The sequence below is a fragment of the Coriobacteriia bacterium genome, from assembly GCA_016649875.1.
Classification (GTDB): domain Bacteria; phylum Actinomycetota; class Coriobacteriia; order WRKU01; family JAENWW01; genus JAENWW01.
In genome coordinates, this window is the sequence record JAENWW010000003.1 from 57,672 (window position 1) to 110,802 (window position 53,131).

At 53.2% G+C, this 53,131-nt stretch carries 47 protein-coding genes, 6 tRNA genes and 1 pseudogene (1 of these 54 running past the window's edge); 13 read left to right on the top strand and 41 right to left on the bottom strand.

The annotated features are described in order from the left end of the window. Together JJE36_02130 and JJE36_02135 are read right to left on the bottom strand one after the other, a co-directional pair. Positions 1 to 895, bottom strand: the 5' portion of a protein-coding gene (locus JJE36_02130; protein MBK5211107.1) for an Nramp family divalent metal transporter. Its footprint begins 467 nt before the window's first position; only the first 895 of its 1,362 coding nucleotides appear in the window; the start codon lies at positions 893 to 895; its stop codon lies off the left edge, out of view. Between the two features lie 3 nt (positions 896 to 898). Next, complete coding sequence (locus JJE36_02135) at positions 899 to 2,794, bottom strand: magnesium transporter (protein MBK5211108.1); 1,896 nt, start codon at positions 2,792 to 2,794, stop codon at positions 899 to 901. Between the two features lie 297 nt (positions 2,795 to 3,091). Here JJE36_02135 and JJE36_02140 point away from each other — a divergent pair, with 297 nt between their 5' ends. Then, positions 3,092 to 3,799, top strand: coding sequence for a glycosyltransferase family 2 protein (locus JJE36_02140; GenBank protein ID MBK5211109.1), 708 nt, complete (start codon positions 3,092 to 3,094; stop codon positions 3,797 to 3,799). 5 nt (positions 3,800 to 3,804) lie between these two features. Then, a complete protein-coding gene (locus tag JJE36_02145) occupies positions 3,805 to 4,821 on the top strand; it encodes a flippase-like domain-containing protein (GenBank protein ID MBK5211110.1) in 1,017 nt (338 codons plus the stop codon). On the opposite strand, the gene JJE36_02150 is transcribed toward JJE36_02145, so the two are convergent. Together JJE36_02150 and JJE36_02155 are read right to left on the bottom strand one after the other, a co-directional pair. Then, entirely contained in the window at positions 4,805 to 5,689 is an 885-nt protein-coding gene (locus JJE36_02150; protein MBK5211111.1) for an HAD family phosphatase, read from the bottom strand. The two genes, JJE36_02145 and JJE36_02150, sit on opposite strands and share 17 nt — an antisense overlap. Further along, positions 5,686 to 6,291 carry a TetR/AcrR family transcriptional regulator gene (locus tag JJE36_02155; protein MBK5211112.1) on the bottom strand — a complete coding sequence of 202 codons (606 nt, stop codon included), beginning with the start codon at positions 6,289 to 6,291 and terminating at the stop codon, positions 5,686 to 5,688. Before JJE36_02155 ends, JJE36_02150 begins: the two co-directional genes overlap by 4 nt. 139 nt (positions 6,292 to 6,430) lie before the next feature. On the opposite strand from JJE36_02155, the gene JJE36_02160 reads away from it, so the two are divergent. Together JJE36_02160 and JJE36_02165 are read left to right on the top strand one after the other, a co-directional pair. Further along, the gene (locus tag JJE36_02160) at positions 6,431 to 7,195 is read left to right on the top strand and encodes an ABC transporter ATP-binding protein (protein MBK5211113.1); all 765 of its coding nucleotides are present in this window, start codon (positions 6,431 to 6,433) and stop codon (positions 7,193 to 7,195) included. 16 nt (positions 7,196 to 7,211) lie between these two features. Beyond that, positions 7,212 to 7,970, top strand: a complete 759-nt coding sequence (locus tag JJE36_02165; GenBank protein ID MBK5211114.1) for an ABC transporter permease — start codon at positions 7,212 to 7,214, stop codon at positions 7,968 to 7,970. 99 nt (positions 7,971 to 8,069) lie between these two features. Here JJE36_02165 and JJE36_02170 read toward each other — a convergent pair. The 7 genes from JJE36_02170 to JJE36_02200 form a co-directional block, all read right to left on the bottom strand. Continuing rightward, positions 8,070 to 8,145: transfer RNA gene (locus tag JJE36_02170), tRNA-Arg, on the bottom strand. Positions 8,146 to 8,154: 9 nt separating this feature from the next. Then, entirely contained in the window at positions 8,155 to 10,023 is a 1,869-nt protein-coding gene (gene pknB, locus JJE36_02175) for a Stk1 family PASTA domain-containing Ser/Thr kinase (protein MBK5211115.1), read from the bottom strand. 54 nt (positions 10,024 to 10,077) lie between these two features. After that, on the bottom strand, positions 10,078 to 12,834 hold the full coding sequence (locus tag JJE36_02180) for an FtsW/RodA/SpoVE family cell cycle protein (protein MBK5211116.1): 2,757 nt from the start codon (positions 12,832 to 12,834) through the stop codon (positions 10,078 to 10,080). Further along, the gene (locus tag JJE36_02185) at positions 12,831 to 13,907 is read right to left on the bottom strand and encodes a Stp1/IreP family PP2C-type Ser/Thr phosphatase (protein MBK5211117.1); all 1,077 of its coding nucleotides are present in this window, start codon (positions 13,905 to 13,907) and stop codon (positions 12,831 to 12,833) included. The genes JJE36_02180 and JJE36_02185 overlap by 4 nt, the downstream gene beginning before the upstream one ends. After that, entirely contained in the window at positions 13,904 to 14,320 is a 417-nt protein-coding gene (locus tag JJE36_02190; GenBank protein ID MBK5211118.1) for an FHA domain-containing protein, read from the bottom strand. The genes JJE36_02185 and JJE36_02190 overlap by 4 nt, the downstream gene beginning before the upstream one ends. Positions 14,321 to 14,322: 2 nt before the next feature. Beyond that, positions 14,323 to 15,303: a DUF3662 and FHA domain-containing protein gene (locus tag JJE36_02195; protein ID MBK5211119.1), complete on the bottom strand. Its 981-nt coding sequence runs from the start codon at positions 15,301 to 15,303 to the stop codon at positions 14,323 to 14,325. Continuing rightward, positions 15,300 to 16,832 (bottom strand): serine/threonine protein kinase, encoded by a 1,533-nt coding sequence (locus JJE36_02200; GenBank protein MBK5211120.1) that lies wholly within the window; start codon positions 16,830 to 16,832, stop codon positions 15,300 to 15,302. Before JJE36_02200 ends, JJE36_02195 begins: the two co-directional genes overlap by 4 nt. Positions 16,833 to 16,973: 141 nt before the next feature. Here JJE36_02200 and JJE36_02205 point away from each other — a divergent pair. Then, positions 16,974 to 17,059: transfer RNA gene (locus tag JJE36_02205), tRNA-Leu, on the top strand. A 93-nt stretch (positions 17,060 to 17,152) separates the two neighbouring features. Continuing rightward, positions 17,153 to 17,695, top strand: a complete 543-nt coding sequence (locus tag JJE36_02210) for a rubrerythrin family protein (GenBank protein ID MBK5211121.1) — start codon at positions 17,153 to 17,155, stop codon at positions 17,693 to 17,695. On the opposite strand, the gene JJE36_02215 is transcribed toward JJE36_02210, so the two are convergent. The 15 genes from JJE36_02215 to JJE36_02285 all read right to left on the bottom strand — a co-directional run bounded on the left by JJE36_02215 (position 17,676) and on the right by JJE36_02285 (position 32,342). Further along, entirely contained in the window at positions 17,676 to 18,755 is a 1,080-nt protein-coding gene (locus JJE36_02215) for a type IV pilus twitching motility protein PilT (GenBank protein ID MBK5211122.1), read from the bottom strand. The two genes, JJE36_02210 and JJE36_02215, sit on opposite strands and share 20 nt — an antisense overlap. 474 nt (positions 18,756 to 19,229) lie before the next feature. Next, positions 19,230 to 20,069, bottom strand: a complete 840-nt coding sequence (locus tag JJE36_02220) for a hypothetical protein (GenBank protein MBK5211123.1) — start codon at positions 20,067 to 20,069, stop codon at positions 19,230 to 19,232. A gap of 2 nt (positions 20,070 to 20,071) precedes the next feature. After that, positions 20,072 to 20,743, bottom strand: coding sequence for a type 4a pilus biogenesis protein PilO (gene pilO / locus JJE36_02225; GenBank protein ID MBK5211124.1), 672 nt, complete (start codon positions 20,741 to 20,743; stop codon positions 20,072 to 20,074). After that, entirely contained in the window at positions 20,743 to 21,450 is a 708-nt protein-coding gene (locus JJE36_02230) for a hypothetical protein (GenBank protein MBK5211125.1), read from the bottom strand. Before JJE36_02230 ends, pilO begins: the two co-directional genes overlap by 1 nt. Next, positions 21,450 to 22,613 (bottom strand): type IV pilus assembly protein PilM, encoded by a 1,164-nt coding sequence (gene pilM / locus JJE36_02235; GenBank protein ID MBK5211126.1) that lies wholly within the window; start codon positions 22,611 to 22,613, stop codon positions 21,450 to 21,452. Before pilM ends, JJE36_02230 begins: the two co-directional genes overlap by 1 nt. Positions 22,614 to 22,739: 126 nt before the next feature. Then, positions 22,740 to 24,104 (bottom strand): hypothetical protein, encoded by a 1,365-nt coding sequence (locus JJE36_02240; GenBank protein MBK5211127.1) that lies wholly within the window; start codon positions 24,102 to 24,104, stop codon positions 22,740 to 22,742. A gap of 17 nt (positions 24,105 to 24,121) precedes the next feature. Beyond that, complete coding sequence (locus JJE36_02245; protein ID MBK5211128.1) at positions 24,122 to 24,706, bottom strand: hypothetical protein; 585 nt, start codon at positions 24,704 to 24,706, stop codon at positions 24,122 to 24,124. An 81-nt stretch (positions 24,707 to 24,787) separates the two neighbouring features. Next, the gene (locus JJE36_02250) at positions 24,788 to 25,333 is read right to left on the bottom strand and encodes a prepilin-type N-terminal cleavage/methylation domain-containing protein (GenBank protein ID MBK5211129.1); all 546 of its coding nucleotides are present in this window, start codon (positions 25,331 to 25,333) and stop codon (positions 24,788 to 24,790) included. A gap of 23 nt (positions 25,334 to 25,356) precedes the next feature. Beyond that, entirely contained in the window at positions 25,357 to 26,232 is an 876-nt protein-coding gene (locus tag JJE36_02255) for a prepilin peptidase (GenBank protein ID MBK5211130.1), read from the bottom strand. Next, complete coding sequence (locus JJE36_02260; protein ID MBK5211131.1) at positions 26,229 to 26,582, bottom strand: type II secretion system protein; 354 nt, start codon at positions 26,580 to 26,582, stop codon at positions 26,229 to 26,231. The genes JJE36_02255 and JJE36_02260 overlap by 4 nt, the downstream gene beginning before the upstream one ends. Positions 26,583 to 26,701: 119 nt before the next feature. Continuing rightward, positions 26,702 to 27,115 (bottom strand): prepilin-type N-terminal cleavage/methylation domain-containing protein, encoded by a 414-nt coding sequence (locus JJE36_02265; protein MBK5211132.1) that lies wholly within the window; start codon positions 27,113 to 27,115, stop codon positions 26,702 to 26,704. A gap of 147 nt (positions 27,116 to 27,262) precedes the next feature. Then, positions 27,263 to 28,477: a type II secretion system F family protein gene (locus JJE36_02270; GenBank protein MBK5211133.1), complete on the bottom strand. Its 1,215-nt coding sequence runs from the start codon at positions 28,475 to 28,477 to the stop codon at positions 27,263 to 27,265. 73 nt (positions 28,478 to 28,550) lie between these two features. Further along, positions 28,551 to 30,236, bottom strand: coding sequence for a Flp pilus assembly complex ATPase component TadA (tadA, locus tag JJE36_02275; protein ID MBK5211134.1), 1,686 nt, complete (start codon positions 30,234 to 30,236; stop codon positions 28,551 to 28,553). Then, a complete protein-coding gene (tadA, locus tag JJE36_02280) occupies positions 30,237 to 31,901 on the bottom strand; it encodes a Flp pilus assembly complex ATPase component TadA (protein MBK5211135.1) in 1,665 nt (554 codons plus the stop codon). A gap of 9 nt (positions 31,902 to 31,910) precedes the next feature. Continuing rightward, the gene (locus tag JJE36_02285) at positions 31,911 to 32,342 is read right to left on the bottom strand and encodes a peptidylprolyl isomerase (GenBank protein MBK5211136.1); all 432 of its coding nucleotides are present in this window, start codon (positions 32,340 to 32,342) and stop codon (positions 31,911 to 31,913) included. Between the two features lie 139 nt (positions 32,343 to 32,481). Between JJE36_02285 and JJE36_02290 the strand changes: the two genes are divergently transcribed. After that, a complete protein-coding gene (locus tag JJE36_02290) occupies positions 32,482 to 33,384 on the top strand; it encodes an adenine glycosylase (GenBank protein ID MBK5211137.1) in 903 nt (300 codons plus the stop codon). A 26-nt stretch (positions 33,385 to 33,410) separates the two neighbouring features. Here the strand turns inward: JJE36_02290 and JJE36_02295 are convergent, their stop codons facing one another. Genes JJE36_02295 through larB form a run of 3 tightly spaced genes read right to left on the bottom strand, consistent with a single transcriptional unit; the run spans position 33,411 to position 35,722 of the window. Then, the gene (locus JJE36_02295) at positions 33,411 to 33,653 is read right to left on the bottom strand and encodes a 4Fe-4S binding protein (GenBank protein ID MBK5211138.1); all 243 of its coding nucleotides are present in this window, start codon (positions 33,651 to 33,653) and stop codon (positions 33,411 to 33,413) included. A gap of 35 nt (positions 33,654 to 33,688) precedes the next feature. Then, positions 33,689 to 34,915 (bottom strand): nickel pincer cofactor biosynthesis protein LarC, encoded by a 1,227-nt coding sequence (gene larC, locus JJE36_02300; protein MBK5211139.1) that lies wholly within the window; start codon positions 34,913 to 34,915, stop codon positions 33,689 to 33,691. A 9-nt stretch (positions 34,916 to 34,924) separates the two neighbouring features. Continuing rightward, complete coding sequence (gene larB, locus JJE36_02305) at positions 34,925 to 35,722, bottom strand: nickel pincer cofactor biosynthesis protein LarB (GenBank protein MBK5211140.1); 798 nt, start codon at positions 35,720 to 35,722, stop codon at positions 34,925 to 34,927. A 46-nt stretch (positions 35,723 to 35,768) separates the two neighbouring features. Between larB and serS the strand changes: the two genes are divergently transcribed. After that, complete coding sequence (gene serS / locus JJE36_02310; GenBank protein MBK5211141.1) at positions 35,769 to 37,049, top strand: serine--tRNA ligase; 1,281 nt, start codon at positions 35,769 to 35,771, stop codon at positions 37,047 to 37,049. A 38-nt stretch (positions 37,050 to 37,087) separates the two neighbouring features. Here the strand turns inward: serS and JJE36_02315 are convergent, their stop codons facing one another. From JJE36_02315 to JJE36_02355, 9 genes are all read right to left on the bottom strand, one after another. Next, positions 37,088 to 37,879: an amidohydrolase family protein gene (locus JJE36_02315; protein MBK5211142.1), complete on the bottom strand. Its 792-nt coding sequence runs from the start codon at positions 37,877 to 37,879 to the stop codon at positions 37,088 to 37,090. 119 nt (positions 37,880 to 37,998) lie between these two features. Next, positions 37,999 to 38,075 (bottom strand) — tRNA-Arg (locus JJE36_02320). A gap of 177 nt (positions 38,076 to 38,252) precedes the next feature. Continuing rightward, positions 38,253 to 39,845, bottom strand: coding sequence for an AAA family ATPase (locus tag JJE36_02325; protein ID MBK5211143.1), 1,593 nt, complete (start codon positions 39,843 to 39,845; stop codon positions 38,253 to 38,255). A 206-nt stretch (positions 39,846 to 40,051) separates the two neighbouring features. Next, a tRNA-Ser gene (locus JJE36_02330) sits at positions 40,052 to 40,145 on the bottom strand. Positions 40,146 to 40,205: 60 nt separating this feature from the next. Continuing rightward, a tRNA-Ser gene (locus tag JJE36_02335) sits at positions 40,206 to 40,298 on the bottom strand. Between the two features lie 123 nt (positions 40,299 to 40,421). After that, entirely contained in the window at positions 40,422 to 41,246 is an 825-nt protein-coding gene (locus JJE36_02340) for a DUF4097 family beta strand repeat protein (protein MBK5211144.1), read from the bottom strand. Next, complete coding sequence (locus tag JJE36_02345; protein MBK5211145.1) at positions 41,230 to 41,832, bottom strand: DUF1700 domain-containing protein; 603 nt, start codon at positions 41,830 to 41,832, stop codon at positions 41,230 to 41,232. The genes JJE36_02340 and JJE36_02345 overlap by 17 nt, the downstream gene beginning before the upstream one ends. After that, positions 41,825 to 42,145 (bottom strand): PadR family transcriptional regulator, encoded by a 321-nt coding sequence (locus tag JJE36_02350; GenBank protein ID MBK5211146.1) that lies wholly within the window; start codon positions 42,143 to 42,145, stop codon positions 41,825 to 41,827. Before JJE36_02350 ends, JJE36_02345 begins: the two co-directional genes overlap by 8 nt. Positions 42,146 to 42,183: 38 nt before the next feature. Beyond that, entirely contained in the window at positions 42,184 to 42,426 is a 243-nt protein-coding gene (locus tag JJE36_02355) for a PspC domain-containing protein (GenBank protein ID MBK5211147.1), read from the bottom strand. 172 nt (positions 42,427 to 42,598) lie between these two features. On the opposite strand from JJE36_02355, the gene JJE36_02360 reads away from it, so the two are divergent. The 4 genes from JJE36_02360 (at position 42,599) to JJE36_02375 (ending at position 47,156) form a co-directional block, all read left to right on the top strand. After that, a complete protein-coding gene (locus JJE36_02360; GenBank protein ID MBK5211148.1) occupies positions 42,599 to 43,708 on the top strand; it encodes an NUDIX domain-containing protein in 1,110 nt (369 codons plus the stop codon). After that, the gene (locus JJE36_02365; GenBank protein ID MBK5211149.1) at positions 43,630 to 45,585 is read left to right on the top strand and encodes a DUF2207 domain-containing protein; all 1,956 of its coding nucleotides are present in this window, start codon (positions 43,630 to 43,632) and stop codon (positions 45,583 to 45,585) included. Before JJE36_02360 ends, JJE36_02365 begins: the two co-directional genes overlap by 79 nt. 117 nt (positions 45,586 to 45,702) lie before the next feature. Further along, positions 45,703 to 47,001, top strand: coding sequence for a histidine kinase (locus tag JJE36_02370; protein MBK5211150.1), 1,299 nt, complete (start codon positions 45,703 to 45,705; stop codon positions 46,999 to 47,001). 62 nt (positions 47,002 to 47,063) lie between these two features. Next, positions 47,064 to 47,156, top strand: a tRNA-Ser gene (locus JJE36_02375). 229 nt (positions 47,157 to 47,385) lie between these two features. Here JJE36_02375 and JJE36_02380 read toward each other — a convergent pair. Beyond that, positions 47,386 to 50,235, bottom strand: coding sequence for an AAA family ATPase (locus JJE36_02380; protein MBK5211151.1), 2,850 nt, complete (start codon positions 50,233 to 50,235; stop codon positions 47,386 to 47,388). A gap of 116 nt (positions 50,236 to 50,351) precedes the next feature. Between JJE36_02380 and JJE36_02385 the strand changes: the two genes are divergently transcribed. After that, positions 50,352 to 51,422, top strand: coding sequence for a WYL domain-containing protein (locus JJE36_02385; GenBank protein ID MBK5211152.1), 1,071 nt, complete (start codon positions 50,352 to 50,354; stop codon positions 51,420 to 51,422). A 35-nt stretch (positions 51,423 to 51,457) separates the two neighbouring features. Here the strand turns inward: JJE36_02385 and JJE36_02390 are convergent, their stop codons facing one another. Further along, complete coding sequence (locus tag JJE36_02390; protein ID MBK5211153.1) at positions 51,458 to 52,342, bottom strand: hypothetical protein; 885 nt, start codon at positions 52,340 to 52,342, stop codon at positions 51,458 to 51,460. A 270-nt stretch (positions 52,343 to 52,612) separates the two neighbouring features. Next, positions 52,613 to 52,747: pseudogene (locus JJE36_02395) on the bottom strand (IS3 family transposase). Positions 52,748 to 53,131 lie beyond the last annotated feature (384 nt).

Consider the following 53,131-nt stretch of genomic DNA (forward strand, 5'->3'; position numbering starts at 1 on the left):
CTGCTTTTGCCGAGCTGACGACGATTCCGTTCTTATAAAGCGTGGCTCCCGTGGCGACGATGATGAACCATGCGACGATGTTCGCGCTTATAGCTCCAGTGATGACATCGACTTTTTGGTAGAGAAGATCTTTTACCGTCACGCCTTTGTCGACTATATTCGATTGCACGAAGAATTGCATCCAAGGCGCAATCGTGGTACCGACAGTCGCCACTACGAGTAACACGAAGTTTATTTTCGGGACGAATTGTGGGACGAATGTTCCATGAAAAACGTCGACCCAATTAGGCTTTGCCAAGAAAGCGGCTATGATATACGTGATGAAGATGCTCGATAGTGCGAGGAAAACCTTCTCGGCATATTTGAACGAACTTCTGGTCACCAGTAGCCAAACCGTCAGGGCTGCGATGGGGACCGATATAAAGCGGCTGACACCGAAAAGCTCGAAGGCCGCAGCAACGCCGGCGAATTCGGCGACAGACGTCGCGGCGTTACTTATGAGTAGCGTCGTCATGGCGAACATGGTGGCTTTGACGCCGAATTTTTCTCGGATGAGCGCCGCGAACCCTTTTCCGCTTACCGTGCCCATGCGGGCGGCCATTTCTTGAACGACCACCAAGGAGAACGTCATGATGAATATCATCCACAACGTCTTATAGCCGAATTGCGCGCCGTCGACCGAGTAGGTCGAAATGCCTCCGGCGTCGTTGCCCGCGCTGGCTGCGATGATGCCCGGTCCCATTGCGGCGAAAATGAAGCCGATTCGGCGCGTCCATGGGATACGGGCTGACTTTATCGCTTGCAGCGTGGACTGTGGTTCCGACTGTTCCGACAAGGATTGCGTCTGTGAAGGCTTCGGCTCCTCTGCTTGTCGTGTGGTGTCTTCGTGAGCCATGGGCTATCCAAGCAGTGCTGTTGCAAACGAAGGAACGAAATATACCAAAGCGATTCCGCTGAGAAGGACGAGCGCGGCGCATACGATCATGGCGATGGCTGAAATGCCGGTGGGCGATACAGGCTTTTCTTCATCGTCGCGCAATACGGCTCGATTGACGAGTGCGGTGACGAGTTGAGAACATACGAGGGCGATTATGAAGACGCATGCGCCATACGCAAGCGCCAAATCAGTGGCAGAGGTTCGCAAATCGGCGAAGCCGAATGTGATGATTCCGGCGAAGCATCCGCCGGCCGCTCCGACGCCGAGTCCGAAAAGGTATCGCCTGGATGTGGACGGTCGATCTTCGGCCTTCATATCGGTGAGGACGTCGACTCCGCGAATGGACGCCTCCTCTATGATAATAAGCAAAATCGGCAGGAGGGACACTCCGATGAGTGCCAGTGAGAGGCTCACGGCAAGGGTCGCGTAAGGGTTTTGCGCCGACAAGATTGTATCGCCCATGCCGAAGGGATGACCGCTTACCAAAGATAATCCGAGGGAACAGGCGAAAAGTGAGAAGAGCCAAACGATGAGCCATCCGTTTCGACGAGGCATGATCCAAGCAAGAGGATTGTCGTCTTTTTTGTGCTCGCTGCGACCCGTCGCACGGACCAAGTCCTCTTCGGCTTCTTCCTCCAAGACGTCGAGCGCATCGTCGATGGTGACGATACCGAGCAGTTCGTGCTTCGAGTTAACGACGGGGACGGCGAGCAAATCGTATTTCGAAATGGTCTCCGCGACATCTTCTTGGTCATCGTCGGGGTTGGCGACAAAGATATCGCGTTCCATAATGTCGCCGAGTTTGTCATCGAGCGGTGCGAGCAAAAGTTCACGCAACGATACGACACCGAGCAAGACATTCTTCTCATCGACGACGTAGACGTAATGGATGGATTCGTGCTCTTCGGCGACGCTGCGGATATGCTCTATGGTTTCATCGACGGTCATCGCTTCTGTCGCGGTTGTGAACTCCGGGGTCATGATGCCGCCCGCTGTTTTCTCACGATACCCGAGAAGTTTTCTGATGGCGCTCGAGTCTTCCAACCCCATCAAACGAAGCAGACGCTCGGATTTGTCGTAATCGAGATCTCCGATGACATCGGCGGCGTCGTCGGGATCCATCTCTGCGAGCAAATCGGAAGCCCGTCGCTCGGAGAGGTCTTCGATGACATCGGTCTGGTATTCATCTTCGAGTTCGGAAATAGTTTCTGCGGCCTGCGAATTGTCGAGATGCGCGAACACGGCTGCGCGCTGGTTCGGGGCAAGTTGCTCCAAAATGTCGGCGACATCGGCCGGGTGCAATTCATGGAGCCGTTTGTGTGTGATGGACAACTTCACTTGGCTCAAGTCATGTTCGAGCAAATCCATGTAGTTCCAGGCGATTAAATTTTCCGAAATGGTTTGTCCGAATAATCCCAGTCCGCGCGCGATGGTTTTCTCGAAGCGAGGTGAAATCGCGCGGAGCAGTCCGCGCATACCGACTTCGGCGCCGAGTAGGCGCAACGAGTTATTAGAATCGGAAAGCTTGAGGTCGTTGACGCGAACGACTTTCATACCCTGTGTGTCGACGATTTGTTTGTTGAGCAAATCGCGGGAAAGTAATATCTCATCGGGTTGCAGATAACTGAACCGTATCGAGGCGGCCGATGTGTTGAGATATACGGCATCAGCCGTGAACTCTTTCACATACTTGCGCCACGACAGCATGAAGGGCGTTTTATCGGGCCCTTTGAATGCAAGCGCAGTTACGCGAGGAAATACCTCGCCGGTTGCGATGGCAATGTCGCTGATTATTCCGATTTGCTCGTCATCGTCGTCAATGACGGGTTTCCCGAGCATCTGGGAAAGATAAATCACGGTGCTCCTCCGTTATGCTGGGCCTCGATGCGCACCGCATGCATAGCAGAAAAACCGTGCTAGACAAACAGAATGCTTATCGAGGCTGGGTACTGTGAGGTTTCACAGAAGTCCTTGTCTCTCGATGAATAGGTGGGGTCTTTATGCGAACATGCGATAAAGACACCTTTGTTGAGTATACACGCTAGCTAGGCACGTTTCGTTGTTAGTGGGATAATAACTGTCTGTGTCTAACCAAGTACGGCTTCCGACGAGCCTGCTCGAGCCTGCCTTCTACCGATTTTGGATACTTATTGCATGGAAAAAATCAGTGTGGTCATCGCGGCGAGAAATGAAGAAACCCGGATCGGTGATGTCCTTGCCGTTCTCATCGAGCACCCGCTCGTCGATGATGTGGTGGTCATGTGCGACAATTGCTCCGATGGCACGGCGGAGGTGGCGCGCGGGTTCGGAGTCCATGTCATCGAGGGGCGGGAGAGACTCGGTAAGACGATGGCCGTGAAAAAGGGGTTGGAGTATGCCAAAAACGACATCCTTGTCCTTCTCGACGCCGATCTCAACGGGCTGACCCTCCAAGATATCACGCGGCTCGTCAAGCCGGTGATTGACGGGCAGGTCGATTTCACCCTCAGCATGAGAGGGAACTCGTCGCATATCTACAAGCTCTTTGGCATAGATTTCGTCAGTGGGGAGCGGGCCATCTCGAAGCGACTTTTGCTCGACCCCCATATCTGGAGCAAGCCGTTACTCGGTTACGGTCTCGAGGTGCTCATGAACGACTCTTTAGTCAAGGCGCAAAAGACATTCCGCAGCATTCCCATGCCGGGTCTTCATGCCACGACGAAAAAGGAAAAAAAGAATTATATTATAGGAACCCTGGAAGACTTTTTCATGACGTTCAATATATTCAGGGCGCTTCCCGTTCATAAGGTTGTCTGGCAATTCTTGAAAATGTCTTATCTGAACAGGAAGTACCGAAAAAATCGGTTGCAGCATTCGGAGTAGATGTCATGACCAATCGACGAACAAAAAGCATTTTGGTCATCATCGCGGCAGTCTTCGCGATTTATATCGGCACGCACCTCAAAGAACTTGAAAGAGTGATCGATACATTCGCCGCAGGGAATTGGCGATGGTTGCTCGTCGCCGCCTTGGCCCAGGTGGCCTATTTCGCGATGTATTCGAAAATGGTGCAATGGGCGTTTCGATCTGTAGAAATAAAGCGGGGCATCAAGGAGTTGCTGCCTCTTATACTCGGAGCGCTTTTCATGAACGTTCTGGCGCCGACGGGCGGCAATTCGGGGACGGTTCTTTTCGCGGATGATGCAGCGAGGCGTGAGGAGTCGTCGAGCAAGGCCGTGGTCGGCTATATGGCGAGCACGATCGTCAGCTATACGGCGTTTTCTTTCGTCTTGATCTTCGCGGTGGTCTACCTCAGGGTGGTCGGATCGCTTGACGTCTACGAGATTTCGGGCGCATTGCTGTTCATCTTGCCGACGGTGCTCCCTCCGGTGCTCCTGATTCTCAGCGTGAAAAATCCCGACTTGACGGTCAGGATACTCGGGCTGGTCTATCGAATCGTCATCAAGGTTCAGAAAACATTCAAGATGCGGAGTCGCCTTCAGGACGATTGGTCGCAAAGCATCAGTGAAGAGTTGATAGAGTCCGCCGAGTCGATCGCCTCCCACTATGGCGAACTCGTCAAAGCGGTGGCGCTTGCCCTGGCGGCTCACGTCGTCAGCATCCTCTCGCTGATCGCGGTCTTCTTAAGTTTCAACATCCATCTTCGTTATGGTGCCATTATCGCCGGCTACGCCTTTGCCGAAGTCGCCCGCGTCATCTCGCCACAGCCGGAGGGGGTTGGAGCGGTGGAGGCGATCATGCTGCTCATCTTCACTTCATTCGGGGTTGCGCCTATCAGCGCGACGGCGATATCCATGGCCTTCCGTGGTTTGAATTTCTGGTTCCCCCTTTTGGCGGGGTTCTTTTTCTTGCGGAAACTCGAGTCCTTTAAAAGCTCCCCCTAAGAAGGATTTCCGAGATGACGTTCGACCAGCCGTCTCCTGCGATTCCGTGGACTATTGCAGCGTTGGGGATGGTGTCGATGCGTTTATCGAGTCCGGGGGAGAGGAGCGCATTTTCGACGAGGAAACTCGCTCCGACGACTTCTGCGCATAACATGTCGCTCGGTCCGTCTCCGATCATTATGGCTTTTTGCGGATCGATTTTCCTTCGCTCGAGATCGAGCGCGATTGCACGGCGCTTGGATACACCTGCCGGAGTGAGGTGATAGGCGCGAATCGGCTCGTCGCTCTGTTTGAGGGTATGCATCTTTGGATGGATGACCCCGTTATCGATAAACGACAGGGGTAGCGCAATCGTTTCGAGCACCTCGAGTGCTTTTTGGCGGTTGACAAAGCCACGGAGCACGTCTGTCGTCTCCCGGTTTTCATGCCAGGGCGCATGGTGCTCGATTTGACCGGGAAAAGTTTCTTCCAGGAGTTCGAGGGCACCGGATTCACGAATGATATCGAGGGGAGTTTGGCCGTGCTTGAGTTTGAATTTCCACTCGGGGATATCGTAGATGATCTCGCGTTCGCGGCCGTCATAGTAGGTGCGAATCGCGCCCGCCTCCGCGATGAAGTCGGTCCAGCCGCACATGCGCACGATTTCGGTCAGCTGGATGCGGGAGCGTCCCGAAACCGGAATGATGGGGAGGCCGGCTTTATTGGCTGCAACTATGGTCTCTGCCGTGCGAGTCGAAGGCATGCCTTGCCCGTCGATGAGCAACGTGCCGCCTTTCCCCAAAAGGGTTCCGTCCAAATCGGTGTAGACGATCCGGACATCTTCGAGCGATGCGGTCAGTTCGGGTGCATCTTTGAGGTAGCGTGTCATATCTGGTCCTTTTCCCTGAGGCCGGCCAATGCATATTTCGCCAGATCGTCGGCCAAATCGTTCGGGTCGAGACCGGGGTGTATGACAGTCCAGTTCAAAGCGCCGGCCAAAAACGTTGCGAATATGGTTTGCGCGGTGAATTGAATATCGAAGTCTTTTCTGAAGATACCGAGTTCTTGTCCGCGCTCTATTTCGCGGACGAATATTTTAACGATGTCTTGGACTTTGCTGTCGAGTGTTGCCCGCCATTCGCGGTCTTCGCGCCACATTTCGGAAAGTAAGAACTTCGCAAAGTCGCGTCGTTTATCGATTTGGCGCATCTGTTCGCGCGCCAAAGCATCGATTGCTTCGCTGGGATCCATTTCCGGGAGAATCGCTCGATTGAGTCTTACGGCCAAAAGCTCAAGCCCGGAAGCTATAAGTTGTTCTCCGAGCGCGGCTTTCGAATCGAAATAATAGTAGACGACACCTTTGGCCACGCCTGCTTTTGCGGCGATTTCATCGACCGAAGCGCCCGCATAACCGCGTTCACCGATAATCTTCATCGCGGCTGAGAAGAGGAGCTCTTTTTTGCTTTTTTTCTTGGGGCTTTCTGTCGCCACGCGCATATCCTCTTCATCGGGTGGGTTGTGCTTCTCATTATACCGCAAGGGTAATGCTCGGCGGTTCGATTACGCAGGAGAATTGACCGGTCGGTCAGATTATTGGCATAACGGTTACTTTATCCCATATAATGCTCGTATGGCGAAAATCAGTATACATAATTTGTCGTTGACCTATAGCTCGGTGGGTGACGATATTCACGCACTCGACGGTATTTCATTCGAGGTCGAGCGAGGCGAGGCAATCGCTCTCATCGGACCGAGCGGTTGCGGAAAGTCCACGGTGCTCAAGCTCATCGCCGGTCTGATGAAACCCGATGTCGGGCAGATAACCCTCGATGGCGAACCGATCTTGAAACCGCGCCGGGAGACGGCGCTGATTCTACAGGATTACGGGCTTCTTCCGTGGAAGACGGTTATCGACAACGCGGCGCTCGGCCTCAAGATAGCGGGTTTGCCGAAGAATATCGCGCGGGAGCGTGCGAGGAAATCGCTGAGTGTCGTCGGTCTTGACGGCTATGAGAAGAATTTTCCCCAACAATTGAGCGGTGGAATGAAACAGCGTCTTGCGATTGCACGCTCCTTGGCTCTCGATGCGGACGTGGTGTTGATGGACGAGCCACTCTCCGCGCTCGATGCTCTGACGCGAGAAGAGCTGCAAAACGTGATGCTCGATTTATGGAATACGCGCTCGTATACACAAATACTTGTGACCCACTCGATCGAGGAGGCAATCTATCTTGGTCAAAGAATCGTTCTCATGACTTCACGCCCCGGGCGTGTGGCTCGGATTATCGAGAACCCGGGAATGGGAACCCGCGCGTATCGGAACAGTCGCGAGTTCTTCGAAATGTGCACACACTTACGCTCTTTGCTGGAAAGCGAGGGGGCGTACCATGGGTAGAATCGGCGACGCGAAAATGTCTGTAAAGGTCGGTCCGTTCCTCCGAAAAATCGGTGGATATATCGCGGCGACCGCTGCGCTCATTCTTTTATGGGCGCTTGCTTCGTGGGCGCTTCATTCGCCCGCGCTTCCCATGCCGGCGGCGGCGTTTAAACAGTTCTTCGCTCAGTTCACCGCCATGCTTCCGCACGCCGCAATTTCTTTGTGGCGCATCGCGGCGGCGATGCTCGCGGGCACCGCGCTGGCCTTACCGCTCGGGCTTTGGATCGGACGCTCGAAGAAGGCCGATGTGTTTTTCGCGCCGCTTCTCTATCTGCTCTATCCGATTCCCAAAGTCGTGTTCCTCCCCGTTTTGATGGTGCTGTTGGGACTCGGCGACGCGCCGAAAATCGTGCTCATCGGGACGGTTATCTTTTTTCAGACAATCGTCACTGCTCGCGATAGCGCCAAATCGATAGCGCCGGCAAGCATTATGAGCGTGCGTTCTTTAGGGGCTCGGCCCCTTCAGATTGCAATTGATGTTGTATTGCCGGCATCGCTGCCCGATCTGTTCACCTCGCTTCGCATCAACACCGGGACCGCAATCGCGATTCTGTTTTTGACGGAGTCGATAGCTGGCACAAGCGGTCTGGGATATTACATCGTCAATGCGTGGGGGATGATCGACTATCCTTCGATGTTTGCCGGAATAATCGCAATGGCGTTGATGGGCGTAGTCCTCTACGAACTGATCAATCTACTGGAATCAAGGCTTTTGCGTTGGAAAAAGGCATAGGATCATGGCCGCGCATCTGCGAAGATTGAAGCATCCCTGACAAAATAAAAGAACAGGCCGAGAGCGAGAATGCATTCAGCCTGTTCTTTTATGTATGTATGGTGCCCCCGGCACGATTCGAACGTGCGACACCAGCTTTAGGAGAGCTGTGCTCTATCCCCTGAGCTACGAGGGCATAGAGGAATTACTTCTTCGCGTCTATAAGCAAAGTGATGGTCGTTCCTTTTTTGACGCTTGCTCCATCTTGCGGATCTTGCTCGAGAACGGTGTTGTTCTCGGAATGGGGCTCATAGATAGAGGAAACCTTCAACCCGAGTGTAGTAAGCATGTTCGTTGCGGCTGCCTTTGTCAAACCGACGACGTCGGGAACTGCGACCTTGACGACCTGCGCCCCTTTGCTCACCGTTATCGTCACCTTCGAGCCGTCGCTTACGCTGAGCCCGGAACTGGGATTTTGGCTGATGACGACGCCGCTGGCCACCGTGTCGCTATACGTCTTATTCACCGATACCGTGAAGCCGGAGTCGGCAAGTTTTGTTTTCGCCCTCGCCTCCGATAGATCGACGACGCTCGGGACGGTTGAGGACCTAATGCCCTTTGAGGGAACGTAGGATATGGCAGATCCCTTGGTGACTTTTTCGCCGGAGAAGGGACTTTGACTTATGACGAATCCCGAGTCGACCTTGTCACTGTATTCGGCAGGCTGCGCATTCACGGTGAAGCCTGCTTTTTCAATTGCCGTTCGTGCGTCTGCTTCGGAAAGGCTCGTGACATCGGGCACGGTGATTTTTTGAGCTCCGAGGCTTACCGTCAGGTTGATCTTCGCGCCCTTTTCCGCGTTTGTATCGGCGCTGGGCGACTGGCTGATAATCGAGCCCGCAACGACGATGTCGTCGTTGCGTTGCGTCGTCCCACCGACGACGAATCCGGCACCGGTCAGCTCGGTCGTGGCCTCTGTGAGTGTTTTCCCGACCACATTCGGGACGGCTATGCTACTTCCTCCGAGAAGTCCGAGCCCATAGGCGGCTCCGATTCCCGCGCCGATGATGGATATGGCAACAAGCAGCCAAATCCACCATGTTTTCTTCTTTTTAGAGGCCATGTTCGGATCCTTCGGGTAGTTATCGTGTGTATTGCCATATTCGTTATGCGCACCGACGACCGGCATGACGGTCGTGGCACCGGCTGCCGCGCCCATCAGCGGAGCACCGACGAGTGTCGGGCTGTCGGTGCTACCCATGCCACGGGCGACTCTTAGCAAATCGCGTCGCATATCCTCTGAGGTGGCGTAGCGTTCGCGCGGATCCTTGGTAAGTGCACGCCCGATTATCGCTTCGAGAGCGGGGTCGAGAGCGGGATTTATTTTCGAGGGGCGAACAGGCTGTTCGTTGACTTGTTTGAGTGCGACGGCAATCGGAGTCTCCGCATCGAAGGGGAGTTTGCCGCAGCTTGCCTCGTATAACACGATACCGAGCGAATAAAGATCGCTTGCCGCCGTCAGGGGTTTACCTTGTGCTTGCTCAGGCGACACGTAGTGCGCAGTTCCGAAAACAGAACCGGTCTGCGTCATGGTGGTGTTGCCTGCACGTGCGATACCGAAGTCCATGACTTTGACGCCGCCGTCAGGGGTGACCATGATGTTATGCGGCTTGATATCGCGGTGGATGATATCGTATCCGTGCGCGACGGCGAGCGCGGCGCACACTTGCTGGCCGATGTCGGCGACCTCCTTGCTGGGGAGGAATCCTTTTTGTTGGATGAGTTTTTTGAGGTCCTGGCCGCGTACGTACTCCATGACGATGTAATACGTTTCATCGTCTTGGCCCCAGTCGTAGATGTTGACGATATAAGGACTCTGGAGGTTTGCCGCGGCTTGGGCTTCCTGTCTGAAGCGTGCGGCAAAATGTTCATCCGTGGCGTATTTGGCGTGCATGACTTTCACGGCCACACTACGCCCGAGCGTCTCATCGACGGCCTTATACACATCGGCCATACCGCCGGTGCCGATTTTTTCTGTCACACGATAACGCTGCCCAAAGATGGTGTTGATCACGTAAGCTCACTCCGCTCGATAAATAACTATCTGTATTGTAATGTATAGCCGATATTAATGCAGGCCAAGTGCAGCTTTGAGCACCGCCCTTGCGGCGGGTGCTGCTATTTTGCCACCCTGTCCTCCGTTTTCAAGCATAATCGCCAGTGCGACAGTCGGGTTGTCTGCGGGTGCAAATGCTATAAACCATGCATTCGGTGTTTTTGTCTTCCCGATTTCCGCCGTCCCGGTTTTTCCGGCCACCGTTACATCGAGAAGGGCGGCGCCCCGTCCGCTTCCGTCGGCGACGACCCCTTTCATGGCGTCGGTGACTTGATTCGCGATATCTGTCGAGCATGCAGTTTTCCACCTCACCGGTGAGGTGATGCTCAAAGAACCTGTTATCTTGCCTGTCGGTGAGTTGATGCTTTTGATGACATAGGGCTTCATCACGATTCCGTCATCGGCGATGCCGCTTGCGATCAATGCCATTTGGAAGACGGTTGCTTGCGGACCCGCCGGGGAGGTGTGCTCGCCGACCGGTTGTCCGATTCCCGCCCATGCCGTTTCCCATGTAGTCATTTCCAACGGGTCGGGCATGAGAGAGGTCTCGATACCCAAGTCATAGGGAATGGTGCTGTTGAATCCGAATTTTTCCGATTGTGCGACAAGCCTCTTCGCGCCGAGCTGCACAGCCACCTGACCGAAGACCGTGTTTATTGATTTGGCGGTCGCCATTTTTAGCGTCGTCCTGCTGTAGCTTGATTTCTCGAAGTTGGTGACCGCTGCGTTTCCGATGATCATGCTGGCGGGTGCTTTATACGTCGTCGTCGGGGTGGCGACATTGTTCGCATACACTCCGGTCAAGGTGACGACTTTGAACGTCGAACCGGGCGCGAGAATGGTTTGTCTCGATCGGTCGAGCAGGGATGAATTGCTGTCGGTATTGAGTTTCTGCCATTCGTCGGTGACGGTGCCCGGGTCAAATGTCGGGCTGGACGCCGAGGCCAGTACGGCTCCCGTTTTCGGGTTCATGACCACTATCGCGCCTTTACCGCTTCCGGCCTCGAGCGCTTTCTCGGCAGCCTTTTGGACCTTCGAGTCGATGGTCAAAGTGACACTGTCGCCCTTAATCGGTTGATTGGTCGCAGCGCCGATGACATCGTCGAAGGTGGAGAACGTGCGCTGTCCGGTGAGGACGTCGTTGGCTATGCGTTCGATGCCGGAACGACCGAATTTCGTTGAGTAGTAACCGATCGTATGCGCGGCAAGCGACTTATGCGGATAGACGCGCTTATAGGTGCCGTCTTTCTGCAGTATCGATTCAGCGAGGGTGACACCATCGCTTGTGACGATTGGTCCGCGGGCACTCCGTAGCTCCCGTGATAAGTTTCGAGTATTCGCGACGTTGTTTTGCAAAGAGCGCGCATGGATGACCTGCAACCAAGTCAGGTTCCCGACGAGCGCGACCATCAGGAGCGAAAAGAACACCGCAAGCCCGCCCAAACGCTTCGATAAAGAGAGACGCCCGAGAACGGAAGTGCCTTTTTGTGCGCTTACCAATTCCGTGGACAGGCCGGTGGACGCGTCGCTCGCCCGAATGAGGAGTGCGAGCAACATAAAAGTCGAGAGCATAGAGGAGCCTCCGCGACTGATGAACGGTAAGGTGATACCGGTCAGAGGAATCAGTCCGGTCACGCCACCGACGATGACGAAAACCTGCAAACCGAGCGAGGCTGTCAACCCGACGGCGGTGAAGGAAGCCATGTCGGACTTCGCCCGGGATGCAATCGATATGCCTCGGTATATCACTACGAGAAAACAAATGATGACGGCGCATGCACCGAGGAGCCCGAGCTCCTCACCTATTGCGGCGAAAATAAAGTCGGTGTCGACGAAAGGAATGCGAGTCGGCAAGCCGGCACCTATGCCGCGCCCGATGAATCCTCCGTCGGCGAAAGCGAAAATCGATTGGACGAGTTGGTACCCTTTACCGGCTGCGTCTTGGAACGGGTGTAGCCAAATATCAACACGCGTTTGAACATGGGTGAACATTTTGTAGGCCAAAGTCGCTCCGCCGCTGAAAAGCACGAGCCCGATGGCGACATAGCTCGGCCTGCCGGTGGCCACATAGAGCATAATCAGAAAAATTCCGAAGAAGAGCAGAGAGGAACCGAGATCTTTTTCGGCCACCATGACGAGAAAAGAAATCGCCCACATGAACAACAGCGGGCCGAGCGTGCGCAACTCCGGCATGGGTATACGCAAAATCCGCCGTGTCGATACGGTCAGCATCTCACGGTTTTCAGACAAGTACGAAGCCATGAATAGGATTATGAGGACACGTGCGATTTCTCCCGGCTGGATGGAAAGGGAACCTAAGCGAATCCAAAGCTTCGATCCGTTGATTTCTCGGCCGATGAGTGCCGGCAAAACCATGAGAACGATTCCGACGACCATAAGTGTGTACTTATAATTCCCCACGCGTTCGAGGGAGGGAATGGCTGCGAGTATTGCGATGAGTGCCACGACGCCGATGAAAAGCCAGGCGATTTGGGTGAAGGCTTTTTCGGGCGTAAGGCGCGTGATGAACGCGATGCCGATGCTGCTTAAGACAAAAGCGACCGGGAGGAGAACCGGGTCCGCATTTTTCGCAAAATAGCGAAGGGCGATGTGCGCCGCGGCAAAAAGGGCGAAGAGGCTGATGGGTACGGTGAGGTACGTCCATGAAAAGTTGCCGCTTGCTTGAGCACCGACCAGTGCGAAGAGAAGTACCACCGGAACGGCAGCGACCGCAAGGAGCATCAACTCCCTATTTCTGCGTGAGCTCATTTCGGGGCCTGCAAATTTTCTTGATAGCGGTGCAATCGGCTCATCGCCGCTTCCCGACTGTCGAATGTTTCCTCCGAAGATACATTTTGCTGCTCGATGGGCGGCAACATGTCGACGGTGAATGTCGATTCGGTGCTGAGCGCACTGATGGAGAACCCGAGAATCGAACCGGGCACACCGGTGTAAACCGCCACTCGGTTATTGGGTGTGGCGGCGATATAGGCACGTGAGGAGGCGTAGTTTTTCAGCACCAGCCCGACTCCGGTGATGAGAGCGATGGCCAAAAGGACGGCGATAACGGAGAATCGGAGCGTTCGTTTCGTGTGCTTCTTTTGTGCGAGCGAGGTCGCATACTCATGGTCGATATCGATGATGATTGCGCTGATATTATCATTGCCCCCGGCATCGTTGGCCAGTTCGATGAGTTTTTCGGCGCATCGCGACGGATCGATTTCTTTATTGAGAACCTCTTCGATCTCAGTGTCATTGACCGGTCCGAATAATCCGTCGGAGCAAAGAAGCCAGCGATCGCCCCTCAGAGTTTCGTATTCATACGTGTCGACGAGCAGGTTGGGGTCGCTGCCGAGGGCACGCGTGATGACATTGCGCTGCGGATGAACGCGTGCTTCGGCGGCCGATAGGGAACCTGAACGCACCATGGTGGCGACTACGGAGTGATCTTCGGTGACTTGGGTGAGGCGTCCGGAGCGCAAGAGGTAGGCGCGTGAATCGCCGACCTGCGTGAATACGGCTCGTCCGTCTTTGATGATCGCGGCGGTCATGGTGGTTCCCATGCCTTGGTGCCCTATATGTTCCGCGGCGGCCTGGATGATTGCAGCGTTTGCTTTTTTCACCGCGCGCATGAGTGCGTTCACATCGGGTGTGAGCGGTGCGTTCGCCTGAACCTGCTCCACGGCGATATGGCTCGCGATTTCACCGGCCTCGTGTCCACCGAGTCCGTCGGCCACGATGAAAAGCGGGGGAGCCGCTAAAATCGAGTCCTCATTGTGATCTCTGACACGACCGACATTGGTCAGCGCGGCGTACGGGTATAGAGGAGTTTTCGGTGTCATTGTCGGTCAACCACCATTTTTAAAGAGCCTGCTTCAATTCTGTCCCCGGGCCGTAAAGCTTGGGGTGTCCTCACCGGCATTCCGTTGAGGAGCGTTCCGTTCGTCGATCCGAGATCTTCGAGAACCGCACCGTCTTGCACAGGCGTCAAGCGCGCATGCGAACCGGAGAGGAGTTCGTCGTTGACGTGTATGTCATTGCCGGGGGCGCGACCGATGAGGAGTATCGCGTTGAGATTAAACGTCGTTCCCTCGAGAGTGGGCGGACCATCGACGATAGTGACGGTATAGACGGATTGTTTTGATTTGCGTGATCCTTGGGCCAAACCTATCCCGCTCTTTATTGCGAAGAGCAAAAAAAGATAGAGGAGTATGAGGAGGGCGACTCGGCCGGCGAATAAGAGCAAATCAATCACGGCTAGTGTTCCGTTTCTCTATATGCGATGGCGGTTGCGCCCACGGTCACCACATCACCGTCTTTTAAGCGACGGTGGGTGACGGGTTGCCCGTTGAGGAGCGTTCCGTTCGTCGAATCGAGGTCGGCGATTGCCCAGCCGAGGCCTTCCCGTACTATTTCGGCATGCTGCCGGCTCGCTCGCGAGTCTTCGATGAGAATGTCGCAGAGTCCCTTTCGACCGATGACGTAGCGGTCTTGCCCGTTCAATACGAACGGGGGTTGGTTTTTGACCGCGATGGTCGCTGTGGCATTCTGCTGCATTCCCGACGAAGAAATCAAAGCGGTTTCATCATCGGTTGGGCTGCCCACCGGGAAACTACCGCCCAATGAACCGGTCGGGGCGAATGTCGAGGAACGCGGGACGGCGGGAATCGCGTTTTGGCCGCCTCCCACTCCGAACGTGTTATTGAGATAAGGGTCGACGTTGAGACCTCTGTTGTGGCGATTGGCCGCATAGGACGGCTGCTCGGCTTGAATGCGCGGTGCGGAGCTCTTTTTCGGAGCTGCCGGTAACGCATCCGGGCCGAACTCTTCGCGTATGGTTTCTTCGGAAAGAGTTTCGCCTATCACATACACCTCTCCGAGTTTGAAACTGTCATCGACGACGAAAGCGACGATGGGCCGAGTCGACATCAAGTAGTTGTTATTCGATGCATAGGCATGAAGGCGCGTCGCCAGGTCCGATTCGAGCGTTTCGATTAAATCTCCGAGGGTGGCCTCGTCTTTGGGCGAAATCACGACGGTGTAGACGTTGGCGACATAAATCGTGTTCACGCCGAGCTTGCGCGTTTTTTCGACCTCTTTGATGGCGGCTTTTTCAATTTCAGCCGGCTGAAGAGGGGAGCGGAAAAGGCGTGAAAAAGGACGTTCGATTGCGCGTTCCAAGGCACCCTCGACGTTGCTCATGTTGCCCCCTGAATTTTTCTTCGAGCGACTGCTCACGCTTGTTCCTTTCTTCTGCTCATCGATAATGCCCCGACTAGTGCTGTTACTATATACGCTAGTGCGAGAAATAGGTTCATCCACGCGAGGTTGTCCCGGAATAGATGAGGGAACAAACTTTGCAAAGAGGATGAACTCGAAAAGTTCGCCTCAACGGCAAAACAGACCAGCAGCGTGCCGATGCTTGCCACCGCATTCGACTTTCGTGCGATGAAAAACCACCACGAACAGCATATGGGCAGAGCGATTGACGCTATCGCCCACTGTCCGGCGGCCCCCAAAAGCAAAGCGAGCACGAGCCCCGACAAAACCGAACCGAGCCGAGGTGCGATTCCGACCAATGCGCCCAGTATTATACCCACAAGCAGCGGAACCGGTACTCCGTCGGATGTCGCGGCGCCCGCGCCGAGCGCGTGTGAAAGCCGATAGTATCCGAAAAGATGGTACACGGCCGTAGCGGTTATTCCTCCCACCATGATACGCCAAATGGTGAGCCATATGGTTTTTGCGGAAACAATCGATCGGTCTACGGCGCGCTCGCGTTCGAGGCGTGTTTCCTCAAGTCGGTCTTCGTCGGTTTGGTCGTCGGTGAGCTCCTCGACGACACTTTGCAGTTCTTTTCGGCCGATGCGCTCATCTCCGAGGCGGTCGAGCAAAGCTTCGTTGAACTTCTTGATGCCGGGGTATCGGTCTTCCGCGTCGCGTGAAAGCGCTGTTGCAAAAACAGCATCGAGCACCGCATCTCCGGTCTCCAAGAGAGCCGGTTCATCGGTTTCTTGGGCGTGAAGCATCTGCTGAAACGATGCACCGGAACCGGCGACATTCGCATAAGGGCATTCGTCGGTGCAAAGTTCGTACATGACGGCCGCAAAGGCCCACTCATCGGTTTCTTTGCTTGCTGGCTTATCTCTCAATTGTTCGAGCGGCATGTAGCCGATGGTGCCTCCGCCGGCCGAGCCGTGTCCCGTCGTGCCGGAGAGCAATGCGAGTCCGAAGTCGATGATTTTGACGCGTCCATCGTGATTGATGAGGATATTGCGCGGTTTGATGTCGAGGTGGAGGACACCGTTTTTGTGTGCATGGATGAGAGCCGAGCCGATTGATTTTGCCAGGGAGGCGATGGTGTCGTCGTTGAGCGCGCTGCTCGGAATATCGGCGAGCGTGATGCCGTCGATATACTCCATGATGAGATAGGCTCCCTCATGATTCGATACGAAGTCATAGACGGTTGCAATGTTGGGGTGGGTCAGCATCGCCGCGGTGCGTGCCTCCGCAAGGCCGAGGGAATCTTTCGAGGTGGTCTGTGCATCGGCGGGGCTCAGGGGGATTTCTTTGATGGCTACGCGACGCTTAAGCTGTTCGTCCCAAGCGGAAAAGACGGTGCCGTAGCCGCCTGAACCTAGTGTCTCAAGCGGACGATATCGGCCGAGGATGAGTTCCTCAGGCTGAAGCAAGAGGGCGTCGGCTGCGTCTCTGCGGGCGGTTTCGCGGGAAAGGGCCGTATCGGAATATTTTCTTGTGGCGACCATAGGGGTAATTCTACCTAAAAAGCGGTCATCAGACAGAAAACCCACAGCAGTGTTGGCATTTTGTTGTTTGGAATGTTACTATCAAACGGCGTTTTTTGTGGTTGTTTCAGGGTATCATTCTCTTGGCGACCATTCATATCGGCGGGTGTGGCGGAACGGCAGACGCGCATGGTTCAGGTCCATGTGGGGGAAACCCTGTAGGAGTTCAAATCTCCTCACCCGCACCATCTCATTCAATGACTCGCCGATGGTTTTCCAATCGGGAATCGAGTTTTCAAAATTTCCGATATCACTGCCTAAACCGTTTGAGAAAGGGAAGAATCATGGAACTCAAAGGTTCAATCACAGAGGCTAACCTCCAAACCGCATTCGCAGGAGAGTCGCAAGCCCGCAACAAATACACCTATTATTCAGGCCAGGCTCTCAAGGACGGGTTCGTTCAAATCTCGAAGTTCTTTGATGAGACCGCGCACAACGAGATGGCTCACGCGAAAATTTGGTTCAAGATTTTACACGGCGGCTCAGTGCCGGCCACGAGGGTTGCGCTTGAAGACGCCGCCAAAGGTGAGCACTTCGAGTGGACGGAAATGTATCCGCGTTTTGCAAAGACGGCCCATGAAGAGGGATTCGATGCTATCGCGGTGCTTTTCGAAGAGGTTGCTAAAATTGAAAAGGAACACGAGGTTCGCTATTTGAACTTACGCGCGAATGTCGATAACGGTGAAGTATTCGCAAAACCGGAGATAGTGGTGTGGCGTTGCGAAAACTGCGGACACCTACACATCGGCAAAGAGGCGCCCGAGGAGTGCCCCGTGTGCAGTCATCCGAAGGCGCACTTCGAGCTTATTGCGAAGAACTACTAGACGAGGGCTTATATCCGATCTGCTCGGCCATACTTTTTGCATCTTGCGATTTTTCGAGTGCGGTTTCCGCTGATATCTTTTTCTCTTTGAAGAGTTGGCGCAGGCTGTGATCGAGCGTCGCCATTCCGATGTTACCCCCGGATTGGATGATGCTTAGCATCTGGTGAGTCTTTCCTTCACGGATCAGGTTCCCGATGGCCGGAATTCCGAGCATGATTTCTTGGGCGAGTACGCGTCCTTTTCCATCGGAGGTTTCGCAGAGGACTTGGGACAGAACACCGAGCAGGGTGCCGGAGAGTTGCATGCGAATTTGGTTTTGTTGCGCAGGAGGGAAGACATCGATTATACGGTCGATGGTTTCAGGCCCTCCGATTGTATGAAGCGTTCCGAAGACGAGGTGGCCGGTTTCAGCAGCGGTGATCGCCGCTGAAATGGTTTCGAGGTCGCGCATCTCACCGACAAGGATGACGTCGGGGTCTTGGCGTAGCACATGTTTGAGCGCTGCGGCGAAGCTCTCAGTGTCTTCTCCGATTTCACGCTGGTTGACTAAAGCTTTTTTGTTCTGATGTATGAACTCGATGGGGTCTTCCATCGTGACGATATGAACGGCTTTCGTTTCGTTGATGTAATCGATCATCGCCGCGAGCGTCGTTGATTTTCCCGAGCCGGTAGGTCCGGTTACGAGAACGAGACCGCGGGGCTTATCGGCCAGATCCGTACATACTTGCGGTAAGCCGAGTTGTTTTATGGTGGGAATGCCGAAGGGGATGGTACGTAAAACGGCGCCCATCGCTCCGCGTTGCCTGAACACGTTGACGCGGAATCGTGATTTCCCGGGAAGCGAATAAGAAAGATCCGATTCGAACGTTTCCTCATACTCTCGAAGACGTTTTTCGGGGATGATGGGGACGATTACCTTGACGGTATCGTCGCCGTAAAATTTCGGATGGCCTTCGAGTTCGAACAGGCGGCCGTTCACGCGGACACGGGGGGCCGACCCGTTGCTGATATGCAAGTCGGATGCGCCCATTTCAAGCATGGTGATTAAAAGCTCATCCATAGAGGGCAGGCGTTCTCCGCTGCGCGAGAGTCCGGGCGACTCGAGCATGACATGGTCGGCCTTTGGTTTGCTTGCAGTCAAAGTATACCCGTTGGTCAGCCAAGAGATGAACTCCGAAGCTTCCGCCGATTCGCACCAGAGGGCGTGAGAGTTCTTTGCGAGACTCGCGCCGTTTGCATGTCCTTGCGTGGCGAAAAAAATGACTTTGGCATCGTGGGCGGTTGCAGCGTTGCAAATGTCGTCAAGAAAAGAATCCGCGTCGAGCATCGAGAGATCCACGGCGACATGGTCCGGCTTCAACATGCTGATGGCCCCTGGTGCACGCGTGGGCGCCGGCACCTGGAATACTTCGGAGTCCGGAGCGGCTTTTACGAGGTCGTTTTGGAGGGTACTTTGAAATTTTTGGTTGTCAGAGACGACCAAAAGACGAAATTCAGGCATTATTTCTCCGATTATTCAGTAGGACTTCTCTCGTTATTTCGAGCCGTCGTTGATTTTCAGGGTGCGGGTTAAGGTGCCGTCGGTGACGGTTGCCGAGGCGGCGCCGATCGATTTGACGGACCACGTCGTTTTACCGATGGTTTCGCCGACTTTCGCCTCATATGTTGTTCCGCCGACCACGAATACGGCGACTTTTTTGCCGTTGCTCGTGCCGACGCCTTCAAGCGGTGGCGGTCCATACGAAGAAGTCGAGTCGTTCGCTCCCGCAACCGAGGTCGCTCCCGTGGGCTTGGCGGTTTGAGGTGGCGTCACGGTAACTCCGTTGGCCGCATGTTCGTCGATATCGAGTGCATCCTCGATAGTCACGATGTAGTTCTTATTGATTGCGCTCGAGCTGTCCCCAACGCGCGGACCTTTGACCGGCTCCATGATGTTTCGGCCCGAACGATAGTAATCCCAATTTTCGAGATCTTGACCGAGCGCGTCACTCTGAGAAGCGGAAGTGTCGGTTTCATCTTGTAGGGAACTTGCCGTTTTCGTGCTCTCCGTGCTCGTGGTTTCCACCGATGTCTTGGTACCCGGAGCGGGGATGACCGTGACGTTGTCATTTTGTGCGGTAACCGCATGCTGTGCACGATATAAAACGACACCTGCGGGAATAATGAGCGCCAGCAGGCAAACCACACCGAAAACCGCCCAAATCACTGCGCGCTTGGTGCCGTCGGGGCTCTTTTCGCCTTCGTCGTTTTCGACAAGTTCATTTTCCGGCGGTGCCGGCGTAGTATCTTTGTCGGATTCGATGTCAGGAACCGTATTCGTTCCATCGTCGGTCGACGGTGCTGATTCCTCGATGAGATCATGTTCATTGGTCATGGCTACTTGGCACCTCCTTGAGTCGTTGCGGCACTCGTCGATGCCGCGGCGGTGGATGCGCTCGCCGCTGATAAGACGGATGATTGGGGGATATAGTAAATTTGCACTTTGATGATGGTTTTCACCGGGTATGCTTCCGGGTCCCAGTGTTTCGCAACCCTGTTGGGGACGGCGCTTCCACCTCGGATACCGGTTAATCGAGTGAAAGCGACATTGGTGACGCGCACTTGGCGATTCATATCGCGAAGGTCGCGCAAGAAAGACAGGGTATCGAGCCAGCCACCTTCGAGAGAAATCTCCGTATCCCATGAGAGGTACTTCATGCCCACGGTCGTAACCGGATCGGTGTTCGTGATGTTTACCATCCAGTGGTTGTTTTCATAGGCTATGTTCTGTATTTGGCGCAAAACATCCGAAAGCTGGGCGCTCTCCGGTATCTCGGCCTTTTGGTTGGCGGTATCGATTGCGAGCTGGCCGCTCTCTTTTGCGAGCTGTGTCCTTTTGGCAAGCAAAGTCCGTGCGGCCAAGAGGTCTGCCTGGGCGTTGAGTTTTTCTTGCTTGAGGACTGTAGATTTTTTATATTGAGGGTAGAGGGTGCCCGCGACGACGCCGAGAACGATCAAAAAACAACCTGCGAGAACCAGTGCCACTTTGATACGAGGAGAAAGTTTCATTATCTCGTAGCCCCCCCAGTGGCCGTTGCGGCCTTATCCGTCCAAAGGTGCGTGTCCCCGCCGGTGTCGATCGTTAATTTCAGGTCGCCGGTGATGCTGAACTGGTCGACGACATCGGGGAAGTTGTCTTGTATGGCCGCCGAATAAAGAGAATCGGAACCCTCGTAGTTGTTGTACGCATCAGTCATCGCACCTTTACTCAGCCAAAGATTGTGTACTATCGGTGCTTCTCCGAGCGAATCCATCGCGTTGGCGACGCCCTTCCAATCCTTATCGGTCGGGTTGCCACCGGTATCTTCCACGACACCGTTGAGGGACATGCCCATTAGGGCGTCGAACGACATATTCTCGATTGAAACGGTCGAAGGCAAGTATTTGGTTACGGCCAATCCGCACAAATAGGGATCCATGCGCTGGGCGAGTGCTTGATTGACTATTGTTTCACGCGCGGTGAAGGTTTTCTTCGCGTCTTCATATTTTTTGAGTTTTGCGGCCTGGGCTTTCGTGTCCGTGGTCTCACTTTTCGTCGCATTGAGTTCATCGGTGCGCGAAGAAAGATTGATGGCGAAGCCGATAAAAAACAGTCCGATGAGTAAGAGACAAATCAGCCCGATGATTGCAATCCACGGATACCAAAGCTCGAATCTACGTTGATCGAGGATTGCTTGGGGAAGAAGGTTGATTTTTTGGTTGTTCTTGACAGCCATCATCTGCCTCCGATCGCAAGACCGATTGCAGGAGCGTAGCTGTATCGTTCGGTCCCGAGATAGCGCTGCTGCGTGTCGGATACACTGATGGAAGCGAACGGATCGGCGATTTGAATATCCGCCTTCAGCGAAGCTTCGAGATAAGCGGGCAAGTTGATAAGGCGCATGCCGGAACCCGTCGCGAATATTTTCGTGATTTCGGCGCCGCTTGCGCTGTTCGATATATAGAATTCGAGCGAAAGTCTGAGCTCGTTTATATAACGGCTCACCTCGCGTTCGAGAACACTCTGGGCTTTGAACACCAGTTCGGCGTCGTAATCCATGAGCGCGGGAACGCTGCCGTCGAGAGCGGGGAGACCTAAGTCTCGTTTGATCTTTTCCGCCTCATCAAGGGGAATATCCAACTCGCGCGCAAGCATGGTGGTGAACATATCGCCGCCTGTGGGGAGGAACCTGATGAAGCGAGGCACTCCCGCCTCGACAATTGCCAAATTGGTGGTTCCGGAAGCGATATGCAAGACGGCGACGGTCTCGGTCTCTCCGAAAAAGCCATCATAGTTGATGGGTGCTTCATTGTCGCCGAGCACCGATCGCACGAGCGCAAGCGGGGTGAGGTCGATTCTCGCGAGTTTGAGACCGGCATCCTGTATCGAAGACACCACTTTATCGATGATGTTCCGTTCGACCGCCGAGAGCATGAGTTCGTAGACGCGCTCGCCTTTATCATTGACCTTTTCGCCGGTGATGGCGAAATCGATGATGGCATCTTCAACGGGAATGGGGATGAATTCTTGTGCTTGGAGAAGGACGGCCTCCCGTAGATCTTTTTCTTCCGTCCACGGGAAGTCGATCATTCTGAAGATGATTTGCTGATTGGCGACACCGGTCGCAACGACTTTTCCGGTGAACTTGCGCTCACGCCAAAATGTCTTCAACGCCTCGGTGATGGCTGCGGTATCGATGATTTCGCCCTCATCGGTCGCATCTTTGGGGATTGAAATCGATCCGAAATCGTGAAGCACGAGTTCGCCGTTGTGGCGCTTCAACTGAGCGGCACGTATTTGGTTGTGCCCTATGTCCAGCCCCACCGGAAGCTCTTGGCCTGAAAATGATATTCGACCTGCCACTTTAGCCCTCGCGTCTTTATGTGTCGATGTCTGCATGTATCGGTTTTATCGTGCTGCAATAAAATGCACCACCAATACTAGTTTATTTGTTCGACTTCGACGCGCCTTGCAGAATTACGTCACTGAGCGTTAGCGGTTTTGTTGCTTTCCCGTCATTTAATCTCAATTTCCCCGTGTCCAATTTTCGCGTGCGAGAACACGACCGAAGAGTTCTTTCACAGGACCGGTGCCAGGACCGGTTGCATCTCCACTTACAGGACCGGGTAGAAAGCCCCCGAGAGTGCCCTGCGTTGCGAGAATGATTTTTACACCCGTCACAATCGAGCTGTCGGCGATTATCGAACCGCGCAATGAGCTTCCGAAAGTAACCGATTTGCTGGTGAACATCGCTCCGCAAAAGCCAAAGTTCGCGGAACTTCCGTTGGAGTTACCGGCGCTATATGTCGAGAGGATCGGCCCGCTGGATATGAGTGTCGCGCAGTAGCCTTCACTCACTTGAGGCAAAGACACCCCACCGTCTTTATCTCGGTAGGTGGTATCTACGCCAGCAAGGTCTGTGCGGGTTTCGCCTGAATTTGTGAAATTCGCGGGGATGAGTCGTCCGTTGAAGGTGATGCCGTTCGTCGCATAAATCGTGAATACACCTTTGTAACCGGTGACAGGCGCCTCTTTTGTGCCTACTGTGGCTGTCCCATTGACGTAAATCGTTCCGCTCGCATTCAATGTTCCGGAGGCGTCGAGGGAAAGTATCGTGTCGCCTTCGTAGTATTGTGATGTCCCTGCCTCCCATTTGAGAGAGTCCACAAGTGAGGGTGTAATGCTCGGCGTGGTCATTTTTGGGCCGAGCGGGGATACGATCACATCGGTCGGGAGACCGCTCGTAGCGTTATCGGTGTGAACCTCGTAGTGCAAGACCTTGGTTGTATGGACCCAAAGAGCTCCGCCTCCCGAAAGCGTCCCGTTTTCGATGGAGAGCGGACCGTCGATGAACGTCATATTCGCGTTCGGGCTTATGTCTTCGCCATTGACTTTAAGATAAAGCGGACCGATTATCATGGAGTCCGACGTGTTGAAGTATTTACCGTTGAGCATGGTGCCGCCGCCGCCTCCCGAATATACGCTGTTGGCCAGGTCGATACTGACCTCTTCGACTGAAACGCTTTCCTTTTTCCCGTCCAGAGTAGTGGCGGTGCATTTCAAAACGATTCCATGTCTGCCGGGATAACTACGGAAGGTGTACCCTTCATTCGTCCCGGGGAGTGTCCTCTCGGGCGAGACGGTCCCGTCGGCTGAGACGGTCTCGCCGGACAAGGCGGAGGGCGCTCCACTTTTTTCAAAAAGGGTTGCTTCATATTCAAGTGCCGAGGCGGCCACCTGATAAGCTCTGTTCGAGAAAGATTCCGTTCCGGCTTGGTCAATCGACCGCTGGGCGAGAGCGTAGCTCGTCATGGCGATTATAGTGACGAGAACGATTGCGCCGAGTGCGAAAGCCACTGCGTAGCCTTTGTCATCGTTATGCAGTTTCATGAAAGGTCGCCTCATGTCTATTGGTCCCGGTTCCTGAACCATACGGTACGAGATGAACGTACCAAGTGGTCGGATGAGTCTTTGGCTACGATGGTGATTTTTGCCGAAGTCGCGTTCGTCGATTCGGTGCTGGTAACTGTTGCCTCGTGGCTGTAGAAGAGTTCCAAGAGCGGAGTGCTGCTGGAGACGTTGGCGTTTATTGTGCTGAGGGTGAATGTGGTGGCGGTATCGCTGGAATCCACCGGCGGCGTGCGTAGTGCGGTGAATGTTCCGTCCTGATTTGCAGTGAAAGTGATTTTATAAGAAGTGATGTGATAAGGGATGCCGATTTGTGCGGGGACTTCAACGGGGACTTCAACTGTGTACGAGTAGCCGTCGGGCGATTTCGTCAGTGATAAATTCTGCGACAAGAAGCGATCCTCGATATCCAATAGGGTACTGACATCGCCCGACATCACATTGTTTCGGGCGGAAACTTGTTCGCCGACCTGAGCGAATGAAATCGTTTGATATACCAGCGTAATGACAAAAATCATGAAAATCGAGGTGACCAGAAGCTCGACCAGAGTGAAGCCGTCCTCTGCCGAAGACTGCTCGGCCATCGGTCCGGTTGAACTGCTCGAAGTTGGTGTATGTGAAGAAGAAAGTATCATGATTATTCTCTAAAGGTTCCCTGGGTCGTTTTATGGTTTTGGCAAAACCACTTGGATTGTATGGATCTGGGGGCCAGACGTTGGGTTTGACGTTGGATCTGGGGGGGGAAAACGTGTGGAGTAGCCGCCAATTGTGATGGTCTTTATGCTCGTACCGCTCACTGGGATTGTCGTCGCCTCCACGCTCATGACGACTGAGGCATTGGATGGGACCGGGCCGTCGCATGGCTCAACTGAGACATTGTGTGGGATATCCGTGCTGACGATTGAGATATATTTCGTATGAGTCACGCCGGCAGATTCGTAGGATGTTATCGCAGGATTGCGCAACATGTCGGCCAAGTCGGCCATGGAATCCGTGACCCGAGAGAGTTCCTGCGCGCGCACCGACGTCATGGTATTTACTTCTATGAGACCGATGAGCCCGGTGATTGCAATACTGAGAATCGCGAGAGCGACAAGTATTTCGACAAACGTGAAACCGGCATCGGTGGCAGGAGCTTTCCTGTCGCGAGTGCTGGTTATCATAACGCCATCGGTGTTCACGGCTCGGCACTCCTTCGATTCGGTGCCCATGGTGGCATTTCCCTAAACGTGCGTTAAAACAGCAGACCTGTATACCCTATCCATAAGTTCTGCCCAAACAACAGTATAACGAACGTGGCAAGCGCTATGAAAGGTCCGAACGGTATTTTCATGGAAAGTGATACTGTGCGGTTGCCAAGTTTTGCACTACCTATGGCGAGGAGACCGATTATCGCCGCAACGGGGAGGACGAGCCCGCCGAATCTCCCGAGGAAGAGCCCGATTACGATGAGCAACTTGATGTCCCCCATGCCGAATCCACTTTTGTGTCTGAGTGTGCGGTAAAGAAACGCTATGAGCGCCGCCGGTCCCGCAGCGAGAAGTATGCCGATTATTCCTTCGACAATCGGTGCGAAGGTGCTTTTTTGCGCCGAGGCGGTCAGAGCGACGGTTCTCGGCAGCGATGTGGATTGTGCCAAAGTATTCATACAGCCGGGGATGAGAGTCAGCACAACCGCCGTCAAGCTGAGCACTCCGAGAGTGGCGACAAGCGAGTTCGGAAGTCTTTTCGTATCGTAGTCGATGAACGAAAGAAGCATGAGCAGGTAGAGGAAAACGCTGAGAAAAATCGCCTGGATGAGATTTGTTCCGATAAGGGCCGCTACGGCGAAGAGTATGCCGCCCGAGAGCTCGACGAGCGGGTAGCGAATCGAAATCGCTTCATGACAGGTGCGACATTTCCCCTTAAGTACAAGGAAGGAAAGAACGGGAATATTATCGTAGGGTTTTATGGGTGAACCGCATGTCGGACAGTGAGACGGTGGAAAGCTCAATGATTCTTTGCGGGGGAGGCGCCAGATGACGACATTTCCGAAACTTCCGAAAATCACTCCGAAGAGGAAGAATGCTCCCGTAAGTGCGTAGCGAATGAAATGCGGATCGATCATCATTGGTGATTATGCAGCGGATTGATGACACCCTGGACCACATGGTAGGTCGCGGGGTGGGACTTCACGCTGCATTCCAGGGAGGTTATTCCGCGGGTGATATAGGCGTTGACATCGGTATCGTTTATCGCGCTTATTGGTTTTCCTGAAATCAAGGCCGCACGGGCAACCGCCAGGTTGATGGTGTCGACATTGGCCGCGCATGCTTTTTGATTGTCCTTCTGGATGGAATTATTGAAGAGACCGACAGCCATAGTGACCAAGAGGCCCAAAATCAGCACGGTGACCATGAGCTCTACCAAAGTAAAGCCGTTCTCAGCGTATATAAAGGTGTGTCGGCGATTTGTTTTCATGCTACGAGAATACCACGTGGCGGGGGGTTATACATCGCAGAGAAGAAAGAAAAACCGCCCTTCTCGGGGCGGTTTCTAGAGACGATCGTATTGCGAAGACCTCGGATAAGCGAGATCGGCTATGGAGTGACAACGGCGGTGGGATCGGCGTGTACATATGGGTCGGCTGTTGTACCTGTACCTGTGATGTGGGCCACTTCAACCACACCTTGGCTGCCGACGCCACCAGGGGCGACCACGGCACTGATTGTATAAGCGATGTTGTAAGGGCACTGGGGAGCTGTCTTGAGGTAGCCTGGAATGAGGGCTCCAGTTCCCGAGGCAGCGTCTGTGGCAAGTGATGTGACCGTGTCCTCGGTGGTTGCAAACTGAGAGATGGCGCCGTTGATGGTGCGGATGTTCGCTCTGCAGGTGTTAATCTTTGCCTTCGCCGTGGCGTTGTTGAAAATCGGAATGGCGATAGCCACCAAGATACCGATGATCAATACAACAACCATCAACTCGACGAGGGTGAAGCCTTCGTCCTTACGGATTGTTTTTGACATACGTTTCTCCTCTGTTGCACGTCTTATGAATAATCGGGGGTGACCATTCCTTCGGCGCGCCCTTATGAAAACTTAGACCTTTGCATGATACACCTTTGAGGTAAGTATACAATACTTTAAGCAGACGCTATAAAACTATTTGACGATGGCGACCATTTGGAACATCGGGAGATACAGGCCGATGACCATTGTGCCCACCACGCCGCCAAGTAAAGCCATCATGACCGGTTCGAGTGTCGACGTCAACGAAGCGACTGCCGAAGAAACCTCTTCATCGTAGAAGTCGGCTATTTTAGAGAGCATGACGTCAAGCGAACCGGTTTCTTCGCCCACGGCGATCATTTGAGAGACCATGGAAGGGAAAATTTTCGATTCCGAGAACGGTTTTGCGAGAAGATTTCCTTCTCTCACCGATTCTTTCGCCTCTAATACGACCTTTGCGATCGCTTCGTTACCGGATGTGTCGGCGACGATATCGAGACTTGCCAACATCGGTACGCCGGCGCTGACGAGCGTGGAAAATGTTCTCGTGAAACGCGACATGGCCATTTTTTTCGCAATCGAGCCGGTGACGGGCATGTTCAAAACAAGCGTATCCCATGTGAAAGCGCCCGAACCTTTGCGCCACTTGTTGAACCCCCATACGGCGGCGATGACCACGACGAATGTCGCCGGTCCTTTCCAGCTGAGGAGCGCATCCGATAGCGTAATCATCACAGCTGTTATCGCCGGTAATTTCGCTCCCATGTCGGCAAACATCTTCTGGAATGTCGGAACGATGAAAATCAACATTGCCAGCGCGATGATGAAAACCAAAGCGCCCATGGCAACCGGATAGGTGATGGCCGATTTGATTTTTCCTCTTAAAGCGAGCTCGCTTTCGAAGTGGTCTGCGACGCGCACGAGAACGATATCGAGAACACCGCCGACTTCTCCGGCGTGGACCATCGATACGAATATTTTCGGAAATGCTTTCGGGTGTTTGGCAACCGCAGCTGAAAGAGAACCGCCCGACTCGACGTCGAGCGAAATTTGGGCGATGACGCCCCTCAGCGCGACGCTATCGGTCTGCGCGCTCAAAATCGTCAGGCATTTGGTGATGGGAAGCCCGGCTTCAATCATCGTCGCGAATTGGCGGGCGAAGATGGCGACATCCTTTCGCTTGACTTTCTTTCCACCGATGCTGAGGCTTCCGACATCTGCGAGTTTGCTTTGCTCGCGAATTTGTAAAATGACTTGGTCGGCGGCGGCGAGGCTTTCTTTGACCAAAGCCACGTTTGCGGCGATGATTTTCCCTTTGGTGATCTTGCCCGATTTTTTATCGCGGACTTGGTAAGTGTATGTTGCCACGCTTGCTCCTCTGACGGCGCCGATGCGAGTTTATAACGCGAAGTGTACTGACATCCTACTGATGTTGCCCGTCTTATGCAATAACGCGCATGATCTCTTCGAGCGAAGTCTGACCGAGGCGAGCTTTTTCCAGACCGTCCTGCATGAGAGTTTGCATTCCCTCCTCGATTGCAGCCTTTTTAATTACTTCGCCGGGTGCGCCCTCCACGGTCAAATTTCCGATTTTCTCGGTTATGGACAGTATTTCATGCACGGCGATTCTTCCTTTGTACCCGGAATTGTTGCACTTTCTGCATCCCTTCGCCCGGTAGAGCTTATCCGGCAGGTCGTCGGGGTTGTATCCGATGCGAATCAACGCTTCCGAATCCGGAGTGTACTCTTCTTTGCACTCGGGGCAAAGAAGTCGGGCGAGTCGCTGGGCGACTACGCTGTCGAGCGCCGAAGATATCAAAAACGGTTCGATTTCCATTTCCGTCAAACGAGTGATGGCGCTTGCCGCATCGTTGGTGTGCAGAGTCGAGAGCACCAGGTGACCGGTCAGAGCGGCCTCGATTGCGATTCGCGCCGTCTCTTTATCGCGAATTTCTCCGACGAGGATGACGTCGGGAGAGCATCGCAGAAACGAGCGAAGCGCCCGCGCGAACGTCAGACCGGCGCTGTTGTCGATTTGCACTTGGTTGATGCCGGGGAGACGGTACTCGACGGGGTCCTCCGCGGTCAGAATGTGTTTTTCAGGCGAGTTGAGCACATTGATCGCCGCATAGAGGCTGGTCGACTTACCCGAGCCGGTCGGACCGGTCACCAAAATCGTTCCGTAAGGCTTTTTGAAAGCGGTTTCGAACAATTCGAGATTGCGGGGAGAAAATCCGAGGTCCTCGAGCTTGAGGAGCACCGAGTCGGTACGTAATATTCGCAAAACGATGCGCTCACCGTAAATGGAGGGCAGGGTGGACACACGGAGATCGACCGTTTTGTTGCCGACATTGACGGAACTGTGGCCGTCTTGCGGTTTACGTGTTTCGGAAATATCGATATCCGCCATGATTTTAAATCGTGAGATGATTGCGGTTTGGCTCGATTTCGGGCTCCTCATAATCTCATGGAGCACGCCGTCGGTTCGGAACCGAATGCGCAAGTCGTGTTCTTGCGGCTCGATATGGATATCGCTTGCGCCATCGGCGACGGCCTTTTTGAGGATATATTTGACCAGCTTGACGGTCGGGGAGTCATCGACGACCTCGTTGAGGCTCTGAAATTCTACGAGTGCCTCGTTGGTGTCGCCTTCTTCATCACGCAGCTTTTGCAAGTCGATATCGGCGTTGGGATTCGAGTACACTTTTGCAATCAAGTCGGTGATAGCCGTGTCGGTGGTCATAATCGGAATGATGGTGCCCCCGGTGATGAGGCGCAGGTCATCCAACGCACCGATGTCACGCGGATTCGATGTCGCAATGGTCAAAGAGCGATCTTTCAACTTGATGGGAACGACGCGATACTTTTCCGCGAGGTTGCGCGGGATGAGCGTTTCGAGAGTCGGGTCGATTTCGATGTCATTTTCGCCGAGAAACGGTACGCCGAGTTGAAGCGCGATCGCCTTTACCATGTCGTGTTCGGTGGCGTAACCGAGTTTCGCTATGATGCTTTGAATCTTAATCCCGGGGTGGTCCTTTTGGTACGCCAACGCGACGTCGAATTGTTCGGGAGTGATTACCTCCGCTCGTATGAGGCGTTGTCCGGTCAGCAACGGGGTCTTTGCCATTTAGACCACCACTCGCAATACTTCTTCGATGGATGTGAGCCCTTCGATGACTTTTGCAAATCCGTCGCCACGCAACTCTTGCATTCCTTCTTCGACGGCGATTCTGGATAGTTCATCGGCTGATGCGTTACGAACGATCGCCCGCTCGAGTTCTTCCGAGACGGCCATGACCTCGTGTACGCCCATGCGTCCCTTGTAACCGATTTCACTACAAGCCCTGCAACCTTTCGCCCGGTAGATGAGCGGCGTTTCGCCTGTTTCCTTATTATAGGGAAAGCCTGCTTTTTCACAGGCCTCGATTGTGGGCCGGTACGCTTCCTTGCATTCGGGGCACAAGCGTCGTGCCAGTCGTTGAGCCACGACGAGCACAATCGCGCTTGCGCTCAAAAAAGGCTCGATGCCCATTTCAGTCAAACGAGTCAGTGCGCCGGGCGCATTGTTCGTGTGCAGAGTCGAGAGGACCAAGTGCCCGGTCAGCGCGGCCTCGATGGCTATCTTGCCTGTTTCCGTGTCGCGAATTTCACCGATCATCACCTGGTCGGGGTCTTGCCTGAGTATCGAGCGCAAAGCGGAGGCGAACGTAAGGCCGGCTTTTTCGTTGACCTGGATTTGCGAAAGTCCGTCCAGTCGATATTCGACCGGATCCTCGACGGTGATCAAGTTGATTCGAGGATCGGCGGTTTCGTTGACTGCGGCATAGAGCGTGGTCGATTTACCCGAGCCGGTCGGTCCGGTGACTAAAATCATGCCATGCGATCTTTTCAAGGCGTCGATGATGTGCTTGAAGTTCGTATCGTTGAACCCGAGATCGGTCAGCGACAGCATAATCGAGTCGCGGCGTAAAAGTCGCAGTACGGCGAGCTCGCCGTGAATGGTCGGCAAAATCGCCACACGGAAATCGATGATTTTTCCCTTGAGGTTCACGCCGAAACGTCCGTCTTGAGGCTTGCGTCGTTCTGCAATGTCGAGGTCGCATTGAATCTTGAGCCGGTTGATGAATTGCCGGTGCAAGGATTTTGGAGCGGAAAATATTTCCCGGCAAACGCCATCGATTTTAAAACGGATGGCCATTTCATGCTCATGAGGTTCGATGATTATATCTCCGGCGTTGAGAGTGATTGCATCGGAGATGATTCTATTCATCAGTTTTGCGACGACGGTATCCTCGGTGTTTTCGTCTGTCAGATGGTCTTCGACTTCAACTGTGGTGTCGTCGGCCATCGACTGCAGGTTGGTTTGGTCGGCCATAAAACGTTCGATTGCGTCGAACACTGCGGTTTCAGGTGCAACGACGACTTTGACCGAGAGTCTGGTGAGCGTGCGAACATCGTCGCGAGCCAAAATGTCGGAAGGGTCGACCATCGCCATGGTAATCTCTGAATTCGAGATCGCGATGGGAATCATGTGGCTTCTCAGAAGAGTATCGGTCGGGATTTTCCTTATGGCCTGCGGATTGAGTTCGAGCGCCTTGATGTCGCAGAACTCGCAATGGTAGCTTGAAGCAACCGCGCGCGCGATTTCTTCTTCGGTGGTGAAATGGAGTTCTTGCGCCACCGCAATGGGAGACCGACCGGATGCGTCTTCGAAAACGGTTTGCACCTGTTGTCCGGTTAAAAGCCCGGCTTTTCTGCAGGTCTCAAATATTTGTCGATACGAGACGCTCATAAAGTGTCGTTAATCCTTCGCGATAATCTCAACGAGTTCGATTTCGAATGTGAGGTCCTCGCCGGCGAGTGGGTGGTTGATGTCGAGAGTGGCATTTTCTTCGTTGATGTCGACGACGGTTGCAGGGATTACCTGGCCCTCGGGTGATTGCAGCTCAAGCATCCAACCTTTTTCGGGTAGTTTCTCTCCGAAAAACTCGAGAGGCACGTGTTGGATGAGTTTGTCGTCGCGCACGCCGTATGCTTCGTCTGCCGGGATGGTGATGGTGACCGTCTCCCCGATTCCAAGGCCGATGACGGCTTTGTCGAATCCGGGAATCACTTGGCCCGCACCGAGGTCGAACTCGAGAGGCTCGCGACCGATGCTCGAGTCGAATTGTTCACCGTTCGAGAGCGTTCCGGTGTAGTTTACTTTTACTTTATCGCCTGTGGATGCTTTCATTGAGTTCTCCTCATGGTTATTTCGTGTACCGGTAGTCAGAGTAAGCGGCTTCCGATGCCCTAGGATACTAGAGTATCCGACCACAGTGTTTTATGCTAATACTAAAGAGCTTCGAGGGTAGGGTATTTTCGTGGATAACATGAGCTGCACACAACGGAACGATACGAACGAGTCGCGTAAGGGCGGGGCACCGAAGGGCGGGGCTCATGTCGGCTCGGAGGCGGTCGTCGCATTGGTCGATGCCGTTCTCGGGGTCGCTGAAGAACTGTATCGCGATTTCGAGTGGAGGCGCACGGCGGATCCTTATCGTGTGCTGGTTTCCGAGGTTATGCTACAGCAGACTCAGACGGTGCGTGTCATACGCTACTATGCGCGGTGGATCGAAAAGTTTCCGACCTTCGATGCGCTTGCGGCCGCGTCGACACTCGACGTGCTCGAAGCGTGGCAAGGGCTCGGCTACAACCGTCGTGCGCTCGCACTTCACGAGTGCGCCAAACAGGTGTCGACGTTGCATGCGGGCCGATTGCCGCAGAATGTCGAGGAACTTGTGGCGTTGCCGGGAATCGGGCCGGCGACCGCTGCCGGGGTGCTCGCGTTCGCTTTCAACGAGCCGTCCGTCTACCTCGAAACGAATGTGCGAACCGTGGTGCTTCATGAGGTGTGGCCGGACAGAGAAAATGTCGGCGACAAAGAGGTGAGCGCCATCGTCGAGGCCGCCGCTGCGCTCATCGCTTCGCGCGGCATAGATTCCCGCGTCTGGAATTATGCGCTTCTCGATTACGGTGCATGGCTGAAGAAAATGTTTCCGAATCCCTCGCGTAGAAGCAAACACCACACGAAGCAAAGTGCCTATGAGGGTTCTCGCAGGCAGAAGCGTGCTCGTTTGTTGCGCGTCATGCTGGATGTGCCCGACGGCACCGCCACGTACTATGCGCGGGAGTGTTCCTATGGGATCGATGTCGTCGATGATGTCATGGGCTCGCTGTGCGAAGAAGGTTTTGCGGTCTGCGATGAAACAGGGCGCTATTCGATAAAGAATTAACGATTGCGGTGGTACTCGCGCAGGAATTAACGATTGCGGTGGTACTCGCGCAGGGCTTTCGGGTCGAACGGGTCGGTGTCGACCTTTTGAACGGATATCGCGCCGAAACGGCAGAGTGGGACGCAAACGCCGAGCCCGTCGCAGAATCTATCCTCGACGATTTCGGGCTTGTGGTTTACCATCTCGATCACTTGCTTACCGCATCCGTCGGCGCATGTGCCGCATCCGGTGCATTTGTCATAGTCGAAAACAATCATGTCGCGAATCATTTTTTGCTCCTTGCCGTCAGAAAGTTTAGATTATTCTAAATACTTTCCGTCAGGTTAGAAATCTTAACAAGGACATCGTGATAAAGCAAGTTATTTTCACGAGCAATCCGCGCGATGTCTTCATGCTCGGGTCGATAGCGTCCGGCCCCGTGCTTCAACGTGATCGTGCCCCACTCGGTGTCGACATCGACGGTCTCGCGATGTGCGATGAGCCGGGGCTGGACGATTACGCGCACGCCGAGTGTGCCGGTCAAAGCGACGATGCGCTCTGCGAACATTTCTGCTTCAGTCGGAGAAACGAGCACCGAAAGGGTGAGCGCCGCTCGGCCTTTCTTCATGGCGATGGGGGTAATCCACACATCGAGAGCACCTTCTGCGACGAGCTCCTCACCGGCGAAAGCGACTGCTTCGGGCGTGATGTGATCGATATTGGTTTCAAGCAAAACGGTGGTATCGGGCGTGAGCGTCGTGGGCGCCGCCGTGCCGTGGGTGGCTTTTGTAGCCGCCTCCCCGACGATGAGTCTGCATATGTTTGCCTGTCCGATGTCTTTGGTCCCGGCTCCGTATCCGAGCAGAATCGGAGTCATCGGCGGCACGGGGCCGAAGCCTGCCGCGAGATGGAGCAGTGCCGCGCCGGTCGGTGTGGTGAGCTCTCCGCTCGCCGAGCTGACGGTGGTCGGTTTGCCGAGGAGGAGCGCCGCCGTGGCGGGAGCTGGAACGGGAATCTCTCCGTGTGCGGTCGTCACCGTTCCCGAGCCGAGTGCCGGTGGAGTCGCATAGAGCGCCTGAATGCCGAGAGCATCGATTCCCGCGCATACGCCGACGACATCGCCGATGGAGTCGAGCGCACCAACTTCATGGAAGGTCACCTCTTCTGTGGCGACTCCGTGGACGAGCCCTTCGGCTTCCGCCAAACGAGTGAACACGTCGATTGCATTCGTTTTCACGGGAGAGGGAAGGTCGGCGGTGTTGATGAGCTTACGGATGTCTTTGAAAGACCGGGAGTGTGGCTCAAGCGTTTGAGATGTGATCGAGACGGAGGTCGCACTGATTCCGTACGACGATGTCTTTGTAATCGAGACCACCGCCTCGGGGGCGACTTGCGTGATGGCGTTTTGCAAATCCGCAGCGCTGAACTGACCGAGTTGCGAACCCGCTTCGATGAGCGCGCCCAAGAATTTGTCTCCCGATACTCCCGTCGAACAATCGAGGTGAGCCAGTATCTGCGGAGTTTGCGTATCTGTCGTGGTTTCTGTACTCATCGGCTTTCCTTAATGTTTGGGGTTGTTGATGCGAGAAGCTAATACGGCAGCTCCGAAGCCGTTGTCGATATTGACGACGCCGATACCTGACGCGCACGAGTTGAGCATCGACAGGAGCGGAGCGAACCCGGCGAGATTGGCGCCGTAACCGACGCTCGTCGGCACGGCGACAACCGGCACATCGACGAGTCCGGCGATGAGAGAGGGAAGCGCGCCCTCCATACCGGCGACGGCGATGACAACGTGTGCCTGGCGAAGAGTGTCCGTGTGCTCGAGCGCGCGGTGCACGCCGGCGACACCGATATCGTAGAGCCGTTCCACTTTTGCGCCGAAGGCTTCCGCACAGAGGGCGGCCTCCTCGGCGACGGGTAAGTCGGATGTGCCGGCGGATGCGACTACAATCAATCCCACCGGGTCGGGAATTTCAACGTGTTGCGGATTCGCGGACACGATTTCGATGATACGAGCGGTTTTGTGGTAGACGACTTTCGCCGAAGTGGAGGAAAGTGCCTGCAAAACGGCGCGGCGGTGTTCCTCGTCGGCGCGAGTCGCCAGTATGAGTGGGTGCCGTGCAATAAGTTCGGTTGCGATGCGCGCTGTCTGCTCCGGAGTCTTTCCCTGCGCGAAGATGACCTCGGCAAAACCGCATCTGTTCGCTCGCTCGTGATCGACTCGTACGTCGACATGACCGTCTTCTCCGACAAGTTCGGTCGTTTTCGCATTCAGTATTTCAGAGGCTACCGAGCCTGGTGTTCTGGTGCCGTCGGCAAGTGCCGAGAGTAATTTGTCCAATTCTGTTTTGTCCATAGTAAAATTGTACCTTGTAATCATTCATTTTATTGAGGAGACTGTCGTGCTCGAAGCCAAATTCATTCGTGAAAATCCGGAAGTCGTCGATGCCGCCATGAAAGCGCGCAACTCCTCGTGGGATGTCGAAAAATTTCTCGAGCTCGACAAAGAACGTCGTGCGCTCATCGGAGAAGTCGAGGCGCTTCAGGCTCGTCGTAACGAGGCGAGCAAGATGATAGGTTCGCTGATGCAGGCGGGCAAGGTCGGTGAGGCACAAGAGGCCAAAGCCCGCGTCACCGATCTCAAAGATGAAATCGCCGTCCTCGAGACGAGAAGCAAAGAAACCGATGCCGCCGTCACCGAACTTTTGGCGACCGCGCCCAATATTCCCGATTCATCCGTACCTGTGGGTAAGGATGAAAGCGAAAATGTCGAAATCAAGAAGTGGGGAACTCCGCGTGTCTTCGACTTCGAAGCGAAAGCGCACTGGGATTTGGGGCCGGCTCTCGGTATCATCGACTTCGAGCGCGGCGTGAAGTTGGCCGGTTCGAGTTTCGTCGTGCTCGCCGGTAAGGGCGCCATGCTCGAGCGAGCTCTCATCAACTTCATGATCGATACGCATGCCGAGGCCGGCTTCAAAGAGTGGTGGCCTCCCTATATCGCCAATGGCGATTCTTTGTACGGCACGGGGCAACTGCCTAAGTTCGAAGATGATCTCTATAAGACCGGTGAAGGCTACTATTTGATTCCGACTGCGGAAGTGCAGCTCACCAATCTCCATCGCGACGAGGTGCTCGACGGCGCCAACCTTCCTTTGCGCTACTGTGCCTTCACCGCGTGTTTTCGTGAGGAGGCGGGCAGTGCCGGGCGTGATACGCGAGGCATGATCCGTGTGCACCAGTTCGATAAGGTCGAGATGGTCAAATTTGCTTGTCCCGAAGAGTCCTTCGACGAGCTCGAGTCGATGACGATCGAGGCAGAAAAGGTTCTCGAGTTGCTCGGATTGCCCTATCGTCGCATCGTGCTTTGTACCGGCGACATGGGATTCGGATCGGCCAAGACGTATGACATCGAAGTGTGGCTGCCGAGTTACAACGATTACAAAGAGATTTCCTCTTGTTCGAACTGTGCTGATTTCCAGGGCCGTCGGGCGAATATAAAATACCGTGATCCAGAAAATTTCAAAGGATCACGGTATGCTCATACGCTTAACGGTTCGGGACTGGCTGTCGGTCGCTGTTTTGCGGCGATTGTCGAAAACTACCAGCAGGCCGACGGAACGGTTCTTATTCCTGAAGTTTTGCGCCCCTACATGCGTGGGCTCGAAGTAATCGAACCTGAGTAGTCGGAACGCAGGTCCGCCCGATGAGTTCGGGCCCCCTGTTATGGGAGTGCGAGCAAGCCTTCGGCGGCGCCGTGCATGAGGTTTTCGAGTTCCGAGTCGCTCAAACCGAGTGATTCGATGATATTCAAACTGTCTGCGGGGTCGGTCCACGGTCCGTCGGTGCCGAAGGTGATGCGGTCGAATCCGTGGCGACGAGCCATGCGTAAGAACTGATCGTTGTCGATATGCCCGAACGTATAGGCGGTATCGAACCACACATCGCGTCCGATGAGATATTTCTCGACATCGTCCCACATGTTGAATCCGCCGAAGTGTGCCAGGCAGAGTTTTATGGTCGGATATCGATTGAGCACCTGTGCGAACTCTTTCGGCTCACCGAGCTTGGTGTGAGGATTTTCGTCATCTCCGGCGTGGAAGTAGCCTATCAGTCCGAATTCGACGGTCGCCTCCCAAATCGCCTCCATACGTGGATCGGTCGGACGCACACTTTGGTAATCGGGGTGCATTTTGTAGCCGACGAGTCCGAGTTCCTTGAAGTGTGAGAGCACTTCACGAGGGTTCGGCGTATCGGGGTGGATGGCACCGAAGGGGACGATATGCTCGCGTGGTTGCGTGGCCGCGTACGCGTTGATCGTGTCTACTTGGCGAGCGGAAGTCGCTACCGGAACGGTCCACGATTGCGTGATGCCGTACTGTTTCATCGAGGCGAGGAGCCCGGCGAGCGTTCCGTCATAGTGCGGAAAATAGACTCCTTCGATCGCGAGTTGTTCCGTCGCATGCGGAGCGAGCTTATCGGGGAATACGTGAGTGTGGGTGTCGATTATTTTCATACGTCGGCTCCTTTTTCAGATTTTTTCTAACGACAATCTAACGACATCTAATGACAATCTAATGACAAGTTGAATAAAACGAAAAAAACCAAGCACCTGCTTGGTTTGAAGTTTAGAAATGGTGCGCCCTGCAGGATTCGAACCTGCGGCGTTCTGATTCGTAGTCAGACCCTCTATCCAGCTGAGGTAAGGGCGCATCGTGCTTTACAGCGAGATACTATTTTGCCCGTCTCAATCGGTAATGTCAAGAAAAGGGCTCGCGTAAAATCAGAAAAATCATTACAAATCGATTGCGCCTTTTTTGATACGATAGCCGTAGTTAGGGAATACTTTTCCAAGCACAACGTTAATTTCGTCAACCAAACTTGCCCAATCAGTCGTTTTCATTTTTCTCGGATATTTCCCACCGTGCCTTCACTCCAAAGCCCTTACTGACAATCTCCCCGGCTCTATTTAGCTTTGCAAGTATTTGACTTGCGGTTTGTGGTTCTAAACTCATCCCCATTCGCTCCAAAAGCAATCCTAAGATTTCCTTACGAGTTAAAGGAGCCTTGCAGAGCAGTTTTAATATTGCGTCTGAAACACGGTCGCTGGATCCTTTTTTCTCGGCTTCTCTCTTGCTTGCTATCGCAGGAAGCTCAGCAATGCCATTTCTTTCTCCTCCTTGGCCGAGAAACTGCGCAAGCGCATAGAAGGGGACATCTTCAATTGCTCCGTCTTTTGAGCGAGAGGAGGAGGATGCGCGCATGGCTAATTCAGGTTCGTATCGTTTAACGTAGCTCGCCAGGCTCTTTGCCCTTAAGTTCGTGCCGTACTTTACCTCGAGCGGTACGACACCGCCAATATTCTTCACTCCATCTAAGACGAAATCGATCTCGGTTCGGGTGCTTTCATTTTGGTAGTAGTTGAGTCCGTTTCTTCCCGTCGAGCAAACTTCCTGAAGTGCTAACTGTTCTCCAAGAGCGCCCTTGAATTCCTTGAACACTTTGTCGTCTTCTAGGATTGTTTGAGCAGGGAGATTGGTCATTGCGCCAAGTAATCCGACATCGAGGCAATAAACCTTGAATGCTTCATCGTCTTGATAACTTGCCAAAGGAACACGTGGGGTATTTACGCGCTTTACCCTGTGAATAAGAGAAGCATCCTCAAGCCATTGCAAGCCCTCTTCGAACCCCCTTGCGCGAGCAGACGGCTTGATTCTCTTAAAAACGAACTTCTTGTTTTCCTGCGATAGGTTTGCAGGTATCGATTTCCAGATGAGACGTAACCGCTCCGCCATCACTTCGTCTGCGTGTTTAGAGAAATCTTTCTCGTACGAGGTCAGAAGCTCTTGCTGGATTTCTCTAACCGTATTGAAGTCTCTTGTTTCGGCGAATTCGCTTACTGCTTCGGGCATCCCCCCGACATAGATGTACATGCGAACGAGCTCGATGAGCTCTTCATGGAAGGGATGAAGGGTATCCCAGTCAAGGTTTCGAATAGAGTCCACGTGTATACCGAGTCCAAGGGCTTGTAAAAACTCGCTTATGGTCAGCGGATACAATTCAAGAAAAGACACTTTACCTACAGGGAAAGACACGCCATGCAAAGCGATGCCAAGCGACGATCCGGCTGCTACTACAAGATATTCGGCTGCTTCTTCCTGGAAGTATTTCAGCGCTGTTAAGGCCCGTGGGACTTCCTGAATTTCATCGAGGATAATCAAGGTTTTCTCCGGCTCAATTCTTTCTCCGCTTTCCGCTTGGAGAATGGGGATGAGCCTTTTTGGAGATAAGGAACCTTCGAAAGCAGAGGGCATGTGTTGATTGTTGTCGAAGTTGATATACGCCACATTATTGAAATGAGTTTTGCCAAACTCCTTGAGGAGCCATGTTTTTCCGACCTGACGTGCGCCGCTTAATATCAAGGGTTTGCGCCTTTTTGAGTCTTTCCATTTGATAAGACTGCGCATAGCGTCTCTGTCCATGGGTGCCACTTTCTTTATATGAAAAATAATATTAGCTACACTTTATTGGATATGATTATAGGGTATTAAAACACATTTTTCTATATGATAATCATATTGGCGGCAACCTGATCGTTCTGGGGGGATGACGTGCGAGTAGATGTCCATGATGGCATATAAAGAGAAAACTGCAGGCACAGAACGTGCCTGACAGTGTAAGAAATCGGTGGCGGAGAGCGAGGGATTCGAACCCTCGAGAGTGGTTTTGCCACTCTACTCGCTTAGCAGGCGAGCGCCTTCGACCAACTCGGCCAGCTCTCCGTTGATGGTGCATTGCTAATGGTACAGCATTGAAAGATAAACGTTGAAGATGGATATTCCTGGCGGAGGGGGTGGGATTCGAACCCACGGTGCGGGGGTTACCCGCACGACAGTTTTCAAGACTGTTGCATTCAACCACTCTGCCACCCCTCCATCAAGGATAGCGCCGACTAGAATAGCATATTATCGAGCCGAACGGTACAGGGAAGCGCGTCTTTTTGCGGTAAAACTTCCGGCCGCAAGTGCACTCGGCGCATGCTCGACACACGCTCGACTTCATCGTATGGTGATGTCTCCCAATGATGTCGAGACGGTCACATTGCTCTTTGCGCCGTAGTCGACGTTCAAAGAATCAGCGGCATCGGATCCGTTGGATTTTTCGGGGAAATGGATAGTTCCCACCGAGGTCTCCAGCTTATAGTTGTGCGCTGAAACTCCGTTCACACTTTCGAAACGAACATCTCCCCAGTCGTTATTCACGCCGACTTCGCCTTCGAACGTGCCGTTCACACTGACATTGCCGCGAGAAGAGTCTATCTTCGTGCGGCCTCTTACCGTCGAGTTGCTTATGTTGATATCTCCGAAACTAGCCGACAAATCCAGCTGTCCGGCTCGGAGACCGGTGAGCCTTATGTTACCGATGGCGTTTTCGAGAGTCACGCCGGAAAGATCGGTGTTTGCCGGAAGATAGACGGTCACTTTATTCTTTGTGGTGTATGCGCTATAGCTCTCGTCGATGTGGTTGAAACCTATTGAGAACCCTTCACGGGATGTATGTTTCGATGTAACTGTCAGCACACCGTTTTCCAGCGTGCACGCGGTGGTTTCGAGATTTCTGAGAACGACCTTGGTTTTCGTGCCTCCTTGGACGATTTCGACATCGCCCCTCGTGGCGGAGAGATTGATTTCTTTGACGGCATCCGAGAACGTTTTCGTCGTCTCGGGCACGCGTTCGTCTTTTTTTACCCGGTGAAAGCCCTTCGAGTCTGTCCACACGCTGTGGTCGATTCCTCCGAGCGCGAATCCGATGGTTCCCAGAACTCCTCCGAGGACGACGAGAACAAGAGAGAAAGCTAAAATTTTCTTAGTAGACTCTTTCATTTTTTCTCCCCCTTTTAAGGATTTTGTTGAATAAGTTGGCAACTCCGTGAGCACATTTCACGGCAATCCACTTGAACGCGGGGAAGGTGATTAGGCTTATTCCCATGAGCGCGAGCCCGGTTCCGACGATTAAAAGTGCGAGAGGCAAATCGACGAAAAGGAGAATGACTCCGATGGTTGTCAGCACGAAGCCGGCGACGGCAACGGCGAGAAGTGCGATGAACACGGAGATGATCGCCGAGAACAGTCCGATTGCCACCGAAAAGATGACGGCAAGCGCCGCAATGGCGATCGGAAGGGCGATCGGAGCTGCGAAGATGGCGAGGATCACGTACCATATCGCGGACACGCCTTTCTTGACCGACTGGGGATTTTCGCTCATTTCTTTCATTGCATAATTGGAAAGAATTTGCGTGGCCACCTCAGAAGGGCTTCCTAGATCAGAAAGGACTTTTTGCTCGTTCTCGGGTCCCGCATCGTCGAAATATTCGCTGTAGTACGTAATGGCGAGAGCGATTTCCTCAGGAGGCATTTTGTGAAGTCTGAGTTTTTTATCGAGTTCTATGAGAAAGTCCGTTCTATTCATGTGAGAGACCTCCCGACAAAACTTTTTCGATACTTGCAGCATACGTTTTCCATTCGATTCGATATTGTTCGAGCTGCGTTGTTCCACTTTGGGTGATTCGATAATATTTTCTGTTGCGCCCTTCGAAAGGCTGACTGTAGGACTCAAGGAGATTCCCTTTTTCAAGCCTTCTGAGCACGGGATAGAGCGTTGAGTCGGACACGGTGACGATTTCTTTGATGTTTTGCGTCAGGATATATCCGTAGGCATCGCCTTCGGAAAGCACTGCGAGCACGCATGCATCGAGCAAAGCGGCTCCGATTTGAAAAACCATGTGTCCTCCTTTCATGACGAAGCGTCGATGACTACGGTTTAGGCTTTCGGGTAGTCTGTCGGCGGATTGTAGGTCGGAGGAGTCACGCTTCCTTTTTCGGGCAGCACTATCCATAAGATGATATAGACGATGAACCCTGAACCGACCCCGAAAACACAGAGCAAAGCGGCGACGATGCGGACGAGACTGACATCGATGTCGAGATATTGTGCGAGTCCCGAGCACACACCGCCGATCATTTTATCGGAAGAATCTTTATAAAGCCTTTTTTCGGAGTTCATGGTGGATCCTTTCTCTTTTCGGGTGATAACAACGTGAATGACCATGCTGTTTCTTAAACAATACTATACAACATATAATATCATTTGCAAGATGATATTGTATTTTGCTTCACGCATGCCTTTCCCCTGAGCAAACGGTATAAAATGGAACAGAGATTAGGGAGTGTAAAACGTGAGCTTGAACGAATACTCTGAAATAGACGAAAACATGAATTCGGATGAGCGCTATATGGCGCTGGCGCTGGAAGAAGCGCGCAAGGCCGCGGCGATAGGCGAGGTTCCCATCGGCGCGGTCGTGGTATGCGACGGGCGGGTTGTCGCACGGGCCTTCAATCGACGCGAAATCGATCATGATCCGGCCGGCCATGCCGAGCATGCCGCCATTCTCAAAGCCGCGCGAAGACTTGGGCGTTGGCGACTTTCGGATTGCACCGTTTACGTCACACTCGAACCCTGTCCGATGTGCGCCGGTCTCATGCACCAGGCGCGAATCAAGCGATGCGTGTTCGCGGCTTATGATCCGAAGGCGGGTGCGCTCGGTTCCCTCTACGACTTGCACGACGATGAGCGTTTGAACCATCGCTTCGAAATCGAAACCGGAGTTTTGCAAGAGGAAAGCTCTCGACTCCTCAAAGAGTTTTTCAGGGATTTGCGCGGACGAGAAAAGAAGCCCGCCGTTTTCGAGAACATCCGTCCCGGTTCTCAAGAAGAAGTGGCGAAACGGCCCGCGTGGATGAAGGCTCCCTCTCTTGCGGAAGCCACTTTGACATCGGATGTCGCTTATAAAGGACGCATTTTCAACGTCGAGGAATTGACCGTACGGCTTCCCGATGGAAAGACGGGTCGCCGCGATGTCGTTCGCCATCAGGGTGCGGCCGCGATTTTGGCCATCAATGAAAACGACGAGGTCCTCCTCGTGAACCAATGGCGCAGTGCACTCGGACGAGTCGAGTGCGAGATTCCCGCGGGAAAAATCGATCCGGGAGAAAACCCGCGTGACTGTGCCGTCAGGGAGCTCGCCGAAGAGACGGGCATATCGGCAGGGCGTTTCGAGTATTTGACGACAGTCGACACAAGCGCCGGGTTTTGCGATGAGGGGCTGCATATATACGTGGCTCGCGACCTCGAGCAGGGAGCGACGAATCGAGATGAGGACGAGTTCCTCGAAATGCAGTGGGTCGATTTTGAAGAAGCGCTGGATTCATGCTTAAATGGACAGATACAAGACTCGAAGACAATCATCGCCCTGTCAGTGTGGGGGCACAAACGGTGTCGAGGATAGAGGCGACCATGTCGATACATGTCGGGCGGTTCAAGAAAATATCGAGGACACTTGCACTCGTTGCGTTCATCGCGCTTGCGGGCGGTGTGTTTTTGCCGACGATGGCCCATGCAAAATCTTATGTCGTTGACAACGTCGCGATAAAAGCGAACCTTGACGCAAAAGGTGGTATGGACGTCACCGAAAAGCGCACATTCGATTTCAGCGGTGACTATTCATTCGTGTACTGGGAGTTTCCGGTCAGTGCCAATCAGGCGTTTAAGGTGGACGGGGTCTCGGTAGCCGATGGAACGGGAAGCGCAACGAATCTCAATCGGCAAGATGCTTCCGGCGTCGACGGCTCGTATACGCTTTCGACTGAAGGCGATGCGTACAAATTGACCACTTACAAGAAAGCGAGCGACGAAAAGCTCACGTACACCATCACGTATCATTACGATGATGTGATCGGTCGGTATGCCGATACCGCCGAGTTATATTGGCAGTTCATCGGCAAAGGATGGGGGGTGCCGACGAACAAAGCGACGATCGTCATATATCCTCCCTCGACTTTGGCGAAGAAAGATATTCGCGCGTGGGCCCACGGACCGTTGAACGGAAACGTGACAATCGGTGAGGATGGAAGCGTGGAACTTGCCGTCGACAGCCTCCCTGCCTCGACTTTTGTGGAGGCGCGCGTGTTGTATCCGCCGGCCGTGTTCAATACGGCCTCGAAGTCGGATACGAATCACAAACAAGCCGTCATCGCAGAGGAAACGGCGTGGGCGAATAAGGCGAATACCCTCAGGAGAGACGCGCGCATTAAAACTGGCCTTGTAAACGGAGCGGGACTCTTGGGCGCCCTTGTGATTTTCGCCATCGTTTTGTGGATGTTTCTGCGATTCGGGAAAGAGCACCCTTCCACTCTCGCGATGGATGGAAAGTATTGGCGCGATGACCCCGACGCAACATTGCCGCCGGCGATGATCGGTTGCCTGTGGCGCTTCGGCGAAGTGACGCCGAACGATATCGTCGCAACCGTCATGCAGATGACGGATCAAGGTGTCATTAAGATGGTAGAGAATCGAGAGGAACAAAAGTCGGCGTTCGGTCATGTGAAGACCGAAATCACCTATGACTTCGTGGTCGATGTCGAAAAATTGGCTGAAGAGCATTCCCTCAACCGGACGCTTGTGGAAACTTTGATGGCGACCGGCGCGGGGGATACCTTCACCTTCGAATCGATTAAGTCTTACGCAAAGAGCGAAGCGAAGACCTACGCCGAAAAGCTCAATGCGTGGAAGACGCAAGTAAAAGGCGAAGTCGAGGCGGCCGGCTACATCGAAAGTGATTCGGTGACGGCTCAGACCATCGCATCGATTCTCGTTGTGGCAGATATCGTCGTGGCCGGAGTCGTCGGAATCTACGGTGGTTCACTCAGCGTCGCGCTGATAATAGCCGCATTCGCGCTTCCGTCGGCAATTTTTACGGCCATGATGAAGCGCAGATCGAAGGAGGGTGACGAACTTTATCGTCGCTATACGGGGATACGCAATTACTTGAGGGATTTTTCCCATCTCGACGAGGTGCCTCCGACTTCGGTCGTCATATGGAATCGGTACTTGGTTTTGGCGACCGTGTTCGGTATTGCCGATGAAGTGTCCAAACAACTCGCTGTCACCCTTCCCGAAGTCGTCAACGACAGCGGGTTCGGAACAAGCTACATTTGGTTTTACGGTGGCATGGCGTATGCGAATCCGGCGAGCATGTTCGCCTCCTCCATTGCCTCTGCAAGTAGTCTCGCCGCAAGCCAGATGTCGAGCGGTGGCGGCTTCGGCGGTGGCTTTTCCGGCGGAGGCGGTTTCGGAGGCGGAGGCGGCGGAGGCGGAGCGGGCTGATGAAGTTCCCCATGAACCGATCCGGAAGGGTCCTGTCTTTTATTCAACTTAGGAGCGCTTGTGGTTTCCTCATCGGATAGCTCATCTCGACGCGGTACGGGCTCGCACAAATCGACAATGCACGAGAACGATCTCGTCGGAGTCGACCGCCGCGATATCGCCGATATGGCCATGGTCGTATTGATTCTCATGCTTTCGGGAGTGTCTCTCGTGTCGGTCGCTTCTTCATGGCCGGACTACATCACCGTCATAAATGTAGCGGCGTTGGCCGTGGTGAGTTTCATCGTCGCATTTCGACTGGTGATCGTTCGGCCCGATCACTTGCGCGCTCAACAATCGGATTTGATTCTGCGCATCGCCCGTGAAGCGCTCAGCTATATGCGCGAGGGCCTCAATCTCGAGACCGCCGATGCCGTATGCAAAATCGTATTGCGCAACAGCACTGACGCTGTTTCCGTTGCACTCACCAACCGCGTGGAAGTCTTGGGGTTTGTCGGGGTGGGAAACGACCACCATTCGGCCGGTCGGCCGATAGTCACGCGCGCGACACAGGAGACCATAAACAGCAACATTTCTCAGATCCTCGGAACAAAAGAAGAAATCGGTTGTCCCGATCCGGCCTGTCCGCTCACCGCGGTAATCATCGTACCTTTGCAGGCCAGAGGTCAGTCAATCGGTACTTTGAAGTTTTACTACACGTCCGATCGGTATCTCAATGAAACCGAGCTCGCTATGGCCGAAGGTCTCGCGAGTTTGCTGTCCACCCAGCTCGAGGTGCATGAACTCGAGGAACAAGCGGCTCTCACCACCGAAATGGAGCTCAAGGTACTTCAGGCACAGATAAATCCTCACTTTTTGTTCAACACGCTCAACACGATTGCCGTGTTCATCCGCACAGACCCGGCTGTGGCGCGTGACCTGTTGCGCCGATTCGCCAAGTTTTATCGATATACGCTGGAACATGCCGATGAGGAAATCACCTTGCGCGTCGAGTTGGGCTTTTTGGAAGAATATTTCGCACTCGAGAAAGCGCGTTTCGGAGATCGGTTGATTATGGATCTCGATGTCGAGGAGAGTCTTCTCGGTATGCCGATGCCCGCGTTCATGTTGCAACCGCTCGTCGAGAACTGCGTTGCGCACGGCATGCGCGAATCGGGGAAACCTTTGCACATCCATGTCAGCGCCCACAGGCGGGCTGGAAGAGTGGTCATGTGCGTCGAAGACGATGGGGTCGGAATTCCCAAAAAGCAGTTGGAGACGATTTTTGACAAGCATACCGGCAAAGGCCTCGGGATCGCTTTGCGAAATGTGCGCGACAGGGTATCGGGCGTGTTCGGGGCCGAATCGGAATTTGTCATAGAAAGCGATGAGGGACAAGGAACGCGGGCCTGTTTCTTAATCTCCGAGCGCGCCTGACGAACGCAGTGCCCTTTTCTGCTATACTTTTTTTGCGCGAACGTGAGTTCGAGCGCTCTTACGGAGGACTGCCCGAGAGGCTGAAGGGGCACGATTGGAAATCGTGTGTGCGCCTTAAAAGTGTACCTAGGGTTCGAATCCCTAGTCCTCCGCCACACGTAATCATGAGTAACCTTGTATGCCTTTGAGCTGCAAGGTTACTTTTATTTTGTGGCATACGCACCATACGTAACCAACAATTATCCGCATTTTATCCGCATTTTTGGTGGTTTGATAGGTATTGAGCTACTTGGATTTACGATATCATCATATGCGCGCACGTAATGTTCCTGATATCAGCTTGGTAAAAGCTGCTGTACTTGTGGCTTTTCTCTTTGTGCAGTTTCACGCTACAAAACCAACTTGCGGACGAGCATTGGTGGGCGCTACTTCCTTTCGTAAATCTTCAGGCACAAGCGTCATGAGTTCGCGCTTGCTCGACTCTGTTCCGGCGCTTCGCTTAGCAGCGAGGCGAGCGCCCTGCGCAACAAGCGCTTTCTCGAACACACTGCGTACATAGCGCGCGTTGCCAAAGTTCTTACAGCGCGCCGTGGCTGTAATAATGCCTCTCGCTTTATCGCGCACGCCTTTGGCGAGGTACATTCCTTGGCGCTTTACCATGAGGTCGAAAATCTTGAGGAGCTCGCCCTCAGAATAATCGGGAAAGACGACCTGCATACCAACGCGCGATACAAATCCCGGGTTCTGCTCAAACAACTCGTCAATCTCTTGCGTGTAGCCAGCAAAAATCACTACTACATCGTCGCGCAGCTTTTCCATCTGATCGATAATCGTGGTAATCGCTTCGTCGCCAAATCCGCCGCGTTGATGGTCGTTTAGCGAGTAGGCTTCATCGATAAAGATGACGGATCCTTTTGCTCGCCTAAACAGCGCTTCAATTTTGGGGGCGGTTGTTCCCACGAAAGGTCCAATGAGATCTTGGCGTCCGCACTCAAAGAAGTCGCCAACCGAGAGTACGCCTTCTTCTTTGAGCACCTTGCCAACGAGGCGCGCCACTTCGGTTTTGCCGGTGCCAGGATTTCCCTTAAAGGCCATATGCATTGGCAAGCTTGCGGCTGGTAGATCAGCATCGCGTTTAATCTTGTTCATAGCGGCAAAATCTAAGCGCTCGCTTACGATTTTCTTAATCGTCTCAAGTCCGATGAGTTCTTCGAACTGTTGACGCGCAGTTTTTGTATTCTGCGCAGGAGGCTTATAGCCAACATCTTCCGGCAAAAGCGTTTGCAGCATCTCAATTGTGTAGCCGCCCTTAGGCTCATGTTGGGCAAGGCGTACTTGTTGTGCGCCTATGCTATCTTCAAACAGTTTGCGCACGTAGCGCGCGTTGCCCTGATCATCTCGCTTGCCACCCCGTGTCAGTACATCCGCAACAGCGCTGAGCGTTTCTTGCGGCAGCGTTAGCTGCGCTCGTCCAACCATGAGCTGAAAGATTTCAAGCAACTGCTCGGGCGTGTAATTGGGAAAATCAAGTCGAAAGCCAAGGCGCGAGCGAAATCCTGGATTTGAATCAAGCAAACGGTTCATCTCATTTTCATAACCCGCAAGAATGACGACGGTGTCGTTGCGGCGTTCCTCCATGAGTGCAACTAGTTGTGCAACCTGACTGGTCGGATTATTGAGCATGCCGTATGCCTCATCAACAAAGAGAACCGAACCATGTGCGTCATCAAATGTTTCTTTGACACTCCAGCCGGCAGCGCCCGAAACTGAAATCACGCGACCTTCAGAAAGCAGTCCTTCTTCGCGCAGAATCTGGCCATAGAGGCGCGCGACCTCAGTTTTGCCTGTACCTGGCTCACCCATAAATGCGAGGTGGAGAGAAAATGGCTGTGAGGGCAGGCCCGCGTGCTCGAGCTTTTTGTTCATCCTAAAGCGCAGGATGATGTTTTTAATAAGCGTCTTCACTTCGTCAAGACCAATGAGCTCGTCAAGCTGATTGAGCCCCGACGTGGAAACCTGCGGATGCCGGCGCAGTTTCAACATTGCACGTGCAGCATCTTGATACTGCGGATAAGCCGTATGCAGAAGGTGCGCAAGGCGCCAGTCGCCGTAGAGCTGGTCGAGGTCTTGAAACGACTTATCTTTCAGACGCTCGGCGAGCATATCTTTAAGCATATCGTTGACGACAATTTCGTCTCGTTGTGCGCGCTTTTTGAGATATGTAAGAGCTTTGGTGCTTGTCATGCTTTGTGCTCGAGGCTTAACGTCCTCACAAATTTCAACAACCGGAAATCCGAAACGCCTGCAGAGGCGCTGTTTGAGCTCCGGCTTCTGGGGTGGAATAAGAAATATGAGCTGTGTGGTGTCGTGATAGGGCTTCATGAGGTCGACAAACTTGGTAAACGCTTCGTAGGCAACGCGCCCAAACTCACCATCATCGTCAAATCGTCCGTACTCGACAATAACGGTGCTGCCCTTTATAGCTTCGGCAAACTTTTCGTTGAGCGATTCGATGTGGCCAGCGCCCGCATGTGTAGGACGGTCGTTTACAGTCCACTTCTTGAACAAGTTGGCGTTGAGGCGGTAAACGTGACTTGTTACAACGCGATGATTTTGCTGCAGAGCTCCAATGAGTGTCTCGAGCGCAAGTTTGTAGTGCGATGGGTTATCGCCTTCGACAATGTAGTGAACAGGCAAAGAGAAACACGTCTGAGTGTCGGGATTTTTTGCTCGCGCAAAAATGCGTGTAACCTCTGCGGTGAGCGCCTGAGCATAGGGGGTATTGCGGGCTTTCTTTAGGGCATGCGTTTTGGCGAGTGGTTTAAAATTGGTGTTCTCGTAAAAGGTCTCTTCGTTGGTGAGCATATTTTTAAATTCAAAAAGGTCGAACATACTGATGACACGGTCGAAGTTAAAGCATGTATGTTGCCACTGGGTTTCGTAGATTTCTGAAAAAGACGACTCTGTCACATCAATACTCTCAAGAGCGGATGCTCCCCAGGTGTGGCATGCCCGCACAAACAGTTGCTCGGCATCGCATTTGGTGAGATAGATGTTGTATGAGATAAGGTACGTCAGCAGCTCGTTTTTATTATCGTCTTGCCAGCCGTTGCCACCACTTTTGAGGAGAACGAGTGTTTGACGGTTGTCGTCATTGAAAAGGATTTCGGAATGTTCATTTCCCAAAAAATGTTCAGTTAACACGTTAATTTTTGCTTTGTAAAATCTCATCATGGGCCTCGTTTCTCTCGTGCAAATATCTGTTGTTCAAAGAAAGCATAGCGCACAGCATGTCCGAAAAAACGTACAATATATATAGATAATTGTTCCATAAACGAAAGGGGGGCAATATGGCTAACAAAAAACGTGCGGGCTCAGGTGAGACGCCGCTTAAACTCATACCGCTGTGCATATTGCACGTGCTCGAGGAATTCGCCTCTGCTGATAAGCCCATGAACGAGGCGGGCATTCTCCGACAGCTTGGGAAGGCATACGGTTTGACGCTTGATCGCAAGACAGTTTCAAACAACTTGAAGATGCTCGCTGATTTTGATCAGCGCATTGGCCAACTCACCAAACCGCGCAGTGATGGCAAGGGCGGACAGCAAGAGGTAAGCACCGGCTGGTATTGCGATTCATATTTTGAGACGGCCGAGTTGCGTTATTTGGCTGACGCGCTTATTTGCGATGACCGCATTCCTCAAAAGCAGAGGAGGGATCTTTTCGAAAAGCTCCAGGGGCTTGGCGGCGGCCAGAAACTCACGGGTCTTAGAGATATTTATGGTGCAAGACCAAAGGCACTGGCTAACAAGCAAATATTTTTTACCATCGATGTGCTGGCCGAAGCTCTCAGCAAGGGCTACTGCGTGCAGTTTAGGCTCGGCGCTCGTGATCTGCAGGGCAAACTTACGTATTCCCTTGAAAGGGGAGGCGACAAGTTTTACGTTGTCGAACCGCTCTTTTTGGCGGTAAGCAACGGGCGCTATTATTTAGTGGCAAGTTATCCAGAATGTGAGAAGAAGTACCATTTTCGCGTTGACTTGATGCTTGAAGCCAATATGTGCAAGGACAAAAAGGGCAAGGAAGTGCCCGCCTCAAGATACGCACTCAAAAAACCAGAAGTCCAAACGTATATTTCTGAGCACCTCTATATGTACACTGATGCTGCACAAAAGATTGTCTTTCGTATTTCAGATGAGTCCGTGGCGCGCCATCAGGTGTTTGACTACTTTGGGACCTCTGCATCTATGCAAAGCTCGAAGGACGCGCCTGGGCATATCGATGTGGCTGTAAGCGCCAACCTGACGGCAATGCGCTACTGGGCACTGCAGTTCTCTGACATGGTTGAAGTGCTCAGTCCAAAAAACTTGAGAGACGACATTTGCGCCGCCGCTCAAGCCATTGTGGACAAATATAAGTAGAGACGCTACCGCAAAGTGCGTGTTGCGCTTGGGCATTACTTTTTAGGTATTATGCCCTTGGCCGTGAGGTCTTTCATCACAAAGTAAATGAAAGTTTTCGCCACTTGTTCTGGCTTGTAGTCTGGATGGGCCATGTCGAGCTGTAGTTTTTTTTCGGCATCGTCGAGCTCTAGGTTTGTTTCACTCCAATCCTCAAGCTTGTCTAGGCCCCAAGGGAGGGCTGATCTATCGCGACATCCGTATATCAGTGCGATGGGGTAAGCCTTCTCGGCAAAATACTTAAGAAAGTAATAATTCTTCCCCTTATTTAAAGCGTGATTTGAAGCGGGGTGCTTCTCTTCAACGTGTTTGACGGGAAATTCGTTAGGATGGACTTTTTCTTTTCTTTTGCCTCCATCTCCAACTTGAGCGTCTCCTAGGAGATTGTGCCAAAACTGAAGCTTGCCAAAGGCGGTGTGGGTGTTTCCAGTGGTTGTGTCGAGGAGTTGCTGGCTTAGGGCTAGATTGTAATTCTCTTTGTGGTACGTGTCGTCTTCGTCAGTCCTCTCGTAAGTCACCTCTATCCATCTAAAGGGGAGCAGATCGGTGCTCTTTGTGCTATTTGGATCCCCTCCTTGTCGTACATAGAGTTTTCCTCCGCCGAGCTGCTTTTTGAGCTGCTCTTTTTCTTCCTCCCCGGTAGGCTTTAGGATGGCGTTCAATTGGACGCGCAATTCTGCTTTTGCAATCATGAGTGCGCTTACTTCGAGCTCTTTGAGAGCGGCAAAGATTTCATCTAATTCTATTTTTTCATCTTTGCGTGCTGTAGATTTTTTGAGTAGATCGCTTATACAATCGAATGCTTCAGTGAGTTCATTGTTGGGCTTCTTTGAATCGTTGTCTTCTTTTAATATTTCTTGGGTTGACTTTTTGTCTGACATTTTGCGTCCTCGTTTTCTGTGAGTTCGAATCTTGTCTCAACTATAGTTAGGGGTATGTCCTAAAATTTGTACACACGAGAATTTGGTTGTGAGAATTAACAAGCCAATCGTACTCGAAAGCCTATTTCTTGAAGCAAGCTGAGCATTTAGCGTAGCCCCCTTTTCGCTTCGCTCGCTGTTATAAAGAACAAACTTGCTGAAGTGCCAAATAAAATTTCTGAAGAAAAAAATCTTGAAGTTTTGCAAGAAAAGATTTGGGAGGGTAAGCATTTAGTTGGCACATTTGTCTAATACTTCGGTACCTGCCATACATAGTGTAGCCTCAAACTCTGCGGGGCTCAAATTCCCTAGCGATGAATGTAGTCTGAGTTTGTTGTAAAAGACCTCGATGTATTCAAATATGGCGAGATATTTCCCATTGAAGGCACGATTCCTTTTGCAGCAAGGGTTTTGCCTAACATCAACGATCTGTACTGACTCCCATGGTCTGAGTGATGCACGACAATTTCTAGCGCTATAAAAATCCATAGGATAATAACCTCTGGTGTTAGTCATAATGTTAACAATCGATTGGGATGTCATTCTAAGGACAGATTCTCGGTCTAGCGAGGGCTTTTGCTCCCTCGTCCTCCGCCATATCCAACATACAGCGCTTTGACTTAATCGGCTTATAACCGCAGGTCAAAGCGCTGTTTTTTATTTGTCAAAGTTGCAAGTACTGCCTAAAGTCAACGGAAATAATGGCATTTGAGGGCAGGATGCGACACAAATGGCGGGAAAAGGGCAGGA

What these genes read in the sequence shown, in the direction of transcription:
- JJE36_02140 (MBK5211109.1), top strand. Translation starts at nt 3,092, where the DNA reads ATGGAAAAAATCAGTGTGGTCATCGCGGCGAGAAATGAAGAAACCCGG.
- JJE36_02145 (MBK5211110.1), top strand. Translation starts at nt 3,805, where the DNA reads ATGACCAATCGACGAACAAAAAGCATTTTGGTCATCATCGCGGCAGTC.
- JJE36_02150 (MBK5211111.1), bottom strand. Translation starts at nt 5,689, where the DNA reads ATGACACGCTACCTCAAAGATGCACCCGAACTGACCGCATCGCTCGAA.
- JJE36_02160 (MBK5211113.1), top strand. Translation starts at nt 6,431, where the DNA reads ATGGCGAAAATCAGTATACATAATTTGTCGTTGACCTATAGCTCGGTG.
- JJE36_02165 (MBK5211114.1), top strand. Translation starts at nt 7,212, where the DNA reads ATGTCTGTAAAGGTCGGTCCGTTCCTCCGAAAAATCGGTGGATATATC.
- JJE36_02180 (MBK5211116.1), bottom strand. Translation starts at nt 12,834, where the DNA reads ATGAGCTCACGCAGAAATAGGGAGTTGATGCTCCTTGCGGTCGCTGCC.
- JJE36_02185 (MBK5211117.1), bottom strand. Translation starts at nt 13,907, where the DNA reads ATGACACCGAAAACTCCTCTATACCCGTACGCCGCGCTGACCAATGTC.
- JJE36_02200 (MBK5211120.1), bottom strand. Translation starts at nt 16,832, where the DNA reads ATGGTCGCCACAAGAAAATATTCCGATACGGCCCTTTCCCGCGAAACC.
- JJE36_02215 (MBK5211122.1), bottom strand. Translation starts at nt 18,755, where the DNA reads ATGGATGAGCTTTTAATCACCATGCTTGAAATGGGCGCATCCGACTTG.
- JJE36_02220 (MBK5211123.1), bottom strand. Translation starts at nt 20,069, where the DNA reads ATGACCAATGAACATGATCTCATCGAGGAATCAGCACCGTCGACCGAC.
- pilO (MBK5211124.1), bottom strand. Translation starts at nt 20,743, where the DNA reads ATGAAACTTTCTCCTCGTATCAAAGTGGCACTGGTTCTCGCAGGTTGT.
- JJE36_02230 (MBK5211125.1), bottom strand. Translation starts at nt 21,450, where the DNA reads ATGGCTGTCAAGAACAACCAAAAAATCAACCTTCTTCCCCAAGCAATC.
- pilM (MBK5211126.1), bottom strand. Translation starts at nt 22,613, where the DNA reads ATGCAGACATCGACACATAAAGACGCGAGGGCTAAAGTGGCAGGTCGA.
- JJE36_02240 (MBK5211127.1), bottom strand. Translation starts at nt 24,104, where the DNA reads ATGAAACTGCATAACGATGACAAAGGCTACGCAGTGGCTTTCGCACTC.
- JJE36_02245 (MBK5211128.1), bottom strand. Translation starts at nt 24,706, where the DNA reads ATGGCCGAGCAGTCTTCGGCAGAGGACGGCTTCACTCTGGTCGAGCTT.
- JJE36_02250 (MBK5211129.1), bottom strand. Translation starts at nt 25,333, where the DNA reads ATGGGCACCGAATCGAAGGAGTGCCGAGCCGTGAACACCGATGGCGTT.
- JJE36_02255 (MBK5211130.1), bottom strand. Translation starts at nt 26,232, where the DNA reads ATGATGATCGATCCGCATTTCATTCGCTACGCACTTACGGGAGCATTC.
- JJE36_02260 (MBK5211131.1), bottom strand. Translation starts at nt 26,582, where the DNA reads ATGAAAACAAATCGCCGACACACCTTTATATACGCTGAGAACGGCTTT.
- tadA (MBK5211134.1), bottom strand. Translation starts at nt 30,236, where the DNA reads ATGGCAAAGACCCCGTTGCTGACCGGACAACGCCTCATACGAGCGGAG.
- tadA (MBK5211135.1), bottom strand. Translation starts at nt 31,901, where the DNA reads ATGAGCGTCTCGTATCGACAAATATTTGAGACCTGCAGAAAAGCCGGG.
- JJE36_02285 (MBK5211136.1), bottom strand. Translation starts at nt 32,342, where the DNA reads ATGAAAGCATCCACAGGCGATAAAGTAAAAGTAAACTACACCGGAACG.
- JJE36_02290 (MBK5211137.1), top strand. Translation starts at nt 32,482, where the DNA reads ATGAGCTGCACACAACGGAACGATACGAACGAGTCGCGTAAGGGCGGG.
- JJE36_02295 (MBK5211138.1), bottom strand. Translation starts at nt 33,653, where the DNA reads ATGATTCGCGACATGATTGTTTTCGACTATGACAAATGCACCGGATGC.
- larC (MBK5211139.1), bottom strand. Translation starts at nt 34,915, where the DNA reads ATGAGTACAGAAACCACGACAGATACGCAAACTCCGCAGATACTGGCT.
- larB (MBK5211140.1), bottom strand. Translation starts at nt 35,722, where the DNA reads ATGGACAAAACAGAATTGGACAAATTACTCTCGGCACTTGCCGACGGC.
- JJE36_02315 (MBK5211142.1), bottom strand. Translation starts at nt 37,879, where the DNA reads ATGAAAATAATCGACACCCACACTCACGTATTCCCCGATAAGCTCGCT.
- JJE36_02325 (MBK5211143.1), bottom strand. Translation starts at nt 39,845, where the DNA reads ATGGACAGAGACGCTATGCGCAGTCTTATCAAATGGAAAGACTCAAAA.
- JJE36_02340 (MBK5211144.1), bottom strand. Translation starts at nt 41,246, where the DNA reads ATGAAAGAGTCTACTAAGAAAATTTTAGCTTTCTCTCTTGTTCTCGTC.
- JJE36_02345 (MBK5211145.1), bottom strand. Translation starts at nt 41,832, where the DNA reads ATGAATAGAACGGACTTTCTCATAGAACTCGATAAAAAACTCAGACTT.
- JJE36_02350 (MBK5211146.1), bottom strand. Translation starts at nt 42,145, where the DNA reads ATGGTTTTTCAAATCGGAGCCGCTTTGCTCGATGCATGCGTGCTCGCA.
- JJE36_02355 (MBK5211147.1), bottom strand. Translation starts at nt 42,426, where the DNA reads ATGAACTCCGAAAAAAGGCTTTATAAAGATTCTTCCGATAAAATGATC.
- JJE36_02365 (MBK5211149.1), top strand. Translation starts at nt 43,630, where the DNA reads ATGCTTAAATGGACAGATACAAGACTCGAAGACAATCATCGCCCTGTC.
- JJE36_02370 (MBK5211150.1), top strand. Translation starts at nt 45,703, where the DNA reads ATGCACGAGAACGATCTCGTCGGAGTCGACCGCCGCGATATCGCCGAT.
- JJE36_02380 (MBK5211151.1), bottom strand. Translation starts at nt 50,235, where the DNA reads ATGATGAGATTTTACAAAGCAAAAATTAACGTGTTAACTGAACATTTT.
- JJE36_02385 (MBK5211152.1), top strand. Translation starts at nt 50,352, where the DNA reads ATGGCTAACAAAAAACGTGCGGGCTCAGGTGAGACGCCGCTTAAACTC.
- JJE36_02390 (MBK5211153.1), bottom strand. Translation starts at nt 52,342, where the DNA reads ATGTCAGACAAAAAGTCAACCCAAGAAATATTAAAAGAAGACAACGAT.